The sequence below is a fragment of the Vibrio sp. SCSIO 43140 genome (genome assembly GCF_023716585.1).
Taxonomy (GTDB): domain Bacteria; phylum Pseudomonadota; class Gammaproteobacteria; order Enterobacterales; family Vibrionaceae; genus Vibrio; species Vibrio maritimus_B.
In genome coordinates this window covers 461372-519042 of sequence record NZ_CP071851.1, presented here as the reverse complement: position 1 = coordinate 519042, position 57671 = coordinate 461372, and the positions used below count along the sequence as shown (strand labels likewise).

General features: G+C 46.0%; 59 protein-coding genes (2 of these 59 running past the window's edge). 30 read left to right on the top strand and 29 right to left on the bottom strand.

The features are described 5' to 3' along the window. The 4 genes from J4N45_RS20880 to phhA form a co-directional block, all read right to left on the bottom strand. A protein-coding gene (locus J4N45_RS20880; protein ID WP_252016693.1) for an efflux RND transporter permease subunit crosses the window boundary here: on the bottom strand, positions 1-1814 show its 5' portion. 1321 nt of this gene lie to the left of the window's left edge; 1814 of the gene's 3135 nt are visible here — the first part of the coding sequence; its start codon is at positions 1812-1814; its stop codon lies off the left edge, out of view. After that, a complete protein-coding gene (locus J4N45_RS20875) occupies positions 1807-2976 on the bottom strand; it encodes an efflux RND transporter periplasmic adaptor subunit (protein WP_234497781.1) in 1170 nt (389 codons plus the stop codon). Before J4N45_RS20875 ends, J4N45_RS20880 begins: the two co-directional genes overlap by 8 nt. 233 nt (positions 2977-3209) lie before the next feature. Continuing rightward, the gene (locus J4N45_RS20870; protein ID WP_042470984.1) at positions 3210-3545 is read right to left on the bottom strand and encodes a 4a-hydroxytetrahydrobiopterin dehydratase; all 336 of its coding nucleotides are present in this window, start codon (positions 3543-3545) and stop codon (positions 3210-3212) included. Continuing rightward, positions 3538-4329, bottom strand: coding sequence for a phenylalanine 4-monooxygenase (gene phhA, locus J4N45_RS20865; RefSeq protein WP_252016690.1), 792 nt, complete (start codon positions 4327-4329; stop codon positions 3538-3540). Before phhA ends, J4N45_RS20870 begins: the two co-directional genes overlap by 8 nt. Before the next feature lie 223 nt (positions 4330-4552). Between phhA and J4N45_RS20860 the strand changes: the two genes are divergently transcribed. From J4N45_RS20860 to J4N45_RS20845, 4 genes are all read left to right on the top strand, one after another. Beyond that, positions 4553-6571, top strand: a complete 2019-nt coding sequence (locus J4N45_RS20860) for an acetoacetate--CoA ligase (protein ID WP_252016687.1) — start codon at positions 4553-4555, stop codon at positions 6569-6571. Positions 6572-6791: 220 nt separating this feature from the next. Continuing rightward, positions 6792-7520 carry a glycosyltransferase family 2 protein gene (locus tag J4N45_RS20855; protein WP_128648719.1) on the top strand — a complete coding sequence of 243 codons (729 nt, stop codon included), beginning with the start codon at positions 6792-6794 and terminating at the stop codon, positions 7518-7520. Between the two features lie 44 nt (positions 7521-7564). After that, entirely contained in the window at positions 7565-8890 is a 1326-nt protein-coding gene (locus J4N45_RS20850; RefSeq protein ID WP_252016685.1) for an LssY C-terminal domain-containing protein, read from the top strand. A gap of 522 nt (positions 8891-9412) precedes the next feature. Further along, positions 9413-9676, top strand: a complete 264-nt coding sequence (locus tag J4N45_RS20845) for a hypothetical protein (RefSeq protein ID WP_128648690.1) — start codon at positions 9413-9415, stop codon at positions 9674-9676. 91 nt (positions 9677-9767) lie between these two features. On the opposite strand, the gene J4N45_RS20840 is transcribed toward J4N45_RS20845, so the two are convergent. The 8 genes from J4N45_RS20840 to J4N45_RS20805 all read right to left on the bottom strand — a co-directional run bounded on the left by J4N45_RS20840 (position 9768) and on the right by J4N45_RS20805 (position 16790). Further along, complete coding sequence (locus J4N45_RS20840; protein ID WP_252016682.1) at positions 9768-10739, bottom strand: calcium/sodium antiporter; 972 nt, start codon at positions 10737-10739, stop codon at positions 9768-9770. 190 nt (positions 10740-10929) lie between these two features. Next, the gene (locus tag J4N45_RS20835) at positions 10930-11970 is read right to left on the bottom strand and encodes a metal-dependent hydrolase (protein ID WP_252016679.1); all 1041 of its coding nucleotides are present in this window, start codon (positions 11968-11970) and stop codon (positions 10930-10932) included. A 78-nt stretch (positions 11971-12048) separates the two neighbouring features. Further along, positions 12049-12732, bottom strand: a complete 684-nt coding sequence (locus tag J4N45_RS20830; RefSeq protein ID WP_252016677.1) for a DNA alkylation repair protein — start codon at positions 12730-12732, stop codon at positions 12049-12051. A 12-nt stretch (positions 12733-12744) separates the two neighbouring features. Further along, positions 12745-13914 (bottom strand): MalY/PatB family protein, encoded by a 1170-nt coding sequence (locus tag J4N45_RS20825; protein WP_252016675.1) that lies wholly within the window; start codon positions 13912-13914, stop codon positions 12745-12747. Positions 13915-13981: 67 nt separating this feature from the next. Further along, positions 13982-14401 carry an N-acetyltransferase gene (locus J4N45_RS20820; protein ID WP_128648688.1) on the bottom strand — a complete coding sequence of 140 codons (420 nt, stop codon included), beginning with the start codon at positions 14399-14401 and terminating at the stop codon, positions 13982-13984. A 5-nt stretch (positions 14402-14406) separates the two neighbouring features. Further along, entirely contained in the window at positions 14407-14877 is a 471-nt protein-coding gene (locus J4N45_RS20815; RefSeq protein WP_252016672.1) for a GNAT family N-acetyltransferase, read from the bottom strand. Positions 14878-14955: 78 nt separating this feature from the next. Beyond that, complete coding sequence (gene lhgD / locus J4N45_RS20810) at positions 14956-16170, bottom strand: L-2-hydroxyglutarate dehydrogenase (RefSeq protein WP_252016669.1); 1215 nt, start codon at positions 16168-16170, stop codon at positions 14956-14958. A 35-nt stretch (positions 16171-16205) separates the two neighbouring features. Then, positions 16206-16790, bottom strand: a complete 585-nt coding sequence (locus J4N45_RS20805) for a TetR/AcrR family transcriptional regulator (protein WP_252016667.1) — start codon at positions 16788-16790, stop codon at positions 16206-16208. 100 nt (positions 16791-16890) lie between these two features. On the opposite strand from J4N45_RS20805, the gene J4N45_RS20800 reads away from it, so the two are divergent. Together J4N45_RS20800 and J4N45_RS20795 are read left to right on the top strand one after the other, a co-directional pair. Then, the gene (locus J4N45_RS20800; protein WP_252016664.1) at positions 16891-17421 is read left to right on the top strand and encodes a dihydrofolate reductase family protein; all 531 of its coding nucleotides are present in this window, start codon (positions 16891-16893) and stop codon (positions 17419-17421) included. Between the two features lie 186 nt (positions 17422-17607). Continuing rightward, complete coding sequence (locus tag J4N45_RS20795) at positions 17608-17976, top strand: endonuclease domain-containing protein (RefSeq protein WP_252016663.1); 369 nt, start codon at positions 17608-17610, stop codon at positions 17974-17976. A gap of 970 nt (positions 17977-18946) precedes the next feature. On the opposite strand, the gene J4N45_RS20790 is transcribed toward J4N45_RS20795, so the two are convergent. Beyond that, entirely contained in the window at positions 18947-19621 is a 675-nt protein-coding gene (locus tag J4N45_RS20790) for a fructose-6-phosphate aldolase (RefSeq protein ID WP_252016661.1), read from the bottom strand. A 190-nt stretch (positions 19622-19811) separates the two neighbouring features. Between J4N45_RS20790 and J4N45_RS20785 the strand changes: the two genes are divergently transcribed. The 3 genes from J4N45_RS20785 to J4N45_RS20775 all read left to right on the top strand — a co-directional run bounded on the left by J4N45_RS20785 (position 19812) and on the right by J4N45_RS20775 (position 24160). Then, a complete protein-coding gene (locus J4N45_RS20785) occupies positions 19812-20711 on the top strand; it encodes a glycyl-radical enzyme activating protein (protein WP_252016659.1) in 900 nt (299 codons plus the stop codon). Positions 20712-20716: 5 nt separating this feature from the next. Beyond that, a complete protein-coding gene (locus tag J4N45_RS20780; RefSeq protein WP_252016657.1) occupies positions 20717-23140 on the top strand; it encodes a formate C-acetyltransferase/glycerol dehydratase family glycyl radical enzyme in 2424 nt (807 codons plus the stop codon). A 279-nt stretch (positions 23141-23419) separates the two neighbouring features. Then, positions 23420-24160 carry a DeoR/GlpR family DNA-binding transcription regulator gene (locus J4N45_RS20775; protein ID WP_252016655.1) on the top strand — a complete coding sequence of 247 codons (741 nt, stop codon included), beginning with the start codon at positions 23420-23422 and terminating at the stop codon, positions 24158-24160. Here J4N45_RS20775 and J4N45_RS20770 read toward each other — a convergent pair. Beyond that, the gene (locus tag J4N45_RS20770; protein WP_252016652.1) at positions 24157-24789 is read right to left on the bottom strand and encodes a flavin reductase family protein; all 633 of its coding nucleotides are present in this window, start codon (positions 24787-24789) and stop codon (positions 24157-24159) included. The genes J4N45_RS20775 and J4N45_RS20770 overlap by 4 nt on opposite strands. A 169-nt stretch (positions 24790-24958) precedes the next feature. Here J4N45_RS20770 and J4N45_RS20765 point away from each other — a divergent pair, with 169 nt between their 5' ends. From J4N45_RS20765 to J4N45_RS20735, 7 genes are all read left to right on the top strand, one after another. After that, a complete protein-coding gene (locus J4N45_RS20765; protein ID WP_252016649.1) occupies positions 24959-25906 on the top strand; it encodes a LysR family transcriptional regulator in 948 nt (315 codons plus the stop codon). 145 nt (positions 25907-26051) lie between these two features. Beyond that, positions 26052-27080: a DUF1254 domain-containing protein gene (locus J4N45_RS20760; protein WP_252016647.1), complete on the top strand. Its 1029-nt coding sequence runs from the start codon at positions 26052-26054 to the stop codon at positions 27078-27080. 167 nt (positions 27081-27247) lie between these two features. Next, positions 27248-28225, top strand: coding sequence for a helix-turn-helix transcriptional regulator (locus J4N45_RS20755; protein WP_252016645.1), 978 nt, complete (start codon positions 27248-27250; stop codon positions 28223-28225). Positions 28226-28360: 135 nt separating this feature from the next. Beyond that, positions 28361-28831 carry a hypothetical protein gene (locus tag J4N45_RS20750; RefSeq protein WP_234497783.1) on the top strand — a complete coding sequence of 157 codons (471 nt, stop codon included), beginning with the start codon at positions 28361-28363 and terminating at the stop codon, positions 28829-28831. A gap of 291 nt (positions 28832-29122) precedes the next feature. Further along, a complete protein-coding gene (locus tag J4N45_RS20745; protein ID WP_252016643.1) occupies positions 29123-29392 on the top strand; it encodes a PTS sugar transporter subunit IIB in 270 nt (89 codons plus the stop codon). Between the two features lie 12 nt (positions 29393-29404). Further along, positions 29405-30661: a PTS ascorbate transporter subunit IIC gene (gene ulaA / locus J4N45_RS20740; RefSeq protein ID WP_128648996.1), complete on the top strand. Its 1257-nt coding sequence runs from the start codon at positions 29405-29407 to the stop codon at positions 30659-30661. Next, complete coding sequence (locus J4N45_RS20735; protein ID WP_252016640.1) at positions 30658-31107, top strand: PTS sugar transporter subunit IIA; 450 nt, start codon at positions 30658-30660, stop codon at positions 31105-31107. Before ulaA ends, J4N45_RS20735 begins: the two co-directional genes overlap by 4 nt. 66 nt (positions 31108-31173) lie before the next feature. On the opposite strand, the gene J4N45_RS20730 is transcribed toward J4N45_RS20735, so the two are convergent. From J4N45_RS20730 to J4N45_RS20705, 6 genes are all read right to left on the bottom strand, one after another. Continuing rightward, positions 31174-31473 carry a hypothetical protein gene (locus J4N45_RS20730; RefSeq protein ID WP_252016637.1) on the bottom strand — a complete coding sequence of 100 codons (300 nt, stop codon included), beginning with the start codon at positions 31471-31473 and terminating at the stop codon, positions 31174-31176. Between the two features lie 101 nt (positions 31474-31574). Next, positions 31575-32477, bottom strand: a complete 903-nt coding sequence (locus J4N45_RS20725; protein WP_252016634.1) for an EamA family transporter — start codon at positions 32475-32477, stop codon at positions 31575-31577. An 80-nt stretch (positions 32478-32557) separates the two neighbouring features. Beyond that, the gene (phnR, locus tag J4N45_RS20720) at positions 32558-33265 is read right to left on the bottom strand and encodes a phosphonate utilization transcriptional regulator PhnR (RefSeq protein WP_252016632.1); all 708 of its coding nucleotides are present in this window, start codon (positions 33263-33265) and stop codon (positions 32558-32560) included. A 58-nt stretch (positions 33266-33323) separates the two neighbouring features. Beyond that, a complete protein-coding gene (locus J4N45_RS20715; RefSeq protein ID WP_252017272.1) occupies positions 33324-35027 on the bottom strand; it encodes a putative 2-aminoethylphosphonate ABC transporter permease subunit in 1704 nt (567 codons plus the stop codon). A 46-nt stretch (positions 35028-35073) separates the two neighbouring features. Then, a complete protein-coding gene (locus J4N45_RS20710; protein WP_234497174.1) occupies positions 35074-36180 on the bottom strand; it encodes a putative 2-aminoethylphosphonate ABC transporter ATP-binding protein in 1107 nt (368 codons plus the stop codon). A gap of 212 nt (positions 36181-36392) precedes the next feature. Further along, entirely contained in the window at positions 36393-37400 is a 1008-nt protein-coding gene (locus J4N45_RS20705; RefSeq protein WP_252016629.1) for a putative 2-aminoethylphosphonate ABC transporter substrate-binding protein, read from the bottom strand. Positions 37401-37645: 245 nt separating this feature from the next. Between J4N45_RS20705 and phnW the strand changes: the two genes are divergently transcribed. Genes phnW through phnX form a run of 3 tightly spaced genes read left to right on the top strand, consistent with a single transcriptional unit; the run spans position 37646 to position 40956 of the window. After that, entirely contained in the window at positions 37646-38749 is a 1104-nt protein-coding gene (phnW, locus tag J4N45_RS20700) for a 2-aminoethylphosphonate--pyruvate transaminase (RefSeq protein ID WP_252016627.1), read from the top strand. Next, positions 38749-40107, top strand: coding sequence for an aspartate aminotransferase family protein (locus J4N45_RS20695; protein WP_252016625.1), 1359 nt, complete (start codon positions 38749-38751; stop codon positions 40105-40107). Before phnW ends, J4N45_RS20695 begins: the two co-directional genes overlap by 1 nt. Before the next feature lie 30 nt (positions 40108-40137). Beyond that, the gene (phnX, locus tag J4N45_RS20690; protein WP_252016622.1) at positions 40138-40956 is read left to right on the top strand and encodes a phosphonoacetaldehyde hydrolase; all 819 of its coding nucleotides are present in this window, start codon (positions 40138-40140) and stop codon (positions 40954-40956) included. A 66-nt stretch (positions 40957-41022) separates the two neighbouring features. Here phnX and J4N45_RS20685 read toward each other — a convergent pair whose 3' ends face one another. Both J4N45_RS20685 and hisC read right to left on the bottom strand, forming a co-directional pair. Then, positions 41023-41793 carry an ABC transporter substrate-binding protein gene (locus J4N45_RS20685; protein WP_252016619.1) on the bottom strand — a complete coding sequence of 257 codons (771 nt, stop codon included), beginning with the start codon at positions 41791-41793 and terminating at the stop codon, positions 41023-41025. Positions 41794-41806: 13 nt separating this feature from the next. Further along, positions 41807-42892: a histidinol-phosphate transaminase gene (gene hisC, locus J4N45_RS20680; protein ID WP_252016617.1), complete on the bottom strand. Its 1086-nt coding sequence runs from the start codon at positions 42890-42892 to the stop codon at positions 41807-41809. Positions 42893-43063: 171 nt separating this feature from the next. On the opposite strand from hisC, the gene J4N45_RS20675 reads away from it, so the two are divergent. Beyond that, positions 43064-43939, top strand: a complete 876-nt coding sequence (locus tag J4N45_RS20675) for a LysR substrate-binding domain-containing protein (protein WP_252016614.1) — start codon at positions 43064-43066, stop codon at positions 43937-43939. Between the two features lie 71 nt (positions 43940-44010). On the opposite strand, the gene J4N45_RS20670 is transcribed toward J4N45_RS20675, so the two are convergent. The 3 genes from J4N45_RS20670 to J4N45_RS20660 form a co-directional block, all read right to left on the bottom strand. Beyond that, positions 44011-44940 carry an SDR family NAD(P)-dependent oxidoreductase gene (locus J4N45_RS20670; protein ID WP_252016611.1) on the bottom strand — a complete coding sequence of 310 codons (930 nt, stop codon included), beginning with the start codon at positions 44938-44940 and terminating at the stop codon, positions 44011-44013. 73 nt (positions 44941-45013) lie between these two features. Continuing rightward, positions 45014-45712, bottom strand: a complete 699-nt coding sequence (locus tag J4N45_RS20665) for a fibrobacter succinogenes major paralogous domain-containing protein (protein ID WP_252016609.1) — start codon at positions 45710-45712, stop codon at positions 45014-45016. A 125-nt stretch (positions 45713-45837) separates the two neighbouring features. Beyond that, positions 45838-46731, bottom strand: a complete 894-nt coding sequence (locus tag J4N45_RS20660; protein ID WP_234497197.1) for an AraC family transcriptional regulator — start codon at positions 46729-46731, stop codon at positions 45838-45840. Positions 46732-46910: 179 nt separating this feature from the next. On the opposite strand from J4N45_RS20660, the gene J4N45_RS20655 reads away from it, so the two are divergent. Beyond that, positions 46911-47084, top strand: coding sequence for a hypothetical protein (locus J4N45_RS20655; RefSeq protein WP_252016607.1), 174 nt, complete (start codon positions 46911-46913; stop codon positions 47082-47084). Positions 47085-47091: 7 nt separating this feature from the next. Continuing rightward, positions 47092-47961, top strand: coding sequence for a patatin-like phospholipase family protein (locus J4N45_RS20650; RefSeq protein ID WP_252016605.1), 870 nt, complete (start codon positions 47092-47094; stop codon positions 47959-47961). Here J4N45_RS20650 and J4N45_RS20645 read toward each other — a convergent pair. Both J4N45_RS20645 and J4N45_RS20640 read right to left on the bottom strand, forming a co-directional pair. Beyond that, entirely contained in the window at positions 47958-49226 is a 1269-nt protein-coding gene (locus tag J4N45_RS20645; RefSeq protein WP_252016602.1) for a glycosyltransferase, read from the bottom strand. The genes J4N45_RS20650 and J4N45_RS20645 overlap by 4 nt on opposite strands. Positions 49227-49232: 6 nt before the next feature. After that, positions 49233-49748 carry a GNAT family N-acetyltransferase gene (locus tag J4N45_RS20640; protein WP_252016599.1) on the bottom strand — a complete coding sequence of 172 codons (516 nt, stop codon included), beginning with the start codon at positions 49746-49748 and terminating at the stop codon, positions 49233-49235. A gap of 264 nt (positions 49749-50012) precedes the next feature. Here J4N45_RS20640 and J4N45_RS20635 point away from each other — a divergent pair, with 264 nt between their 5' ends. The 4 genes from J4N45_RS20635 to J4N45_RS20620 all read left to right on the top strand — a co-directional run bounded on the left by J4N45_RS20635 (position 50013) and on the right by J4N45_RS20620 (position 53072). Continuing rightward, positions 50013-50795, top strand: coding sequence for an SDR family NAD(P)-dependent oxidoreductase (locus tag J4N45_RS20635; protein ID WP_252016596.1), 783 nt, complete (start codon positions 50013-50015; stop codon positions 50793-50795). A 51-nt stretch (positions 50796-50846) separates the two neighbouring features. Then, positions 50847-51842 carry an AraC family transcriptional regulator gene (locus J4N45_RS20630; protein ID WP_252016594.1) on the top strand — a complete coding sequence of 332 codons (996 nt, stop codon included), beginning with the start codon at positions 50847-50849 and terminating at the stop codon, positions 51840-51842. A 9-nt stretch (positions 51843-51851) separates the two neighbouring features. Continuing rightward, positions 51852-52526 carry an endonuclease III domain-containing protein gene (locus tag J4N45_RS20625; RefSeq protein WP_252016591.1) on the top strand — a complete coding sequence of 225 codons (675 nt, stop codon included), beginning with the start codon at positions 51852-51854 and terminating at the stop codon, positions 52524-52526. 255 nt (positions 52527-52781) lie between these two features. After that, on the top strand, positions 52782-53072 hold the full coding sequence (locus tag J4N45_RS20620; protein WP_252016589.1) for a putative quinol monooxygenase: 291 nt from the start codon (positions 52782-52784) through the stop codon (positions 53070-53072). A 42-nt stretch (positions 53073-53114) separates the two neighbouring features. On the opposite strand, the gene J4N45_RS20615 is transcribed toward J4N45_RS20620, so the two are convergent. Further along, entirely contained in the window at positions 53115-54050 is a 936-nt protein-coding gene (locus J4N45_RS20615) for a LysR family transcriptional regulator (RefSeq protein ID WP_252016587.1), read from the bottom strand. Positions 54051-54213: 163 nt separating this feature from the next. On the opposite strand from J4N45_RS20615, the gene J4N45_RS20610 reads away from it, so the two are divergent. Both J4N45_RS20610 and J4N45_RS20605 read left to right on the top strand, forming a co-directional pair. Next, positions 54214-54594, top strand: a complete 381-nt coding sequence (locus tag J4N45_RS20610) for a VOC family protein (RefSeq protein WP_252016584.1) — start codon at positions 54214-54216, stop codon at positions 54592-54594. Positions 54595-54949: 355 nt separating this feature from the next. Beyond that, on the top strand, positions 54950-55822 hold the full coding sequence (locus J4N45_RS20605; protein WP_252016581.1) for a B12-binding domain-containing radical SAM protein: 873 nt from the start codon (positions 54950-54952) through the stop codon (positions 55820-55822). Between the two features lie 53 nt (positions 55823-55875). On the opposite strand, the gene J4N45_RS20600 is transcribed toward J4N45_RS20605, so the two are convergent. Then, positions 55876-56046 carry a hypothetical protein gene (locus J4N45_RS20600; RefSeq protein ID WP_156110922.1) on the bottom strand — a complete coding sequence of 57 codons (171 nt, stop codon included), beginning with the start codon at positions 56044-56046 and terminating at the stop codon, positions 55876-55878. 392 nt (positions 56047-56438) lie between these two features. Here J4N45_RS20600 and J4N45_RS20595 point away from each other — a divergent pair, with 392 nt between their 5' ends. Both J4N45_RS20595 and J4N45_RS20590 read left to right on the top strand, forming a co-directional pair. Further along, positions 56439-56957 (top strand): porin family protein, encoded by a 519-nt coding sequence (locus tag J4N45_RS20595; protein WP_252016578.1) that lies wholly within the window; start codon positions 56439-56441, stop codon positions 56955-56957. A 102-nt stretch (positions 56958-57059) separates the two neighbouring features. Next, on the top strand, positions 57060-57671 hold the 5' portion of the coding sequence (locus J4N45_RS20590; RefSeq protein ID WP_252016575.1) for a LysR family transcriptional regulator. It continues 351 nt past the right edge of the window; the window shows 612 of its 963 coding nt (coding positions 1-612); its start codon is at positions 57060-57062; its stop codon lies beyond the right edge, outside the window.

Sequence of the window (57671 nt, the reverse complement as noted above, 5' to 3'; positions counted from 1 at the left end):
CTGATGACTGGCATGCCGTATTCTTCTTCAACCTCTTTATCAACAGAGCTGACTACTTTTTCTAGAGTTAAAAGCGCATCAATCGTCTGCTCATCGGAGACGTTACTGTTCATCTCTATTTTGATGATTGGAAAGTCAGAAGGAACCTTCGGGCTCGGAATCATACGAACATGCCCCGAGGTCATCATAGCAACACTTACCAGCAATATACCGACAAACCCCGCCATCACTGACCAACGCCACTCAACGCAGCGGCTCACCAAGCGTTTGTATGGTCCATTAATCAATCGGAAGAAAGCGCGGTTGAAACGTGCCCGATAACTGTTCTCTTTGACCGGAGTAAACTTGGTGTGCGCAAGGTGAGCGGGCAAAATCAGCTTGGATTCAATAAGACTGAATATTAAACAGAAGATCACCACGATAGACAGCCCATAGAAGAAGGCTTTTTCAGGTCCAGTGGAAAACAAGAATGGCACGAACACCGCTATCGTGGTTAATACACCAAAGGTCGCAGGTGTCGCTACTCTCTGCGCACCACGCACGACATTCGTTACGCCACCACCACTCTTCTCGACTTCGGTATAGACACTTTCTCCTATCACTATGGCGTCGTCGACCACGATCCCGAGCACCATAATGAAAGCAAACAGAGTGATGATGTTAATACTGACATCGAACAACGGCATCAACATTACCGCGCCGAGAAAACACACTGGCAGCCCCACCATTACCCACATGGCTAGGCGGAAGCGCAAGAAGATAGTCAGCAACACAGCTACAAGCACTGCACCTTGCAACAGATTCTTTAGCATCATATCGAGACGGGCATTCAGGTAATACGTCATGTCCATCAGCGTATGGATTTGCACGCCATGTGGAAGCGTTTGGTTTCTCGCTTCAATATAGCGTTGCACCGTTTCGGCGACTGGGACCATGTTCTGCGTTTTGGTCGCTTTTACCGTGAGGTAAATGCCATTTTCGCCTGAGAACTTGAAGTAGTGCTGCCCCTCTGTAAACGCATCTTTGATGGTCGCAATATCGCCAAGAAGTACCTTGGAGCCATTCGCCCCTAACTTAACGGGAATCTGCCTGAACTCGTAACCATCATAGTACTGATTCTCGATGCGAATAGAGACCAAGCCTGTACTGGTTCGCACCTGACCTGCAGAGAAGTTAGCGGAATATTTTTGAATCGCAGCGACGACATCATCAAGGGTTAAATCATAGGTTCGAAGCTCATCGGGATGAATCTCGATGCCGATCTCATCGGGTGGTGAGCTCACCTCTACCAGAGACACATCATTGAGCTGCAACAGCTCTTTTTCTATCTGCTTTGATATGGTCTTGAGCTCCATCAAGGACGTATTCCCAGATAGCACCATACCAATAACGTCTTGCTTGAACTCTATCTGGGTAACCTTGATAGGCTCCATCGCCTTAGGAAAACTCGCGATCGCATCGACCCGCTGTTTTACTTTATCCAACACCTCCATCAGGTTGGCTTTCGTATCTATTTCGAGCGTTACCTGCCCACCGCCACGATACGCGTCGGTGACGGCTTTTTTGATTTCGGTGACGTCTTTTAACGACTCTTCCACTTTAATCAGTATGGTTTCTTCAATCTCTTGCGCTGATACTCCTGGGTAGGATGCCGTCACGCTGATGTAGTTAATTTCAAAATTTGGGAACATCTGCCTTTGGATCAAGAAGTAACTCACCGTACCCATGATCAGCACAAACGCCATCAGCAAGTTGGCGGCGACCGAGTTATTGGCAAATAAGGCGATAATGCCGCGTTGAGCTTTGTTACTCACTGGCTTCTCCTTGCTGCGCAATTGCCTCTACTTCATCGTTAGAACGAATCACTGTCATACCAATTTGCGGGAATTCAGGCACAGTTAGCACCACCTCATCACCGTTTTCAATGCCCGAATCGATGAAGAAGTTGGCTTGCTCTTCGCGCAGTACATGAACCGCTTTTGGAACGAGTTTGTCTTCTTGATCAACCACCCAGACACGCTCGTCGACCACCAACTCTTGGGGAACTTTGAATAGATTCGCAACCTCTCTACCATTGAAGCGAACCTCTACATAGGAACCAAATGGAAGCGGAGTAACGCTCGTTTTCAGCCCATAAGGATCCGCAATACGAATCACCATATTCGCCATGCGTGTCGCACTGTCTACGACGCCCAAGTCACGAACAATCTGCCCATCTCGTACCGTTTCAACACGACCTTTAGCGATAATCTCTGCCTTAACACCAACAATGTCGCGCGGTAAGAAAGGCGCATCAAAGCCAGCAATGGGCACCATGACCTCTGCATACTCAATGTTATTGATGTCAGCGACTTGCGAACCCGCCGTAATATATTGACCCACACCTATGTTACGAGAGACCACTAGCGCGTCGTACGGGGCGACAACCTCGGTATTTTCCAAATCACGCTTTGCTCGTCTCAGCCCCGCTTGCGCAGATTTGACTCTGGCTTCTGCGCTAAGAACTTGTGGAATTCGTAGGTAAAGATCAGAGACCTGAGTATCTTTGATCTTCTTCGCCTGACGCTCTGCTACGTTCGCTTTGGCGCGCTCTTCAATCAAAGTGGCCTGTGCCTGCGCTAACTCAGCCTCAGCTTGAAGTACAGCCGCTTGGTAGTCATCCTTTTCGATGGTAAATAGCACCTCGCCACGTTTTACAACACCGCCAGAAACAAAGTTAGGGTGCCAACTCGTCACTTCACCAGACACCTGTGTTGAAAGCGCTGTGCGCTCCAAAGGCACCACTTCACCAAAGCTTGAGATCTGAACCTGGTGAGCTTCTGCCTGCATGATCTGCGTCTTAACACGCGGGGTGGTATCGAGTTCTTTTTGCTCTTCAACCTCCGGAGCGGTTTCTTGAACCAACATGTAGCCCCCACCAGCGACACCGAGGATGGCGAAAGGAAGTATCCATTTAATACTGCGCTTGAACATAATTTCCCTTTTGTAGATCTCTAGTTGTTGTTCTCTAGCCTCAAAGTATTGTACGCAAACTCACTAACATTAACTGTAAGGATTCATCATCTTTTTTGACCAATATCGCTTTCTTGTTACGCTATTCCCTTAAAGGGTTACCTAACAAATTATTTGTACACACTAAACGCAAAAATCCCCGCTAAGGCAGGGATTTTGATTAGTATGACTGTAGCAACTGGTCGAAAAAATAGATTCTAATCAACCATCATCGCATCACATTTCGCCGCACAGATAAAATCATTCTGATGCAAACCCTTGATGGAGTGACTCCACCAGGTTACGGTCACCTTACCCCATTCTAACAGTATAGAGGGGTGGTGAAACTCATCTTCTGCGAGCTCCGCCACTTGGTTTGAAAATGCCCAAGCCAACTTGAAGTTCTTAAACTTGTAAACCTTCTCTAGCTGCGGAATGCCATCACGGTCCACAATTTGCCAGTCGTTTAACTCCGTCAGCAACTGTTGTTGCTCGTCTTTGCCAAGCGCAATTGCATCACTGCTGCAGGCTTCACAGCGTAACTCATTAAGCATGTGTTATGTCCTTCGGTTCAAAAAGTGGAGGAAGTAGCCCAGATTCCATTGCGCGAGCAACATCTTGGGATAAGTTTTGTTGTTTCAATTCATAAAGTTGTCGTATGTCGTCGAGCACAAAATAGGTGGGCTGCATAATGTCGATCCGATAGGGTGTTCGAAGCACATTATCAACATTAAACGCTTGGCGAAGCGGTCTCTCATCATCGAGGGCATACAGTGTTTCACCAGGGGATGAGAGAATACCGCCGCCGTATATCTTGAGATCACCATTCTGCTCAACTAGACCAAATTCAACCGTAAACCAATATAGCCGCGCCAAATATACACGCTCTTTACCGTCCGCTTGGTAACCAAGCTGACCATAGTGCTGGGTAAACTGAGCAAAGTCTGGGTCAGTGAGCATTGCACAGTGACCAAAGATTTCATGGAAGAAATCGGGCTCCTGTAGGTAATCAAACTCTTCTCTAGAGCGCAGAAACGTTGCGACAGGAAACTTACGCTCCGCCAAAAGCGCGAAGAATCGATCGAAGTCAATCAGCGCAGGGACAGGCTCTACTTGCCAACCGGTCTCTCGCTTTAGCACATCATTTATCTCTGTTAACTGCGGAGCGCGATCTATCGGCAGATTGAGCAGTTCAAGACCGCGCAAGTACTCTTTACACGCCCTGTCCTTAACAAGATCCAATTGGCGTGCGACTAAATCGTGCCAAATACGATGCTCATCCTCACTCCAATCAATTAATCCCTGTTCATTCACAGGGTTAGATACATACTGAGTCATGCCATTTCCTTTAACAAGCTCTTTACATAAAGCCTATGTGTTCGAGTATTCGCTGACAATAACCCAGTAGATCCTGCTGTACGCTTGCTGTGTAACATAAAATTTACATACGTACTTTTTTAATTGAAAATTCAATCAATTGAAATTCACCATTAAGTTTGACTTCGCGAGTTAAACAACCAAAACTTAGAATCAAAACAACACCCTAAAGAGTGTAAGCAAAATGTTAACACACCCAAATCTAAACCAGCCTATGTGGATACCTGATGCCAATAAAGCATCCAAGAGCCTGTTACAACAATTTATCAACCAGCTCGATCTTGAAGGCTCTACTTCCATCGATTATCAAAAGCTACACCAATGGAGCCTCGATAACGCTGAACAGTTTTGGGGTCAGGTCTGGGACTTCTGTGGCGTCATTGGTTCAAAGCAAGGTCCAATAGCGACGTTAGGTGAAGCGGCATGGGGAGCATTGGTACCGGCGAGAGATACCATCTGGTTTTCGAAGTCTCGGCTAAATTATGCTGAGAACTTGCTCGCTTATGGCGACAAAAATGGAGAGAGCCTTGCGATCATATTTCAAAACGAGCAAGGCTACACTGCCGAGCTTTCATGGCGGGAGCTGCAAGACCAAGTTTCACAAATGCAGCAGTGGCTAATCGAGGTCAATGTAGGTGAAGGTGACGTAGTAGCGGGGTACTTGCCTCACTCCCCTCACGCCGTCATTGCCATGTTAGCGGCAACAAGCCTTGGGGCAATTTGGACCTCAACGTCACCCGACTTTGGTGCTGAGAGCGTCATCGAACGCTTCGGTCAGGTAAAACCTAAGGTGTTGTTTGATGTCGATGGGTATCAGTTTGGCGGTAAGTCCTTTTCAATGAATGAAAAGAATCAAGCTATCTGTCACGCGATCGACTCAATCACCCATATTTGCACGATTGGCTATCAGCATTTGGGTCAACAGGAACCTTTGAGGGAAAGCGCTGAGATCGTTAAAAGCGATAAGGCTAACCATGTCGATTGGAACTCTATCTTTTCTCACTACAAAAAACAGCCTCTTCGCTTCAATAGGGTCGCATTCAACTCACCACTGTTTATCCTTTACTCGTCTGGTACCACAGGTAAACCAAAATGCATCGTCCATTCCGTTGGTGGTATCACATTGAATCACCTCAAAGAGCACAAGTTACATTGTGATATTCGCTCTGATGACCGAGTTTTCTATTACACTACCTGTGGTTGGATGATGTGGAACTGGCATGTGTCTGCACTCGCGAGTGGGGCAACGCTTGTTATTTATGATGGAAATCCCGTTTACCCCTCTGAAGAAGTACTTTGGGATTTGGCCGAGCGTTCATCAGTGACCTTATTTGGTACTGCTGCTAAGTATCTAGAAGCTATCGAGAAAAACGGTTTTATTCCGAATAAAAAGTTTGCACTTACCCACCTCAAAACCCTTTGCTCAACGGGATCTGTTTTGTACCCAGAGCAATTTGATTATGTCTACAAAGCGATTAAATCTGATCTCCATCTTGCGTCTATTTCTGGCGGTACCGACATTTGTGGCTGCTTCGTCCTTGGTAACCCTATCTCTCCCGTCTATCGAGGAGAATGCCAAGCTCCAGGACTTGGTCTTGATGTTAACGTGTTCAACGCCAACGGAAAGTCTGTTTCAGAAGAGCGCGGCGAACTCGTTTGTCTTAATAGCTTTCCAAATCAACCGATTGGCTTTTGGAATGATGACGGTGAACGCTACCATAATGCTTATTGGGCTAACTTTGAGCAGTGCTGGAGTCATGGTGACGATGTATTAAAAACAGTAAATGGTGGGATGCGTTTCTTTGGACGCAGTGACGCCACCCTTAACCCAGGCGGTGTGCGTATTGGGACCGCGGAGATCTATCAGCAAGTAAACCAGCTTGATGATATCGTAGAATCTATTGCTGTAGGTCGAACCCATCTTGGCGACGAGAGAATCGTTCTGTTTGTTCAGCTTTCACCGGCAGCGGTACTCAACGAATCTTTGCGCGATTCTATCAAGCAGCAGCTTAGAACGCATTGCTCTCCTCGCCATGTGCCTGCAGAAATCTATGCTATCAGTGAAATACCGAAAACAAAGTCTGGAAAGTTGGTGGAACTTGCGGTGAAACAAGTGCTGCATGGTAAAGAAGTTAACAACAAAGGTGCAATTGCAAACCCACACGTTCTTGACGAAGTTGCCGAGTTTGCACATTGCGTGTAGCACCTAGTGCACATTGCGTATTGTACCTAGGCTTCTGTTCCATAAGCGCTTTTCGATAGAAAAGCGCGTCGTTCATCTAGATGAACTGATTCTGAACTCCCCACTCATTCTTCATTCAGTGCACCCCTAGCATACTGCCTCCATCGAATCAGCCGCGCTTCAAGAATCATGCGGCTATCTGTATCAACTGATGGACCCCACAGACAAGAGGGAAAGAATGATGAAATCACTAAGCGTAGTTGTTATCACCTTAAATGAAGAAAAACGTATAGCTCGTCTTCTTAGCGATTTGAGCTGCCAAACCTATCAAGATTTCGAAGTCATTGTTGTCGACTCAAACAGTGATGACCGTACCCGCGAAGTTGCTGAAAAATACCACGCCGCACTACCTAGTTTAACGGTACACCAAATGTCTGATCGTGGCGTAAGCCTAGGCCGAAACACAGGAGCAAACCTGGCTAAAAATGAGCGCCTACTGTTCTTGGATGCTGACGTTCGTTTAGATAAGGATTTTCTTCAAAAGGCTATCGACAAACTTGAAGAAGAAAAGCTCGAAGTGGCTGGTGTTTACATGGGATCACGCAAACTCGCCCCCGCTTACAAAGCTGGCTACGGTCTTTTTAACGCAGGACTATTTGCTACTCAGTTCTTCTTCCCTACTGCGGTTGGCGCGTGCATTTTCTCAACCAAACGAGTGCACCAAGAGATCGGTGGTTTCGACGAAGAGATCGTACTTTGCGAGGATTGCCACTATGTTAAGAAGGCTGCACAAACATGGCGTTTTCGATTCTTGCCAATGAGCTTCCAGTTCGATCCGCGTCGTCTTGAGCAAGATGGCTTCTTTAAAATGGGCTTTACCTACCTAAAAGCGAACGTTCGCCGTTTCATGTTTGGTGAAATGCGCAACAACGAGATGGAATACAAGTTTGGACATTATCAGCAGCAGTAATGCTAGCGCAAATTTGTAACAAGTAAGCTAGGTAAGGATTGGATATGTTTGAAACATTAGGACTGTTTTTTGGATCGCTGTTAGACGCACTTATAGGACCAAACCTCGTCGTGCCTGGTGAGCCTTTCATGATTGCGGCAGGCTATCAGCTCTATTCTGGTGCCTACTTAGCCGTGTTTGCGGTTCTGTTAGGAGGTCTAATTGGCGACCAACTCAGTTTTCTAATTGGACGTCGCTATGGATTCCGCGCCCAAAAATCTTTACTGCGCTGGCAACCTAAAATCCGTCGCCCATTAGCCCGCTGCCGCTTACTGATTAATCGTAACGCCTTTTGGGTGATCGCTTTTGCGCGCCTACTGGGACCAATCGCGTGGGTAGTGCCCTTTATGGCAGGTGCTAATCATATCCGATGGAGTAAGTTCTCTGCCTATGCGCTTATTGGGCTTGTCTTAGGTGTTGGTCAGTTTGTTACTTGGGGCTTTCTATTGGCAGCGGGTGTAGACAATGTGCCGATACTGGGTGAAGCCGCGACGTTTGTGTCTGAGCATAAGTATACGCTAGGGCTGACGTTGGTTTCACTTGCTCTGCTCTACTTTGGCATTAAGAAGCAGTGGCGCTACTCCTGGCTAAAAGCGTCAAATCTATTTCTCGCGGGTGCATTAGCACTCAACTACTCGCATTTTTTCTGGTGGAGTGATGACGCCGTTGTACCGCTTACACAAACACAAAACGTTGAAGTAAACCTTGCTGAGCTTGATTATAAAGTCTACGCAGGACAGTCGACACTGTACGCAGCACAGGCCCTTAACGTAGTTTATTTAGGAGAATCTCCAATCAAGCTAATGGACGAGTTAGGTTGGATTCAAAATAAAACCTTCTCTCGCAGTGATATTGAGCTAGCAGATTATGTTTCTCTACTACAGCAGCGCACACCGCCCGTCTCTGACTTGCTTTGGAATGGTCAGCCTCAGCATTTCGCTTTTCAGCTACCAGGGACACTGACTCATCGCTCACACATACGATGGTGGTATGCGGGTATTGATGCGCAAACCAAACAACCCGTTTGGGTTGGCGCATTAAGCTACGATGACGGGCTTAAGTTAACACCCTATGGAGGAATTGTTACCGTACTGCACTCTATCTCGCCCGATGTCGACGTTGAACGAGAGCAGTTAAAAACCGACGTATTCAGATTGAATGACCGATGGAACGCGGAAAACATTCAGCTTGCTTCTGTAACGAAGAACAACAGTCAACACGACTACTTTACAGATGGCCATGTGCTGGTGGTTTCTGAACAAGCCTCTTATGTGAATAATCTACAACCATCTGAAAGTATTGAGTTTATCACCATGAACACACAATCATAAATGAGCTAAGTCACTGATATTTAGATGTCATCCGTCGATTTGTTTAGAAGCGCGAAATATATTAATTAGCCGTGTCAAACATCGACGGTTCGTTAATTAGCATTTAGCTCTGTGACTGATTGTATCAACTAATTTCAGACACATTGATGTTACAAAGCCGCATACCTAATATTCACGATTAGCAAAGACATAGTTAGTTTTTGCTTAGTCAGCTCAAATAATAAAGGTATAAAAATCCATGATCACTTTGGCCCGTTTCGCATCAACAAGCGATCCAAACCAACTGCGCAGCTCAACGCGCCCACAGCCTGCAGCGCCACCGGCACAGCATGCGATCCTTTCTTTCTTCCAATTAAATGCGCTTGTTCCATCCTTTTCACGCAGTACGCGAACCGTTCTTCATACTAAGTCATATCATTCTAAATTCGCTCAACATAATGACATAGTAACAAGACAACTATCTTCCCAATCCTGTTTCAAACACTCTTTTTCTGCTCTCTCTTCCCATTGTGGAGGATTGGCATGATAGAAATTCACTGGACGGTCGCCCTAGCTATGAGTTTTTGCAGTATGCTCGGTGTTCTACAAATGTATGGTCGTCGTATCGACCGTTTCTTCAAACGTGTAGTAGAAAACATGCTTCGCGTCGGTAAAGGCTCAATGAAAGCGTCTAGCTACTCACAGCAGCGAACAGAGACAGAGCTATACCAGATTGGACATCAAGAGAGAAAATACGAGTTTGGCGATTACATTCGCCAGCAGAGTAGAAGAAAAGAAGACGATTAATTTCGATAGGCGAGCTTTCCTGTGTCGCTAATCAAGTACGTGACTCAAGACTAACGTCGAGTCACGTACCTCTCAATCTATGTTCTAACTGCTACGCCGTTACGGACAGAACAAGCCAAATGTTGTATGCACTGTAACCGGCTAACAGCAGCGCCCCCTCAACTCGATTAATTCGGCCTTGGCGACCAAATCCATAAGCCATAAAGAACAGCGCCACTGTCATCGCCATCATCACCAGCCAGTCACGAGATAATACAGCTTCAGGCACGCTCGCGATTGGTGAGATCATACCTGCAATACCAACGACAGCTAGAATATTAAACATATTGGATCCAACGACGTTACCGATCGCAATGTCATGCTCCCCTTTACGTGCTGCCGCGATGGAAGCCGCTAACTCTGGTAGCGATGTACCAAGCGCCACTATGGTTAGACCAATAATTAGGTCACTGATGCCAAGGGATTGAGCTATCGTCACCGCACCCCATACAAGAATGCGTGAACTGACTACCAGCAGTACAAGTCCCAGTACCAACCAGAATATCGCCTTCCCTAACGACATCGTCTTCTCTTGTAGCTCTTGCTCGGTATCAGTTTCTAGTGGGTCGCCTTTACCCTTGATTCCAGAATAAATGCTCCAGCTTATTAAGCTGAAAAAGCCAATAAGTAGAATCGCCGCTTCACCGCGTCCTAATGCACCATTCCAAAGTAATGCACCAAGCAATAGACTGATAGCGAACAGTAATGGTAGCTCTTTCTTAACAATCACGGATTGCACCATAATTGGCGCGATCACTGCAGTCACACCTAAGATTAGTCCAGTGTTAACAATGTTTGAGCCTAACGCATTACCCAAAGCAAGCTCTGGGTTCCCCTCTGCCGCCGCCATCGCTGACACCACCATCTCTGGTGCAGAGGTACCAAAACCCACGATGACCATACCAATCAACAGCGGAGGCATCCCAGCGTGACTCGCCGTTGCCGCAGCACCGTCGACAAATCGATCAGCACTCCAAACCAATAAGATAAAACCAACCAGAATCGCCAATGCGGCAAGTGTCATATCTGTGTCCTCAGTAGGAAAAGATGTGTGTGTTTGACAAGCAAGTCACTGTCTCCAGCTACAATTTTAGGACGGGAATAGTGAACTTACATGATTCGCTTCGTCAAATAATGATTTTTATCGTGGCGACAAAAAACGAGCCCTTAAAGACTCGTTCTTTTGGTTACCAAACAAGGTAGGACCTTGTCGATTATTCTTGATGCTCGCGTGCCTTGTTGTAAGCCATTCTATGTAAGTTGGCATCAATCCCTTGGTCACCCAACATTCGCTCCCAAAGCACGGAAATTTGGTCAAGGCTACGCTCACTAGGATAGCGAGTCGGAGCCTCCAATAACTGCCATTTTGAGTCGGCCGTGGCTTTAGCGAAAACGAACTCAAACGCCAAGCTATCCGCCATGCCTAACCGAAGATCAGACACAATCAGCTTTTCTCCATCTTGGCGATATCCCAAAAACCCATGTGAAAAGGCTTCTAAGCCAATGAGAGTCTGCGGCTTACTCTCGAGAGGCCACTCGCCACGCGAACGCTGAATGAAGTCAATTTGACTATCAGAATCAAGCAGAGATGCTAGCCCTTCGAAATACTGATCACCTTCAACGACAACAACGCGCCAAAGTAGAGTGTTAAATGGTGACGGTGTGATTAATACTTGGTCATTGCTAATGTTTTGTGCCGCGAGGTTTTCCTCGACTCGGTCGGCGATGACCTGCTGGGCTGCAAAGCCCCACAAGAGATACAAGCTCGATACCAAAACAACGCCCTGGCACCAACGCCCACCCACGCGCTTTGAAAACAACGCAACGACAATACCAATAAGCAGAGGTATGGTGTAAAGCGGGTCGATAATAAACACATTACCTACTTCAAAGTAACCGGGCAGTGGCCACAGCAACTGAGTACCGTACGTGGTCATCGCATCTATTGCGACATGCGTAACCAGCACACTGAGAACTAAAGCAAAGACTCGTTTAAACGACCAAAACGCATCGGATCTGAAACGGCAATAGAGCCAAGATACAAAAAGTGAAAAAATGGGAATGAGCAACAAAGAGTGGGTAAAGCCACGATGCTTAATGGTATTACTCACCGCATCACCATAGTCAATGACGACATCTAAATCGGGCAGCGTACCAAGTGCCGCGCCAGTTAATAAAACTTTGGCATTGCATCGCTTGCCCGCTATCGCTCCCGCTACGGTTGCCCCTAATGCGGCTTGGGTTACTGAATCCATTGGGTTTCTTTGTGTCCTTGGTGAATTAAACTGATTGCTTTTGTTTACGTAAGTGCGAACTAAATGACCACAAACGCCTTATAATTTTCCTTTGGCTTTGAGCCACTTAAGCCCCTCACGCTTCGCTAACCCTTCGATTTTTTGTGACTCAATGAATTGAACTACTGCTGCTGGCTCAGTTTTCGAATACTCACGTAAACTCCACCCAATTGCTTTCTGAACGAAGAACTCTTTGTCATCGAGGTTCTCGCCGATGATATCAAACAGCAGCGCTTCGTCGGTGTTTTGCTTGAACTTAAGCTGATAGAGAATTGCCGTTCGTCTTAACCAAATATTGTCACTTTCGCGCCACTTTTGGATAAAGCTCGCGGCCTCAATAGGAAAGCGCTGAAACAAGCTCGCGACAATGTGAGTCGCTAGCATATCTACCGTGTCCCACCAAGCTTTTGTCGTGATCCAACGCTCTGCATGCCCCAAAAACGAGCTCGGTAAGAGTTTTTTTTGTTTAATGAGGAGATCAATTGCCACAAGTTGATATTCTCGCTCAGGCAATGTCCAGAGCTCATCAATAACCCCTGAAAGCTCACCAAGGCTGGGCATCTTCCCTTTCGAAAACAAAGGCTTTAGGGCCTCACGTCGAGGTCCCGATTGGATCCCAAAAAACTCATACTGCTCTCTCAGGTATGCCTTCATAAATGCGGCGTTTTCACTATTTCTGAGAGGGACGAGCGCCTCTTTCACCTCATTAATCCAAACGTGCATCGCTGTTTCCTATCACTCGCTAGCAAAGGTTCGTTGTAATCTTGCAACAGCTTCAATCACTCTTGAACGCGGTGTCGCCAGATTAAAGCGAAGGAACTGCTCACCACCTAAACCGAAACTCGAGCCATGGTTCGCCGCTATCTTAGCTTCACTCTGCACTTTGCCAATCACTTCAGCGGACGTCAGCCCAGTTTCAGAAAAATCGACCCAAGAGAGATAGGTTGCTTCCAAAGGCATTGATTTTAAACCTTTAATCTTATTGACGCCCTCGTCAAATAAACGGCGATTCTCATCAAGATAATCGACCAATGCTTCCAACCACGCTTCCCCATGTTCATAAGCCGCTGTTGCCATCAGCATGCCAATTCGGTTAGGTCCGATACCGGCAGCGTTGAGTACAAATTGAAACTTTTCGCGAAGCTCTGTATTCGGAATAATCGCAGCGCCTGTTAGCGCCGAGGCGATATTGAATGTCTTGGTTGTCGCAGCCAGAATGACCATGTTTTGCTCATGCTCAGGAGCGGCCAGAGTAGCAACGGTATGCTGGTGAGGAGGAAAAACGAGGTCGTGATGAATTTCATCGACAACCAATACCAGATTTTGGCGATGACAGAAGTCCGCGACTTCTCGGATCTCTTCCTTACTCCAAACACGTCCGCCAGGGTTATGAGGAGAGCATAAGATAACGAGCTTTTCATGGCCTTTTAAGTTTGCTTCAAGCCCCGCTATATCCATTTCGTAGCGGCCTTGGTTCTCAACCAACGGACTTTCAACAACGACACGCTGATTGGCTTTGATTACCCGCGAAAACGCATGATAAACAGGCGTAAAGAGTATAACGCCGTCATCCGGTTGAGTATAAGCTTGAACGCACAGAGCCGTGCCTTGAACAAGACCAGCACAGGTTAGGATCCACTCAGGTGATACTTCCCAGTTGTGTCTTTTTTGCATCCAATTAACCACAGATGCCTTATAGCGTGAGTCGTCACCGTAATAACCATTCACACCATTCGCAGCCGCATCAAGAAGGGCTTGGTTAACTTCAGAAGGCGCTTTGAAGTCCATATCCGCGACCCACATAGGGAGACCATCGTCCGCAGACACCCCAAAGCTCGCTTCCATTTCATCCCACTTTGCCGAGTGGGTTCCTCTACGCTCTACAATCTCATCAAAATCAAACATGGTCTGTCTTCGCTCTAGCTAACAATGCAAACCAGTTTAAACGCCTGATTTAAAAAGAGCTAGAGGCTTAACTCGACATAGTTAATTGCAAGTGCCCAGTATGAGGATCGGTTGATTCATCAACGATAGTGAAGCCACAGCGATGGTAGAAGCCTATGGCACGGCAGTTATCTTTGTAGACACAAAGTGACAAGGCATCGCGTTTACGCCTCGCATCTAATAACAAGCTCATACCTATGCCGCCACCTTGTAGCTGAGGTTCAACAAACAATGCGGCAAGTTGTTTATCGACGAGGGAGTAAAACCCGACCACCCTGCCAGCTTGTTCAAACACATAAGTCTCTGAGTTAGGGAGATATTGCTCGCGCATATCATCAAGCTTCTGATGCCAAAACATAGGCTCAACAAAGTCATGGGCCTCTACAGAAGCGGCCAGCCAAACCTTAAGTATGCTCTCGGTATCTGCGTCGGTGTACTCTCTGATCATCGGTCCTATTCCATGTAGTATTTGAATCCAAAATGGCTCTTTTCAAACCCAAGTCGCTCATAAAAGCGATGCGCCCTTTCTCTGACTTGATTGCTTACCAGCTGAACGATCTTACAGCCATTCTGTCTCGATTGTTCGATGGCAAACTTCACTAGCGCCGCGCCGACTCCTTGTCCTTGCGCGTTATTAGCGATAAACACGCCTTCAATATTAGCTCGTATTTCACCGTTGTAAGTAAATTGAGGAATAAAACTCAGCTGTAATGTGCCAACTACCACATTGTCTAACGTCGCAACGTAAAGAAAATGATCGCTTGAGTGCTCGAACCACTCGAAAATAGCTTGCATGTCATCCGTTATCTCGCCTCGACATGCTTGCTTTAGTTCGGGTTTGTCATCCCAAAAAAGCGGTAAAATGGAAGGTAGATCTTGCTGATTCGCTAGACGGATGTTTAAGGTTGGATTGCTGGTCATCATTGTGTTTGGCTTATCTGTAAACTGTCTTCAACCGAGCAGTATGTAGTAGTTTCATTACCAAAGATTGACAGCCAAAGCTCAACAAGTCTTCGCTTCTACTTTCTCACAAATATACTGCCCAATGGGAATCGCCGAGGTTGCTGCTGGGGATGGTGCATTACAAACATGAAGACTGCGAGGTGTTTCAGCGAAGAGGAAGTCATGCACTAGCCGTCCATCAGACATCACCGCTTGAGCCCTGATACCCGCAGGATAAGGCTCTAGGTCATGCATTTCTATTGATGGGCAGTATTTACGCACTAACTGCAAATAGCCAGGGCGCCAGAGTGAGTTTTTAAACTCTGTTAATCCTGTTTTGAAATGAACGGCCGTTACTTTCCAAAAACCTTTAAAACGAAGCATTTGTAACGTGTCTTCGAGACTGACATTGAAGTCACCATAACCTTCTCGTTTAAAGCCTTGAACGGCATTGGGTCCAACCGTCACAGAGCCGTCAATCATTCTGGTTAAATGAACCCCCAGAAACGGCAATTCGGGGTCTGGAATCGGATATATCAAATGCTTGACGATTTGATTGTGACGGGCCGCTAGGCGGTAATATTCACCGCGATAGGGAATAATTTGAAAGTCTGGTGTTATACCGATCATCGCCGCGAGGCGGTCAGCCATTAGCCCGCCACACACGACGAGCTGTTTGCACTTCAATATCGATTTAGATGAACTCGATACACATTCGACCTCCACACGCTCTTTATGCTCGGTGAGATCGGTTACGCGACTGGATAGATAAAGCCTGCCACCCAACTTGGTAAACGCCTGCGCCATCCTTTCAGTGACTAGCCGATAGTCGACAATACTGGTCGAATGAACCTTTATTGCACCTAACCCGCTGATCGCTGGTTCCATATCTCGGAGCTCATCTTCATCAATCAACTCGACATCGATTTGGTTATCGTGGCAGCGCTGGTACAAAGCCTCCATTCGTTGCTTTTCGATCTCATTGGTCGCCACCAGCAGCTTTCCACAGTTTTCGACCGCTATACCGTACTCGTCGCAAAATCGTTTCGTTGCCTCAGCACCTCTGCGGCAAAACTCAGCTTTAAGGCTTCCCGGCTGATAATAGACTCCGGCATGAATCACTCCGCTATTATGACCTGTCTGATGCGCCGCCAGCGTAGACTCTTTTTCTACAATGGCTATTTGAGCGCTAGGATGCCTCTGCTGCAGTTGCCAAGCCGTCGATACCCCAACAATACCACCACCAATAACGATATAGTCATAAAGCTCTGTCATCACATCCCCTGTGAAATGTACGTGTTTCTAATACCTTACTCTCTGTTTTTCACACAAGAAAGTGTCGGCGTCACTGCTTTCAAATAAAGAGATATCGAACCTTGGTAAATAGCTCGTTTATCTTCTTCGCTGGCAGAGGAGAATTGCATTGAAAAGGCAAAGCCATGTAAGTAATCCGCGAGTAGATTGACAGCATTTTGGCGCTCGCTTTTCGTCAAATTGATAGCGTCTACAATCTCATTGAATCTTGACATGAACACGTCTGCAGGACCGCTGCTTTTCATCTTAAACAAGGTTTCCAGAAGTCCCGGATATTCACCAAGCAATTTAAGATAACTCCAGCCCAACTCTGCCACCTCATCTTGCCATCGAGTAGTGCCAGTTGGCTCGTAAATGCCCTCAACGAGAGAAATTGCAACCGCCTCGAGGACGCTATCTTTATTGTTGAAATAGTGATAAATCGCCATGGCATCGATATTAAGTTCTTTCGCTAATGCTCTGATACTTGGGATCTTTCCGTCCACCTTCATCATAGCTTTTGCCGTATCAACGATACGCTCTTGACTCAATCCATCTTTCCCTTTCTCGGGACGTCCTCGTTTCTTCGGCTTGACAGTCATAAGAATTCCTAGCTAAACTTCGATTTATTTCTACACTGTAGAATTTTAGCAAAGATAGACCAGATTTAACACATTTTCTGATATGAACTAGGAGCTCACCATGGCTAACATCGTTTACATTGCTACCAGCCTCGATGGTTACATCGCCGACAAAGACAACGGTGTTGAATGGTTGCATGACATTCCAAATCCAGAGGGCTCGGACTTTGGTTTCGCGGAGTTCATGGACAGAGTTGACGCACTCGTTATGGGTAGGAACACACTAAAAATCGTATTGAGTTTTGACTGCGATTGGCCCTACTCAAAGCCTGTCTTTGTACTGAGCAACACGATGACTGAAGTACCGGAAGGGTTAGAGGACAAAGTGTTTTTGGTTAACGGTGAGCTAAGAGATATCGTTGAAGACCTTGCTCGAAAGGGCTACCAAGATCTGTATATCGATGGCGGTAAAACCATTCAGAGCTTTTTAAACGAAGACCTGATAGATGAGCTGATAATTAGCACGATTCCAGTGTTACTTGGTGGCGGCATATCTTTATTTGGTGAGCTAGACAAGCCGTTGAAGTTTAAGCATGAGTCTGCGGAAAGGTATGCCGATTGTATCGTTAAGAATCGGTTTGTGAGGGTTTAAGTCGACTTATCCCAGCCTAACTATCACCTCTTGCTCAGACTGCAAGTGAGCAAGAGGTACTCAAGCCTTTCAAACTTCTCAATTACATCTTTCTCCTACAAAGTGCACATAGCTTCCAAGTTGCGATGGCAATGATCCCGTTGTTTCCTCCAATGTCGAGTATCACTTATCAACGTGGCAAAGGCTATGAAGAGACACTTGTATAATGACTCCCAACAGACTGGATTTCGAAAACAGCTTAGAAGTAATCCAACGCTTGCCGAAGCAAGGCTTTGGTATTACCTCCGAAGGGGGCAACTTGGTGCCAAATTTCGGAGACAATATGGTGTTGGTCAGTATGTTTTAGACTTCTATTCAACTGAAGTGAGGCTTGCTATTGAAGTCGATGGGGATAGTCACTACTCCGAACGTGGGTTGGCTTCAGACGTGAGGCGGAGTGAGTTTTTAGAAAGCGTTCGGATACGTGTGGTGAGGTTTACGAATCAAGAGGTTTTAGAGGAAACCACTACGGTTGTTGAGATGATTAAAGGGATTATAGCGAAGTTAAAGAAATAGGCGGCGCGCAGCGTTTACTCCTCCCCTGATAAGAGGAGGCTGGGAGGGGTAAAGCGCCGAAGCTACATGCTAACTCCGACACCAACTTGAACTCCGCTTTACCCCCTCTAACTCCCCCTTAGCAAGGGGGAGAACCTCTAGCTAGCTCCTATCGTCGCATCGCCTATTTTTTAAACAGCGATGCGCAGCAAGCCCTTTGCTCCTCCCCTGATAAGGGGAGGCTGGGAGGGGTAAAACACCGGACTCACATGCTAACTCCGACTCCAACTTGAACTCTGCGTTACCCCCTCTAGCTCCCCCTTATCAAGGGGGAGAGCCTCGGGCTAGCTCCTATCGTTGCATCGCCTATTCTTAAACAGCGATGCTCAGCAAGCTCTTTGCTCCTCCCCTGATAAGGGGAGGCTGGGAGGGGTAAAGCGTCGGAGTTACATGCTAACTCCGACTCCAACTTGAACTCCGCTTTACCCCCTCTAATTCCCCCTTAGCAAGAGGGAGAACCTCGAGCTAGCTCCTATCGTTGCATCGCCTATTTTTAAACAGCGATGCGCAGCAAGCTCTTTGCTCCTCCCCTGATAAGGGGAGGCTGGGAGGGGTAAAGCGCCGGACTCACATGCTAACTCCGACTCCAACTTGAACTCCGTTTTACCCCCTCTAGCTCCCCCTTAGCAAGGGGGAGAACTTCGGGCTAGCTCCTGTCGTCGCATCGCCTATTTTTAGACAGCGACGCCCTGCGAGCGTTTGCTCCTCCCCTGATAAGAGGAGGAGCTAAGAGGGGTAAAGCGCCGGACTCACATGCTAACTCCGACTCCAACTTAAACTCCGTTTGACCCCCTCTAGCTCCCCCTTATCAAGGGGGAGAACCTCGGGCTAGCTCCTATCGTCGCATCGCCTATTTTTAAACAGCGATGCGCAGCATGCTCTTTGCTCCTCCCCTGATAAGGGGAGGTTGGGAGGGGTAAAATGCTCGATCTTAACTTTCAAATGAAAGCTTACCCCCAAACGCCCCACTCCAATCCTTATCAAACTGTTCAACCGCTGGCTCAATTGCAGGATGAGAGAACATCTGTGCGGCCACATCTACTGGCAAGGTAATAGCACCAATCCCTAGCTTCATAACATCCATCGCTTGTTGAACGTTCTTGAAACTCGCTGCCAAAATTTTTGCGGGTAAGCCGTTTTTCTCGATCAGTGTTTGGATATCACGAACAACCGCCACACCGTCGCCATTCATCGCATCGATACGATTCACATAAGGTGCCAAATAATCAGCGCCACATAGCGCGGCCATAATTCCTTGTTGAACGGTGTAAATCGCGGTAGCGAGAACCTGAATACCTTCTTTTTTCATTAGCTTAATCGCAGCGAGACCCTTCTCCGTCGCCGGTACCTTCACCACCATATCGTAAGGAAGTTCATTAAGCATCTTAGTCTCTGCTACCATGCCAGCGACATCTTTACTGACGACCTGTGCGTGAAAGCGAGCGTCTTTACCTAAAACGTCAGACATTGCCTTTAGCGTCTCGGTAAGACCAGTACCTGATTTCGCAACGATAGTCGGGTTGGTTGTAATGCCTTTTAGTGGGAAACACTGGTTAAAGCGAGCGGTTTCATTCACATCAGCAGTATCTAAATAGAGTTCAATCATAGTTATCTCTCGGACCTTTCTTTGAACAATCTCAAGTTGTGAACAATATAGATCCAGCGAATGTTTCAGATCTTGACCTTGATCAAAACAAACTTCAAATGAAACCTTTAGATTTCATTTAACGAAAGCAACGAACTTTCAAAAACGAAACCTATGAAGAATGTGAGATTCGAATTAGAGAGAGGCTAGCATGTACTTCAACATACAAAGATTTTCAACTCACGATGGCGATGGCATTCGCAGCATCCTTTTTTTAAAGGGCTGCAGCTTGGCGTGTCCATGGTGTCAGAACCCTGAAAGTCGTAGCCCAAAGCACTCGTTACTATTCGATGAGCGCAGTTGCCTCGAGCAATGTACAGCCTGCGTCGATGTTTGCCCTTCAATTGAAAGAACGAAAGACACCATCACTATCAACAGACAGACTCTGGATGAAGCACAGATCATCACACTACAAAATGTCTGTCCGACGCAGGCGCTAAGCGTATGCGGCGAAGAAGCTCAAGAAGGCGTACTCATTGACACGCTGATGAAAGACAAGCCGTTCTACGATCAAAGTGGTGGCGGCGTAACGTTTTCAGGTGGTGAGCCTTTAATGCAATCGGATCTGGTGACGTCAATCGCAACCGAATTGCAGCAACAAGGTGTCAATACTGCTATCGAAACCTGCATGCATGTGCCATGGAAAAATGTTGAACAAGCTGCGCCTCACATTGATTGCTGGCTAGCAGATCTTAAACACACTAATGAACAGAAGTTTTTCGAGTGGGCACAAGGCTCTTTGAAACGAATCAAAGCCAACTTTCAAAAGCTCGCTCCAATCGCTAAACGCATTGTCATTCGTGTCCCTGTAGTACCGGGATTTAACGATACCGAAGCTGAGCTTGCTGACATTATCGACTTTGCCGCTTCACTTGAAAGCTGCAACGAAATTCACCTGTTGCCCTACCACACCTTGGGCATCAACAAATACCGTCTGCTTGATATGCCTTACTTATGTGCAGACAAACCACTGAACAACCCTGAACTGCTTGAATACGCGCAACAGCACGCTAAGCAGTATTCGCATATGAACGTGATCGTACGAGGTTAATTACTATGGAACTCAACTATTTACCAAAGCGTATTCAAGACCATAAGACAGCACTAGTGAACATTGTCACGCCACCAATCTGTACTGAGCGTGCCGTTGCTTACACAAAAGCTTATCGTGAAAACGAAGATAAGCCGGTTATCGTTCAGCGCGCTCTTGCGCTCGAAGAACACCTTAGAACGCGTACCATCTGGATTGATAATGACGAGCTAATTGTCGGTAACCAGGCAAGTAAGCTACGCGCTGCTCCTATCTTCCCAGAGTACACTGTGCGTTGGATTGAAGCTGAGATTGACGATTTAGCGGATCGCCCAGGTGCCGGCTTTGCGGTAACAGAAGAAGACAAAGAAGTTATTCACTCGCTCACTCCATACTGGCGTGGTAAGACAGTGCAAGATCGCTGTTACGGTATATTCACACAAGAGCAGCAAGCCATTCTTGCGACCACGATTATCAAGGCGGAAGGCAACATGACCTCCGGTGATGCACACTTAGCGGTCGACAATGAAAAGATCCTTGCGCTCGGTCTTGATGGACTCATTACAGAAGTTGACGACTTCCGTCAAAGCAATGATATTTCAACCTACGAAGGGCTTAAAAAAGAGCAATTTTATAAGTCGGTCGACATCGTTCTGCGTGCTATTCAACAGCATATCCTGCGCTTTGCTGAGTTAGCCTCTGAGATGGCAAAGAATGAGCAAAATACGAAACGCAAAGCCGAGTTAGAAACCATCTCTGCAAACTGTGAACATATTGCTTATCACGCGCCAGCGAGCTTCTGGCAGGCCCTTCAGCTCAGTTATTTTGTTCAGCTGATGCTGCAAATTGAGTCGAACGGTCACTCGGTGTCGTTTGGGCGTATGGACCAATACCTAAACGACTACTACGTAAATGATATCTACAACGGCACTTTGGAACTTGGGTTTGCGCTTGAGCTACTGCAAAGCTGTTGGCTCAAGCTTCTCGAGATCAACAAAATCCGCTCTGGTGCTCACTCAAAAGCGTCAGCAGGCTCTCCGCTTTATCAAAACGTCTGTATTGGTGGCCAAAGGCTTGATAACCAAGGTAACCCGGTAGATGCGGTAAACCCGCTATCTTGGGCAATACTGGAGTCTTGTGGGCAGCTTCGTTCCACTCAACCAAACCTAAGCGTTAGATACCACGAAGGGCTAGACCAAGAATTTTTGATGGGCTGTATCGAAGTCATCAAGTGTGGTTTTGGTATGCCAGCCTTCAATAACGATGAGATTGTAATTCCGGAGTTCATCAAGCTTGGTGTCGAGCGTGAAGATGCCTACAACTATGCCTCGATTGGCTGTATCGAGACAGCTGTACCTGGTAAATGGGGCTATCGCTGCACAGGTATGAGCTTTATCAACTTTGCTCGAATCTTGTTAGCCGCTCTAAATGAAGGCAAAGACGCGACAACCGGCGAGTGCTTCCTGCCACACGACAAATCTCTGGCGAAAGGTAACTTTGCTGGTATGGATGAAGTCATGGCATCGTGGGCAGACCAAGTTCGCTACTACGCAAGAAAATCGATTGAGATCGACACGGTAGTGGATAGCGTCCTAGAGCATCAAGCGCAAGATATTTTTTGCTCATCGTTAGTAGACAACTGTCTGCCGAGCGGAAAAACGGTGAAAGAAGGCGGTGCCAAGTATGACTGGGTATCTGGCCTGCAAGTCGGTATCGCCAACCTAGGGAACAGCCTTGCGGCTATCAAGCACTTGGTATTTGAAGACAAACAGATCAGCCAACCTGAGCTAGCAAAAGCACTAGAAGAAAACTTCGAGGGCTCTGAGCAAGAACAGCTTCGTCAACGTATCCTTAACTTCGCTCCAAAATACGGCAACGATGATGACTCCGTTGACCTTCTACTCGCTAAGGCATACAGCGTGTATATCGATGAGTTGAACAACTTCGTCAATACGCGTCACGGTCGCGGTCCAATCGGCGGTGGGTACTACGCGGGCACGTCTAGTATCTCGGCAAACGTTCCGTTTGGGGCTTCAACTATGGCAACGCCGGACGGGCGAAAGGCAACAACACCTCTAGCTGAAGGCGCAAGCCCATCTTCGGGCTCTGACCGCTTAGGTCCGACTGCGGTATACAACTCTGTCGGTAAGATCCAAGCTGATAAAATCTTAGGGGGTGTGCTGCTGAATCAGAAGTTATCACCAGCAGCCGTGGCGTCTGAAAGCGATAAACTCAAGCTATCCATGTTGATTCGTACATTCTTCAACCACCATAAAGGTTGGCACGTGCAATACAACATTGTGTCGAGGGATACCTTGCTCGCAGCGAAACGTAACCCTGAGCAATACCGTGACTTGGTGGTACGTGTAGCGGGGTACTCAGCCTTCTTCACGGCGCTTTCACCGGACGCTCAAGACGATATTATTGCGCGTACGGAGCACGAACTCTGATAGGGGCTAACAGCTACACTTCGCAGTTTTTTGTGAAGAGTTTAGCTTTCAAATGAAACATAAATGAAAGAGAGCTATAATTGCTCTCTTTTGGTTTGCTGATCGCTTTGAGTAGATCCCTGCCTGCGCAGGGATGACGCCATTATTCGGGATGCTCAGTCGTTGTAGTTCGTCATTCCTGCGCAGGCAGGAATCTTGCTGAAGTAAACACCATCCATAACTCGAATCATCACCAACCCACACCATAAAACTCAACCCCCTGCGCCCCAAGGACTAATTATGAACTCCAGACAATCTGAAATCCTTAACCTCGTCAACGACAGAACCAGAGTGCAAGTCAGCGAGCTTTCTGAACTGACAGGTGTGTCTGGCGTCACTATTCGTCAAGACCTTAATTTCTTGGAGAAAAACGGTTACCTCAAACGGGTTCATGGCGCCGCAGTCGCACTACAAAGTGATGATATTGAATCTCGTCTTGAGGTGCACTTCGATATCAAGCAGCAACTCGCGAATAAAGCGGCGGATCTTGTAACGCCAAATGAAACCGTGCTAATTGAAGGTGGCAGCGCCAATGCTCTGTTAGCGAGAACACTCGCAGAGCGTGGTGATGTCACCATCATCACGCCATCAGCTTATATCGCCCATTTAATCCGCCACACGTCTGCCAACATCATTTTGTTGGGTGGGGTATATCAACATCAAGGGGAGAGCTTGGTGGGACCGCTGACCAAGCTTTGCATTGAGAATATCCACTTCAGTACCGCATTCTTAGGAATTGACGGCTTTGACATCGATACTGGCTTTACCAGTCGAGATATGATGCGCGCCGATATCGCTAGTACCATACTTGCCAAAAAGCGTCGTAATGTTGTGCTCACTGATTCAAGTAAGTTTGGCCAGATATTCCCCTCCTCAATCGGCAGCACCAACGAAATTTCTGTGCTCATTACAGATGAGGCTGCGCCTCAGGATATGCTCAAACACTTAAAATCTAAAGGTGTTGAAATCTTTGTCGGCTAACCAAAGATTTCTGGTTTGGTGTGTGGTTTGGCATAAGTGAGCCTCCCCAAACTGTCTGTCACATGGTAGTTGTCCAGACCCGATACGGCGACACTGCCTAGTGATTCAATATCGATATAACCGCCTTCAGCGATTGCCTCTCGCTCGACATGCAGGTTAGTGATCTCTCCAATCAGCAATACGACACCGTTTAGATCGATAGTTTGACTGCTCTTTAGCGCAAGCGAATACTTTAGCCGACTCTCGGCAACAAAAGGGGCACGCACACCCTCTTGCCATTCAGGTGTTAATCCGACCGCCTCAAATTCAGAAACTTCTCTTGGGTAGCGTGCCGACGTCTGGTGCGCTCGTTTCCAAATATCATTGTTGACATGATTAATGGTGTACTCGCCGACAGACTGAATGTTCTCTAGCGTATCTCTAGCGACTGAGTGGGGTCTTGAAATCATTCCGATTAATGGAGGGTTAGCACCCAAATGAAATACCGAACTCACAATGGCTAAATTGGTGTTCCCTTCATAATCTGCAGTACCTATGAGATTAGCACTTTTAAAGCCTGATAAGCTATTGACGAAGTTAGCTCTATAGCGGTCTTCTAAATTAAGTATATCTTGATGAGTAACATGCATGTGTCGATACCTGGATTAGCGGAATATTGATATAAGTTACTCAAACTCAGTGGTTTTCGATCACCGTGATGCCCATCTCAAGCCAACACTGGATTAATTATTAATGCCATGCACTTTGCCAATATAGTGATATGCTTTGTGGTAATAATTGTGTTTATGGAGTGAGCGGATGAAAACCCTTGAACAAGAACTGTCTCGAATTGACTTAAACTTACTCGTCTCCCTTAGTGTGCTAATTAAAGAGCGCAACGTCTCTCGTGCTGCTGAGAAGCTTTATTTGTCTCAACCAGCAATGAGCCGAACGCTTGCCAGACTCAGAGATCTGTTTAACGATCCACTGTTCTACCGTGAGTCCAATGGATTACAGCCCACAGCGAAAACACTTGAGCTTGAAGCATCACTGGATAGTATTCTGCTCTCAATTGACACTTTATTGAATGGGCTTAGTTTCTCCCCTCTCGAATGTGAACGTGCTTTTCGTTTATCCGTTCCCCCACTGATGAGTCGATTCCTAACCGCGCCTTTAGCTAGGGCGCTTCAAGACGTTGCACCTAAGGTCACGCTAGAAGAGTACCCCTCATCACGCGAACCGATTCAACTACTAAAAGATGGACAGGTCGACTTTTCGATTCATGTTGAAGAGCCACCTCAAAGTGATGAGTATCAATTCCAAAAGATCGGTAGTACCTACCCTGTTATCTATGGCTCTCGAACTCATCCGTTAACGCAACAAACCGATATCACCATAGAAGACTGCCTTAACTATCAATTTGTCGATCTATCCCTGGATGTTCGCTCCAATCACAATTACCTAAACCCAATCGATGTAGAGTTGGCGAAACAAGGTCAGAGTCGCACCATAGCTCTGAAGTCCGGGCAACTTTCCACGCTTTTGGATTCTCTTGCAGGTACGGACCGATTAATGATTTCAAGTCATGCGTTAGCGGACGACCTACTCAACCACGAAGAACTGCAAGTGATTAAGGCATTTAATCGTGACGACTACTACGTCGGCTTATATCTGATTGAACACCGAAAAACGGAAAGTAGCCCAGCTCATCGTTGGTTTAAGCAGCTTGTCGTCGATTCATTGTCCGAGCGAATCTCAACTACTTAAACATGATATGCACCTCAGGCATATCAGCTATAAGTACATATCATTGGAATAGATAGGGCTATCTTCGTAAGCTATTCATCAACAAGCAACGCTATTAAATACAGGGCGAGTTAATAGTGACGATGAATCCACTTCGGAGATAGCTATGACTTTCAAGAAATCACTCATTACTTGCTCAATCCTTGGCCTTGGTTTTGCGCTCACCGCTTGCAGCACAACATCCACCGAAACCACAAATCAAGCCTCTAGCACTATAGAGATCACAGAGCAAAATTACGCTCATGCGGAAACCGCTCGCAACTATCGCAACTGGGTAGCGCTTGGTGCAAACCAACAGATCACGCACATGCGTAACCTGCCTCCGAGAGGTAAAGATGCACCAACAGTCCAGATGAATGACGACACCTTATACTCTGTTGCAGTCGTTGAGGCAGTGGACGGTATGGTGACATTTGAAATTCCAGAATCTGACGTTTATATGGCGGTGCAGGTTGTGAACGAAGGCGGTCACGGTGAACATTACGTGGTTGGTGAGGGTTCATATACCGCGGCGATTGAAACAGATTATGCATTTCTCATCTATCGTACAGGTACAGAAAAAGGGCTAGAAGCAGCACGCACAGCTCAAGATAAGATCGAAACAGATACACTCAAGTTCGGCACTTATGAAGTTCAAGACTACGACTATCAAGAAGTCGAAGCGTGGACGTCTACCCTCACTGCCGAAACACAGGGACAAGTATTTGCTTATACCTTCCCTCGCACCTCTAAAGAGGTGACGGATTTGCATCAGTGGAACTTGGAGAACGCCAATGGCTGGGGCGGTTCATCGCCAGAGGTTAATGTCGCGAACCTTTACACCAACTCTGTCATGCTTGACGCGGAGCAGTGCCAAACCACAACCTTTGAGGAACCCGAGTCAAAATACTTTACCTCATTAACACCGTACGATGAGTCTCGTTACCTTATTGCTGGGGCTAACCATATCTCATCAAACGATTGGGTAACGAATGGCGACGGCACGGTCACTGTGTCTTTTAACTGTGGCTCGAATGCCATCAACAACATAGATACCAACGGACAAGATTTCTCATTTACGGTGCGCTACTACGGCGTGAGCCAGAAAGTAATGAACGGTGAAATTGCTCCAGAGAAATCCGTTATCAAATCATAGGCGACAAACAGGTGAGAATGCGGTTGCCATTCTCACCTAATAACTCTCTGATAAACCACAGATATACACTTCGCACATATCCTTTATCCAAACCTATCATTTCTAAAGTACATCTCGATTAATTATATTAAACACACAACCTAACACACCACCTCGAGGAGACTCTCATGTTCCCAGTCGTTTATAGTGATTATGCCACCAGCATTCTGTCGCACTTAAAACAGCACGGTATTGATGTTAGCTATATGGTAGCGGCTTCTGGTCTTCCTAGTGATTATCAGCAGACAGAATCTACATTCTTGCCACTACGTGCACTATTTAGGTTGCTAGAATTGACCTATCAAGAACTAGGAGAGGAGAAAGGAACCTCAATCATTCGACAGGTACTACGCACTCAAATTGTCCCAGCACTCCTTGCTGAGCTAAATGATTGCGAAACTGTTGAGCAGGCAGTACGCAATCTCATTCTGTTGATTCAAGCTCAAATACCACAGTCAGAGATATCATTGACCCTGCATGGAGAAGATTTCATCTTCACGCGCTACAAAGTAAACACAGGTGCGGACTCAGCGTTTATTTGGTCAGAAGTTTTCTCATTATGGACTATGGTCGAACTCATTCAGGCTATCACTCAATCAAAGTGGCTTCCCAAACAAGTGCACATTCAATCGCAATCTTGCAGTGATGTGATTGGGTGTTTCCCACGCCAAATTCAGTTTATTCAGGCACGTGAGATGTCTGGTGTGATCATTGAATCAGCACTGCTATCGCAACCTGCGTCCTTCTCAAATGCACGAAGGGATGAGGATGAAGAAGACTACGGTATGCACTACAACGTCATCAGTCAAACCTACAGCGCCCTTCGACCTTATGTCCTTGAGCTTAAGTTTGACTTAGAGCGAGCGGCTCAGATTATCGAAGTGAGTAAGCGCACACTGCAAAGACGCTTGAGTCAGCATGGCATCACTTTTCGACAGCTAAGAGATAACCTCATTGCTGACATTGCACTGGAGCAGTTGCAAAAGGGAGAAGCGGTTTCAAGGGTAGCGGTCAATGTCGGATTTGCCAGCGTGTCTCAGTTCTCAAGGTCGTTTAAGCGCATTACAGGACTGGCACCATCACGCATTGCACTTCGCCATATCTAGAACTAGCTTTACCAAAAGTAACAGTGTTTAGCATCAACATGTACCTAGAATATTTCTTTAAAATTCTTGAGTGTGTATACTTAATAGGTTGAACTTGCGAAGTTGTACTCTGGATTGTAAATGCAAATAAAGAAAATGGATGCGCCACACGATATGCAAATAGGCGCTAGGTTCGAAACAAAATCTCATGGTTATGTTACCGTTGTGGAGTATTACAATACTCATACTGTCATTGTCGCATTTGAGAACACCGGTAATATTCGCTCTACTACCGCGTCAAAATTACGTGGCGGTCAAATTAGCGATCGTGCCGCACCCATTCAATCTTCCATGGTTGGAGAAACGGTATTATCCCCAAAACATGGAATGCTAACGATTACTCAAGTCGAATCTGAAAATGTTATTCTATTAGAAACTGAAGACGGTGAAGAAATTCGTATGCTTCGTCCTGCCGTGCAAAAACTTCGTGAAAAAATCAATGATGAAGAGATCGACAACGACCAACCTAAACTACCGACTTCTTTGAGTGCACTTACTAAGAGAAATAAGAAAACCAAAGATGTTAATAAGCTACTCAAAAAGATGCTTACTGACTATGGTAAATAATCATTTACTGCACTGCCATTATATTCATAGCACAAAAGATTAATTACAAGCCTTCCATTTAAACTACAAATACCTCACTCCTTTCCTATACTTCTCTGTGGGCCATAACACTAAAGAGTTAAAGCCCCCTATTTTGGGACTTTAACTCAAATTAATGCGACTCACGTCACAAGGTCAATTTGATTTTGTGACACAGGTCTATTGTTGTTTTGGTCAGTTTGGATATGATTTGTACCATCCAATAGCGAGGAAAACCCTTCCTCCCCTATAAACTCACATGAGAATGATGATATGAAAAAGATTATGGTTGTATGCGGAAATGGTCTTGGTACTTCACTAATGATGGAAATGGCCGTTAAGGAAGTAGTAGGTAAAATTGGTCTGGATGCCGAAGTTGATCATGAAGATCTATCATCTGCAGCGTCAAGTACTGCTGATATTTGGGTTGCTGCGACTGACGTTGCTAACCAATTAGCTGATGCTGGTAAAGAAAACATTGTTAGCCTTGCGAATATTTTTGATAAAGCTTCTATCGAAGAACAATTGAAAAAATTAATGTAAGGAAAAGATGTAATGCAAAATTTCTTCGAGTTTATGCTGGGCTTATTAAAAGAGCCCGCAATTATGGTAGGTCTTATAGCTTTCGTGGGCTTAATTGCCCAGAAAGCTGACGTATCGACTATTCTTAAAGGCACCATTAAAACCGTAATGGGTTTCCTAATTTTAGGTTTTGGTGCTGGCGCTCTTGTTGGCGCACTAAATAATTTTTCAACTGTATTTACAGAAGCATTTGGCGTAAGTGGTGTTATTCCAAATAACGAAGCAATTGTTGCTCTAGCACAAGAAGCTTTCGGTTATGAAATGGCATTAATTATGTTCTTCGCATTCTTGGTTAATATTCTTTTGGCTCGTTTCACGCCATTGAAGTTTATTTTCCTTACAGGTCACCACACCATGTTCATGTCAATGTTGGTGGCGGTAATCCTGTCTACTGCGGAGATCCAAGGTGCAGCATTAGTTGCAATGGGTTCAATTATCGTTGGTTCACTAATGGTAATCATGCCTGCTCTTGCACAAAAATATACCGTGAAAGTAATGGGTACTGACCAACTTGCTATGGGTCACTTCTCAACGTTTTCATACTTAATCGCAGGCTATGTGGGTAGCAAATTTGGTGACCCATCGAAATCAACAGAAGAGATCAACGTACCTAAGAGCCTTATGTTCTTGCGTGATACGCCAGTTGCAGTTGCAACAACAATGGCAATCTTCTTTATGATTGCATCTATCTTCGCTGGCGGTGAGTTCGTAGAGAGCGTATCTGGCGGTCAGAACTGGGTAGTATTTACCTTCATGCAATCTCTGGTATTCGCAGGTGGTGTTTACATCGTTCTTCAAGGTGTGAAAATGTTGATTGCGGAAATCGTTCCAGCATTTAAAGGCATCTCTGACAAGCTTGTACCAGGTGCGAAGCCAGCTCTAGATTGTCCTATGGTGTTCCCAGTAGCGCCTAACGCGGTATTGATTGGTTTCCTATCTTCATTCGCTGCAGGCCTAGTGTCTATGGGTATCCAAGGTGCTTTTGACTGGACAATCATCGTAGCAGGTGTTGTACCTCACTTCTTCGTAGGTGGTGCTGCAGGTGTTTATGGTAACGCGATGGGTGGTCTACGCGGTGCAATCCTTGGTGCATTTGTTCAAGGTCTATGTATCTCGTTCCTACCGATGCTACTACTACCAGTTCTAGGTGGTCTTGGTCTTGAAGCAACAACATTTGCTGACTTCGACTTCGGTGTAGTTGGTCTGATTCTAGGTTGGATTGTTCAATGAGTATTTTTAATCTAATTGGCGATAACGGCATTGTTATCTGTAACGAAGAAAACTTGTCTGTCAACGCTGCACTCGACATCACCTGCTCAAAGCTATTGGAGCAAGGTAAAGTAGAAGCTAGCTACCTTGAAGCAATCAAGGCGAAGCATAAAGAAATCGGTGCGTACTACGTACTGGCTCCTAAAATTGCAATGCCACACGCTCGTCCAGAAGACGGGGTTAACGAAGCAGCGCTTCAGGTAACAGTATTCAAAAACGGTGTCGATTTAGAGTCAGAAGATAACGGTGACGTTTACTTCTCAATCACACTGGCGGCAATGGATTCAGACAGCCACATTCAAACCATTATGGCGTTAGCTGAACTGTTCCAAAACGATGATGACGTTGAAGCCATTATCGCTGCTGAGAGTGAAGCTGCGATCATCGAGATTCTGAAGAAATACTAATCTCGAAGCAAAAACAAAGCCCTTGTATGAAAATACAAGGGCTTTTTTAGTTCGGTATGAATAACATTATGTATTAGAGAAAGCGCTTGCCTTATGCTTATCAACCGCTTCAGCTTCATCAAACAGCTCAGCGTTGAATACAATATAGCCATTCGACAACACACCTTTGGCGACTTGAGGGCGACCTTTGCACCCTACGCCCATCAATCTCTGACACAAAGCATCTGGTGCGGATTGATACACGATATCCAAAAACGGCAGTTGAGCGTCGGTCACAATGCCATACGCATTAAACTGCTCTATCGCATCTTCAAAGAGATCTGAATCAGTATGTTCGATGATTTCTATCACGTGTTCCAATCGCATCTATTACTCAATTCCATTTTAATCATGTACTTATTGCGAGAGTGTACACTAGTTTCCATCGGTATTACACGGGTTGGATCAATGTCACTCTTACCACTTTGCTATAACGCCAAAGCGATAATGAGACCCGAACAGACCAAAAGTACCCCAAGGATGCGACTATTCAGCCAAGGCTCTTTAAGAAACCACATCCCCATAAAGACGCCAAAGATAATACTCACTTGGCGAAGGGCAACGACATAACTCACATTCTCGACCATTGTCATCGCATACAATACGATGCCATACGTTAGCCCCATCATCAGCCCTGCCGCCGTCGAATGATAGCGATACTTCCAAGCGAGTGCGATCTCATGAGTCTGTTTGGTAAAGACTAGCCACAAGATCAACATCAAAGTGATGCCGGCAGTTTGCAATCCCAGATACAACATGGCGATATGGAGCGACGTCAGCGCTGTCGTTTCAGACACCAACCAATTGATCCCCTCTTTATCGACGATAGAGTATATCGTGGTGCCAATAGCCGCGATGAACGCCCAAAAGACTCCGCGATTGGCATAGGCACTCACGCTCAAGCCTTTAAGTGTTTTCAATGGCACTAGCAAACAACCTAGCGTCAAAATAGCGAAACCAAACCAAGCGGTGAGGTCTAACGATTGCCCTAGTGCCCAAGCCCCCAACCCAACCATTAACACAGGCAAAGCGCGAGCGATTGGGTAAATAACGCCTATGTCCCCATTCTTATAAGCTCTGAGCAGCCCAACCAAGTAGATAACCTGACCAACAGCGCTGATCCCAAGCAACCACCAAAAATGTGCAGAGATATTGCTGATTCCAACCTGAATGAAACACCAGACAATAAACGGAGAGAGCAGCAAGAACTGTGAAAGAGAAGCGCCTAAAGTGAACGAGTAGCCTGAGCCATTATTAGACTTACCAAGAATGTTCCAACCCGCATGAAGTAGCGCCGAAAAGATAACAAGAAGAGCAGCGTAGAGTGTCACAACAAGATCCGATAAAAAACAACCGACACCACTTGGGTGTCGGCTGGTAAGAAGATAAATCAAAAGAAGTGTATGAAAACCTATCTTTCGAGCTGAGCGATGGACTCGATACTGATAGCATCATGGCGCCAATATTCAATATCACAATCAATAAGCTCGCCATGCTGATTGTAATTAATACGCTCGACCATCATTGCAGGAGTACCTGAAGTTGCACGCAGCGCTTGTGCCACCTCGCCCAGCAGTGAGGTTGTGGTGACTCGGTACTTCACCCTATCGTAGACAACACCGTATTTCTCACGATAGATATCCGTCAATGACGCACCAGCCATATCCACATCTAGGAGGTCTGGAAACTTTTCGGTTCGAATGAAGTTGGTCACATAAACGACTGGGCGCTCTTCAAGGTAACGCACGCGATCTACTCGATAAATATCTGAGAAAGGTGGTAATTCCAAAAGCTGAGCCGCTTGTTTTGTTGTCAGGATCCCTTTTGCTGCAATGAGCTCAGTACGAGGCTGTCGATTCTGAGAAATCGCCATATTAGTAAAGTTAAGGGTCTGCGTAGGGTCATAACGGAGCGGCTCAGGAGATATAAACCAGCCACGACGATCTTCACGATAAATGCGCCCTTCTGCTTCAAGCAGTGACAGTGCTTCACGAAGCGTGACACGAGTGGTATCAAACGACTCAGCAAGCTTGCGTTCTGCTGGCAATTTTTGCCTCGGAGCAAGCATGCCCGATTCAACTTGCTCAACAATGGCGTCTTTTATTTTTACGTATTGCACTTGGCATCCTTAATTCAATCGTTATCCAACACGATTATTAATCGAAATATCTCGTCTATTAGCGTTTACGCCAAGCTTGAGTTTTGCCTTCAAATAGCTTTCCAACAACCATGTGAACCAGTTTGGCAACGGCTGCCGAGAGCATGATCATTACCGCCATTGCCGCTGCACTGCCCGTCTGACCGGCATCATCCATGTTAAGCACCGCGACAGACGCTGGGATCGTGTTTGTTGAATACAAGAATACTACCGCAGACGTGGTTGTTAAAGCATTGATAAATAGATATATCGCTATATCTAACACAGCCGGCAAACAGCATGGCAAAGAAACTTTGAAAAACAGCTTATATTGCGGCAGCTTAACCGACGCAGCCGTCGCCTCAATTTCTGAAGGTAGCTGCTTGAGTGCCGTCAACGCCGTCATATGCCCCACAGTGTAATAATGCACAACGGTATTGATAACCAAGAATGCCATGGTGCCATACAACACACCGAGGGGGTTGTTAGCGTCATTAAAGTAGAAGATGTAACCCAAACCCAGTACCAACCCAGGAACGGCCATTGGAATCACGCTTATCATCTGCATCGCTTGACGAACCGGACCAAACGCACGCCCTTTCTCAATGCAGTAAGCACCGATAAAGATAACCACCGAGCCTATGATTGCTGTCCATGTCGCCAGTTTCAGGGAGTTAAAGTACGGGCTCCAGCCATAAGTACTCATCTCGGCGAAGTTATAGTTATTGAGAGTGAGGGCTTTGTTCCAAGGCCAGAAAGTAACCAGCGAACCATACACTGCCATACCAAGCACAGCTAACACCGCCAAAGAAACCAACAGACAATAGACAAAGCAAAGGGAGTCACGCAACTTATTGGGAGATGGCTGATAGGGCACGGAGCGACTATCTAGCATGCTCTTCTGCTTTTTCTGTACCCAGCGGTCAACAGTAAACGCCAGAATAGCCGGAAGAAGCAACAAGATACTGGTTACCGCCCCCATAGAAAAATTCTGCTGGCCAACGACTTGCTTGAATATATCGGTCGCTAACACGTTGTAGCTGCCACCAATCACTTTAGGTACACCAAAATCACAAACCACCAGAGTAAACACGACGATGAGTGTGCTGATCAATCCATACTTAGCCGCAGGTAAAGTAACGGTGAAGAAAGTTTTAGCCGGCGATGTTTTTAGTGCACGTGCCGCTTCGTATAGACGAGCATCTGAGGTGCGCAGTGACGTAGCTAAAATCATCAAGGCATGGGGAAAGGTCCAAAATATTAGGCCCAGTGAAACACCAATCAAGCCATAAACAGAGTGTCCTTGCAGTAGTTCTTTCGCCACACCTTGATTACCAAACAAGAAGATCAAACTAATTGCTGGGAGTAGCGACGGCGCTAAGATTGGTGCCGTCCCCATCAAGTTAAACAGACCTTTCAATGGCATACACGAGCGAGTCAACGCATAAGCGTAACCGAATGCTAAAAAGCCAACCACCACAGTGACAATAAGCCCGAGCGTCATCGTATTACTTAGTGAATACCACAGACTGTCGGTGGCAAAATAGGTAGCGAAATTCTCAAGACCAACGAACTCACCGGCACTGTTCTGCACACTCTTTTTCATCATTGCCCACAAGGGCATCAAGATAAACAGTGTCATAGCGACAAATAGAAACGTTAGCAGTCCAAAAAGTACCATATTGTCTTTACTAAACTTAGCACTGACTTTTTGAGTGGTGAGTAACGCCAGACGTTGTTTCATTGTGCCACCAGAATTTAGAGTTGAAGTAACCTGCATTGACCCTTCCCTATGCCGCGGCTTTTAGCTGACTTGTTTCTCGGCGATAGCCAAGCAATCCACTCTCAGAAAACTCGACGTAACGAATATCGTTGCGACGAAGTTGAAGCTCGTTGGCATGTTTGACTGGAACGTCAATGTAAATAGGCGCGGCAGTTGGCGCGTGCTGCATCATCACCTCGACGCGATAAAACGCGCCTTGAAACTCTTTTGCCAGTACTTTTACTGGAATCGCATTGGCAGCATGCTCGACAAACTTCAGGCTCTCAGGACGGACAGCAAGGTCAAAGATATCTCCTTGTTCTAACGTCATGTTTTCCAAAGTCGGTAATGACAGCATACTTTCCGCGATGCGCAGACTCGTCGTTGACGCTACTGAAGCTTCGATAAAGTTCATGCTGCCGACAAAATCAGCAACGAAACGCGTTGCCGGCTTCTCATACACTTCTTGCGGCGTGCCTACTTGCTCAATCACGCCATGGTTCATCACCACAATACGGTCAGCCATGGATAAGGCCTCTTCCTGATCGTGCGTTACCATGATGGTAGTGATGCCAAGCTTTCGCTGCATTTGGCAGATCTCTTCACGCAGGTGAGTACGTACTTTTGCATCAAGAGCTGACAAAGGTTCATCGAGCAGAAGCAGACCTGGAGACAGCGCCAACGCGCGCGCTAGCGCAACACGCTGCTGCTGACCGCCAGAAAGTTGGTTAGGATACTTATTGCCAGACGTTGGTAGACCAATCATTTCTAGCCAGTGTTCTACTTTCTCCAACGCCTCTTTATTTGACATACCTTGGTTCTTTAAACCTATGGCGATGTTCTCTTGTACCGTTAGGTTAGGAAATAGCGCATAAGATTGAAATACAATGCCAAAGTCGCGTTTTTCTGGTGGAAGAAAAGTAATGTCTTTGTCTGCTTGATGGATTTCACCCGTAGTTGGTAAATCCAAGCCCGCAATGGCGCGAAGTAATGTGGTTTTGCCACAACCAGATGGTCCAAGAAAGCAAACGAACTCGCCCTTGTTGATGGCGAGGGAAATCTGTTTTAATGCCGTGAACTGACCGAACTGTTTCACCACATTTTTAATATCTAGATAAGGGTTGGATACTGTCATCATCGTCTCTCCAATGGTATATACCAAATGTAAATCTGGTTTGTTTCATCGGGATGACAGTTTTGTAGCAGGTAGATTGCAATCGACAATTTTCGCGATGATGGTATCTCTGTTTGCTAAAAACAACGAAGGGAAGATCCTAAGAACTTCCCTTCTTTAATACATCATCAGTTAATGCGTGACTGATGTATGCAACAGTCAGCCATCATTGACTACGATCGTGGCTCCGACTTACCGTCAAATTTTTGAGACCATGTTTTTAGCACTTCAGCGCGATCTGCACCCATTTTGCTAAAGTCCATGTCAGCCATAGCCTCTTCTACCTCAGGGTAGTTTGACACATTGCCCGTTACCGCCTTATGAGCAACCACTGGATAAGACTCAACATAAAGCTCGTTTGCTGCCTTGGAGATTGACCAGTCAACCACTCGCTTAGCGGCATCAGACTCTTTAACCAAACCGACTGCTTCAGACTCCCAACCGATGCCTTTTGGCGTGATAACCGCGAGTGGCGCACCTTGGTTGATGAGCTTAGCACCGCGCACAGCCATTGAGATGCCGATAGCGACTTCTCCCATACCCGCCTGAACACATGGCTTCGAGCCAGAGTGCGTGTAATGTGCAATGTTGTTATCTAGCTTTTTCATATAGTTCCAAGCTTGATCTTCACCCATGTTCTGCAGCCACGCCGATACTTGCATGTATCCCGTACCCGAAGACGCTGGGTTTGGCATAGCGATATGACCTTGATAAACCGGCTTAGTCAGATCTTCCCAAGACTGTGGTTTCGGCAGGTTAAGCTGTTTTGCCACCGCTTCGTTGAAACAGATAGCATTGAAAAATGCGTCGTTACCAAACCAAGCTTGATTCGTCTGAGGATCGTTAAGGCTCTCATTCAAGTCTTCTAAGCCTGTTGGTGTATATGGCTTAAGAATGCCTTCTTCCTTAAGCAGAGCCATCGATGAGCCTGCCAACCCCCATACAACTTCCGCGTGAGGATTGTTTTTCTCGGCGAGAAGTTTCGCCGTCATGATACCTGTCGAATCACGAACCCATTTGATCTTGATGTCTGGGTTTTCTTTCTCAAACGCGTTCTTGTATTTAGCAAGAATGTCAGTCTCGAAAGCGGTATACACGGTTACTTCTGTCGCTGCTAGTGCATTAGTGGCTAGTAGAGAAACCAGTGTCGCCAGTGTTCCCTTCGTCAAACGGTTTTTCATCTTCGTCTCCAGTTAAATTTGGTCTGTACCAGTTGATAAAGCCCACCTTAGTTTTGTTATATGACGATTAAATGAACAAAAAATGGCAGTTTTACTAAATAAAATCGACTTTACCGACTAGTTTTACGCTCAAAGTGCAGTTATGAAACTTTTGTGAAAGTTGGATTCCGCCCTTTGCGTTTACAAAATTTGGTTGCTAGAGTGATTACAATAATTGGTATAGTCCAAAACAAACGAGACGCAAAATGAAAAACGAATACTTGTTGCTTACGCCCGGTCCATTATCGACTTCCGAAACCGTACGTCAGGCAATGTTGAAAGACTGGTGTACTTGGGATGACGATTACAACAAAGAGATCGTCGAAGTGATTCGTGCCAAATTAACAAAGCTAGCGACTGAGCACGAAGGCTATACAAGTGTGCTCATGCAAGGTAGCGGTACTGCTTCTGTTGAAGCAACGATTGGCAGCTCTATTGGTCCGAATGACAAGCTACTCGTGGTCGATAATGGCGCCTACGGTGCGCGTATCGCACAAATTGCCGACTACTTAAACATTGCTACCCATGTTGTTGCCCCTGGAGAGGTAAGCCAACCAAGCCTAGACAAGGTAAAAACCGCACTAGAGCAGGATGCCTCTATCACGCACGTCGCGATAGTTCACTGCGAAACGACCACTGGCATGCTAAATCCAATTGAAGCAGTCGCCACGCTAGCAAAAGAATATGACAAAACCGTGATTCTCGATGCGATGTCGAGCTTTGGTGGTATTCCTATGGATATTGGGGATCTGGGCATCGACTTTATGATCAGCTCTGCCAACAAATGTATTCAAGGTGTCCCAGGCTTTGGTTTTGTGGTTGCTAAACAGTCTGAGTTAGAAAAATGCAAAGGCCGCGCACGTTCACTAAGTCTCGATCTTTATGACCAATGGCACTGCATGCAAGCCAATCATGGTAAGTGGCGTTTCACGTCTCCTACTCATACAGTACGTGCATTCTATCAGGCCTTGATTGAACTTGAGCAAGAAGGCGGCATTAGTGCCCGTCACCAGCGCTATCAAACCAACCAGACAACCTTAGTACAAGGAATGCGCTCTTTGGGTTTCCGTACCTTGCTCAATGATGATCTGCACTCACCCATCATCACATCGTTCTACTCGCCAGAGCATAGCGACTATCAATTCAAAGAGTTCTATGACCGATTGAAGGCGCAGGGTTTTGTTATCTACCCAGGTAAAGTCTCCAATGCTGACTGTTTCCGCATAGGTAACATTGGTGATGTTCACCCAGCAGACATTGAACGCCTAATCGGTGCCATTAAAAACGCTATGTATTGGGAGCTTTCATAATGTCGAGTACAGCGACTCACCTTCGCAGCGAAGGGGATGTGAACAACACCCTTGCTCGCCAAGAATGGAACAGCAAGATTCAAGACGAGGCGACACAAACGCTACTTAAGCGTGATGCTGAGGTATTTTTACATCAATCTATGTCTACGCCATGTCTTGATTCTCTAGAAGCCGCCGAAGGCATCTACATTCAGGACACGCGTGGCAAGCGTTATATGGATTTTCATGGTAACAACGTGCATCAATTAGGCTATGCGCACCCTCATGTGATCAAACGAATCACTGAGCAGATGCACTCATTACCATTTTCGCCACGCCGTTTTACCAATGAAACAGCAGTGCAATGCGCTGAAAAACTGACTGAAATCTGCGGTGGTGATTTAAACCGAGTTTTGTTTGCGCCAGGCGGTACATCCGTTGTAGGAATGGCGCTTAAGCTTGCTCGCTACATCACTGGCAATTACAAGGTTGTTTCACTCTGGGATTCATTCCACGGCGCTTCTCTTGACGCGATTTCTGTCGGGGGCGAAGCGTGCTTCCGCGAAGGTATGGGACCTCTAATGGCAGGTGTCGAACGCATACCACCAGCAGTTTCATACCGAGGCGCGTTCCCTTCTCAAGACGGTAGCGACGTCCACTACGCCGACTACCTAGAGTATGTCATTGAAAAAGAGGGCGGTATCGGCGCATTTATCGCAGAAGGCGTTCGCAATACCGATGTCCAGGTACCAAGTAAAGCCTACTGGCAGCGCATTCGTGAAATCTGCGACAAACACAACGTCATGCTGATCATCGATGACATTCCCAATGGCATGGGGCGAAGCGGCGAATGGTTCACCTATCAAGCATTCGACATTGAGCCAGATATTTTATGTATCGGTAAAGGTTTCGGTGGCGGCTTAGTCCCTATCGCTGCCATGGTGACCAAAGACAAGTACAACACTGCTGCCGAGATCTCGCTCGGTCACTATACCCACGAAAAAAGCGCTCTAGGGTGCGCAGCTGCGCTGGCAACGATGGAAACCATCGAACAAGAAAAGCTACTCGAAAAAACACGTGAAGACAGCGAGTTTGTGAGAGCACGCCTGCAGCAGATGAAAGACAAATACTCAATCATTGGTGATGTGCGCGGTATTGGCTTGTTGTGGGGTGTTGAGTTGGTGACAAACCATATCACCAAAGAGCGTGCTTACGATGAAGCGGAGCAGGTGCTATACCAGTGCTTGAATCAAGGACTGAGCTTTAAGGTTTCTCAAGGAAACGTCATTCAGCTAAGTCCACCTTTAATTATCACCCGAGAAGAGCTCACCAAAGCTCTCGATATCTTTGAGCACGCCATTGCTCATGTTTGTCGCTAAACAATAAGTTAGAAAATAAGGAATACCACTATGACTCAACCATCCCCTATCCAAGCTGTTGTTTTTGACTGGGCTGGCACCATTGTTGACTTTGGTTCATTCGCACCGACGAGCATCTTTGTCTCTGCGTTTAAGCAAGGCTTCGACTTCGACATTTCATTAGAAGAAGCCCGTGAGCCGATGGGTATCGGTAAATGGGACCACATCAAAGCCGTTGGTCAGATCCCAGCCGTGAAAGCACGTTGGGTGGCTCAGTTTGGCAAAGAGATGGACGATGCGGACATTGATGCTATCTACGCGGCATTTATGCCTCTGCAGAAAGCGAAAGTCGCTGACCATGCAGCGCCAATTCTAAATGCTGTCGAGGTCGTGAATAACCTAAAACAGAAAGGCATTAAAATCGGCTCATGTTCAGGTTATCCGCGTGAAGTCATGGACGTTCTTGTTCCTGTTGCGGCCGATTACGGCTACCAACCTGATTACGTAGTAGCGACAGACGATCTTCCACAAGGCGGTCGCCCGGCACCATTCATGGCACTGAAAAATGCCATTGAGCTAAGTGTTACAAGCGTTGGCGCATGCGTCAAAGTTGACGATGCTGCGCCTGGCATCGAAGAGGGTCACAATGCAGGAATGTGGACTGTGGGTCTATTGCTATCGGGTAACGAGGCCGGACTAACATTTGAAGAATACCAAGCCGCTGATGCAGAAACTCTCGACGCAGCGCGCGAGCGTGCCCGTGTGAAACTGGGTAAATCAGCCCCGCACTACTTAATTGATACTATTGCCGATCTGCCTGAAGTGATTGCTGATATTGAAGAGCGATTAGTCGCAGGCGAGCACCCTTAATCAAACACTGTGGTTAAGCTATGAAAAAGGAGAGCTTATCTTATCGCTCTCCTTTTTAGTGCGCGCTTATTCCGCGCCATAAATATCAAAATTGAAGTACTTTGCCGCAATCTTGTCATAGGTTCCGTTACTACGGATATCTTTAATGGCTTGGTTAAACTGAGCGGCGAGTTTCTTGTCTTGCAGTCTCAACGCCAACGCCGTTCCTTCACCAATGTAGGCTTTGTCAGTCACTGCCTTACCTTTAAATTCGAAATTAGCACCCTCAGGCTTATCTAATAGTGCCAGAGCCAATTGATCAGAGTTCCCGAATGTTACATCTAAGCGACCATTCTGAAGATCAAGGTAAACCTCATCCTGACCGTTATAACGTTTGATTGTCGCGATAGAGCCAAAATGGTCAGTCACATAGGTATCATGGATAGTGCCTTGTTGGACACCAATCGTCTTCCCTTTCAGACCTTCTTTATCCATTTCAAAAGTCGCGCTTTTTGCGGCGACAAAGCGAGCAGGTGTTTGATAGTACTTGTTGGTAAATAGCACTCTCTTCTTACGCTCTTCTGTGATTCGCATGGATGCCATAATCACGTCAGACTTACGAGATAGCAGGCTCGGGATCAAAGAGTCCCAGCTCTGCGTGACCCAAACACAATCAAGCTCAGCTTGAGCACACAAGGCGTCGGCGATCTCAATATCGAACCCTACTGGCGTTCCTTGGCTGTCTTTATAATTAAAAGGTGGATAGGTAAAATCTGAAGCCAGCCTGACCTCTTTAGCCTGCACTGAACCGATGAATAGTGCTGATATGCAAACGATGCTAGTAATAATTTTCTTCATTGGTAAATCCCTTTTATGACAGCTCTACACACTGCTCTTCTGAATAGGTTGTTAATACGTCAATGACTTCAAGCATGCTTGCTTTAGAGCCAATGGTAATTCTTACACACTGCTGCAAAGCAGGTTCGTGAGTCTGGTTTCGAGTGACAATGCCTTTGTTTTTCATCACATCAAACAAATCAACGCCCGCGCGCGCCTTCACCAAAACAAAATTGGTTGATGACGGGTACACTTCAGACACAATATCGAGTTTCGCCAGTTCTAGGCTGAACCAGTCACGCGTTGCGATAAGCTCTTCAATGACGTGTTTCACCTGTTCAAGTCCCTTCTCAGAAAGCGACTTGAGGACAATCTTGGAAGAACAATCCGGCATTGGATAAGGTGGAATGAGCTTGTTTACATACTCCATCACCGCACCACTGGCGACAATAAAGCCACAGCGAACCGCCGCTAATCCGAACGCTTTCGACAATGTACGAATGACCACCAAATGTGGGAACTGCTCTATCAGATCCGCTGTTGAAGCCCCCAACTCAAATTCTATGTACGCCTCATCAACCACAACTAGTGAAGACTGTTTTGTCCCTTCAAGTACTGAGATGATATCTCCACGTGGAATCACATTACCGGTCGGATTGTTCGGTGAGCATAGAAAGACCATGTTGGCATGCTTCGCTTCCTCGACCACCTTGTCTACATCCAAATTAAAGCATGGCTTAAGAGGTACATCCCGCACTTCAATTGCAAGAGACTCAGCACAAAACTCGTACATAGCATAAGTTGGAGAACAGATGACGATACTGTCCTTCCCTGGCTGACAAAAGGTTCTGATCAACAGATCTATCGCTTCATCGGCACCGCGTACAGCGACGACATCGGCAGAGGTGCGTGCATAGCGCTGGTACGCTTTCGCTATATCCTGAGGTAGAAAGTCTGGATAGCGATTCAACTCCATATCAGCACTATCGTTTTGCACTGGGTGTTCAAGTTCATTGGCATTTAGCCAAACACGACCACTTCCTCCGATACGCCTTGCTGACTGGTAAGGTATTAATTTTTTTACGGCTTGAGGCACAAGCCCTGCGATAAACTCACTCAAAGTACTGCTTTTCCGTTTTATAGTTATAAGTTAAATCAGCTTACAATTGCACTATCAACTGTCATTTTTGACTTTTAATTCACTTTATTGGGCTATTTAATCAAATGACGCTTGATTTAAGAAACGAAATATACACATACTAGCCATGAAATAATTGCATGGCTTAATTGAATGAAAAAAACGTTGCCCTCCATCAAATCAATGCAGGCGTTTCTTGCTACCGCCTCTCATCTCAACTTCACCCATGCAGCAAGTGAGCTCAATCTGACACAAGGGGCGATTAGTCGACAGATTCAATCGTTGGAACAGCATTTAGGTACAGAACTCTTCTATCGCCACGCAAGAGGACTATCGCTTACGCCAAAAGGTGAGCAACTTTCACCTCTTATTGAAGAATCGCTCAATCAACTTCATTCAGCACTAGAAAAGGTCTCTGGAGGAGAGTCGAAGATCAGGCTAAATGCCCCAAGTTGCATCACATCATGGCTACTACCAAGATTGATGGACTTTCAGCAACAGTATCCTGATATTGATGTAGAGCTGACATCAACGATCAAGCACGCCCTAGAGCCTAACTTTGATTCGTTTGATATGGTCATCGTTTATGGAAAGGAAAATACGAATCATCGGCTTCATAGCCAATGTTTGTTTGAGGAAACACTCGCACCAATCTGTCGCCCCGACAAAATTCCGGCGACAGAGCTAAGCCAGCAACCAGCCGAAGCACTCAAAGACTATACTTGGCTTCATGCCAATCCTCAGCAGAGTGACTGGAAACTATGGCTTGAACAAACGGGTCACAAAGGACTAAGCAGCCACAACAACCAACACTTCGCTACGCTTGATCAAGCCATGAACGCGGCTTTACAGGGCTTTGGTATTGCAATTGGTGATACCACCCTAGCGCAACAGGACCTTGCAATCGGGCGGCTAGCCCAACTCAGTCCAACTACCGTCAAGTCTGGCAACGGGTATTACCTACTGCACCCTAAGAGTCGACAATCAGAGGCAAAACGTTTTTTGGAGGAATGGCTCTGCAAAATATAAAAGCCGAACAGGTCTAATAGACTCTATTCGGCTAATCACATGCACCCAACTCTATTACACTAGGCCAACTATCACTTTATGAAGTTATGGATAACGGCATTAGCATTGTCTTGGGCTGATTCCTTGCCAATGATCTCAGGCCAATGTGTAACTTGGTTAGCCAGTGTTCCAGTTAGTCCTTTCTCACTACCCCACCAAATACCTGACGTAAAGCTATCATCGTTCAACAGAACATCCACGTAACGCTTTGCGCCTACATCCACAGAGTGTGCTTTACCAAGTAATTGCATAACCCACATAGCGGTATTCATAGTCCAACGCTGGTGCCATGGAAGTGTCGCCGTTCCAGCAGTGCCTCTCGCCATTCCAGGATCAACCGTGACAAAACGCATTTGAGGGTACTGTCTAGCCATACTCATCGTCCACATTGCGCCCATGAGCTTAACGGAACCGTAGATGTCAGTGTACGTTTTGTTATCAGCAAACTTTTCTCCGTTTACAACTGACGTCCATTCCTCGATGGAGCCGTCGTGAATTGGCGGTCTCGCTGCGCCAACCTCAGAAGCACCTCTTGCTGCAAAACTAGCCACATACATCACTGACCCTTGTTTGGATAACTTACCATTCTGCATTAGAAGGTCAGTAAAATGGACATGTCCCAAAACGTTGGCTGAAAAGATAAACGTGGATCCGTCCTTTGTCAGTTTAGTCGGTTCTGTTCCACCGCCACCACCTGCATTCAAAATCATGCTATCGATATTGGTGCTGAGGTTTTCAGCCGCTGTTTGGCATGACTCTAAACTACTTACATCGACAATTAATATTTCAAATATATTCCTGCCGGTAAGTTCTTCTAACCGATGCAATGCTTCTTCCGCTCGCGTTTGATTGCGGCAAGCCAGAACAATTTTTGAAACACTTTCTTGCTGGGCAAGTTGTCTCGCAGCCTCGAACCCAAGTCCTGAGTTAGCACCTGTAATTAGAATTGAAGAATGAGTCATATAGATTACCTACGATTGGAAATGGAACAGCTATCGAAACAACTGGCAGAGTTTTTTACTAAGAGAAAGCGCATTAAATCTTCACGCAGCGAACGGTGAACATATATTCTTTAGAACTGGTTGCACGGCGTATTTCACCTTTATGTGCGTTCCACCAAGAATATGCCAGCGTGCGAATAATACCTTTGCTTTCAGAAGCGCTACTTGCGGTCCAAAATTCGGTATACGCTCCCTCAGTGATATACCAACCATTCCATTTAACCCCGGCAGGTCTAGCAAAGAAGTTATGCTTGTTAACGAGTGATTGATCTACTTTCTTAAATGGACCATCCGTTTGTGCTTCTTTAAGCTGTAAGCCTAGGTCTTGGTCACCTCCGCGCCAACCTTCTTGGTCAAGCTCCTCTTCGGACATGCCAATGGTTCGCTCAAGCGTCTTCCAATCCTCGTCGGTCGCGACTCTCCAGCCTTCTGGACATAAACGTCTTTCATCCGCAACATCGTGCCAGTTATAGAGTCGGCCATATTTCAATAAGTTTGTTTCGTCATCTTTTGGAATAGCGCCCGACCTGACGGCTGTGCCATCTTGAAACTTAGTGCTTCTTAGGTTTTCAGCCATCCAAACTTGATCACCAATTTGCACAGTTCGATAGATGTTGCCTTCATTATCCTGAACTGTGCCATCAAGTTTATTCAGCTCAGAATTGATGTCATTTGCAGATGAGTTTGCAGCGAGAACCATAGCGACTCCTATAGATAAAAATAGCTTCTTCACGACGAGTTACCTTCGTTGTTGGTACGTCTATACTTTATCTCTCACACTGAGCAAAAACTAGGCGACATAGTCTCTAAAAATTGCCTATTTGTATCAAACAACAAATCTGAGGAGGTAACCGCTCACTACGCGATGTTCTTGGGCAGCTCTTGAGACTGGCTCCACTGTTTCGCCGATACGCCATAAAGACGCTTAAACTCTCGACTGAATTGAGAAGAGCTTACATAACCAACGGCCATCGCTGCTTCACTCACATTCATGCCACTCGCAATCTTCATCGCCGCGTTGTTAAGGCGCATCGACTTCATAAACTGAATCGGTGACATCCGAGTGGCTTGTTTGAATTTTCGATGGAACACCGCCCTGCTCATTCCGACTAACGATGCAAGTTCATCTATGGTGACATTCTTACTAAGGTTAAGAGACAAATACTCAATTGAGCGAGCAATTTCGTTTCCAACACCAAACGCCCTTCGGGCAGAAACTCCCGCCTCCCCTTTAAGCACTGCGTAATACAGCTCGCGCAATCGACTATCACCAAGTATAGACAGGTCAGCTTTATCATCGCCAAGCTGAAGAAGCCTCAATAAGGCATCGGAAAATGCGTCATCCCAGTTTGCTAGAGACATCCCTGGCGGCTGGTTACTGCTCTTAGGAAGCTTAACGGCGCCCGCCGTGCTTTCCATCTCAATCGCTAATTCTGTCATCAGCTTGGTATCAAGTGAGATATAAACGCCAATCAGAGGCTCCTCAGGGGATGCTTCTGGCGTACCTGCCTCGACCGGAATCGATACGGTGCAACACATGTACTGGTTATTGTCATAAACGTAGCGTGCACCTTCGAGTATCGCTTCTTTCTTGCCACCCAAGATCACAATGACCGTCGGTTCATATACGGCGGGAACACAAGGAACTGCCGTCGTGACCTTAAACAGGCGAACCCCTTTTATACCGGTATCAAACATACCGTCTTCAGTGATTCGCTCTTCAACAAGCTGTTTGATCTGTTGCTTTATCATTTCAGCACCTTACATCGATATTGACACAAATAGGCAATTAATTGAGATGAATTCGCCTATTTACACACCGCGGTGAGAGTTATAGTGAATATCAGACAACGATACTACTGCTGATGTCGACAAGCAACTTGATTTGTCACGTAACAGAAAAGCTCAGTAAACAGACAAAGGTAAACAATATGACCACTCAACTTTTCGGTAAAAACGGTTGGACGCCTGACCGTATTCGCTCACTTGTAGGTAAGACTTGTGTCGTCACAGGTACGAACAGTGGTACTCGTTTTGTCGTGTTGAACCTCAGCCCGGCTGAATCGAAGCCGCTATCGACTGTTTGCTGTAATCATGGGATATAAAACCAAGATGTTTAAAATAGTATCCGCAGTTTTAGTCACGTCTGTGTTGGCGGCCTGCTCATCACCTAACGTCTATGATGACATCAACGCGACGGAAACACCCCTAACGGAAGAATACGAACTTGGTCTCGCCTTTGGTGGCGGTGGTGTACGCGGCTTCATGCACCTGGGAGTGCTCAAGGCACTGCAAGAGGAAGGCATTCAACCAGATGTTGTCAGCGGTACATCTGCTGGTTCTATTGCTGCCACGTTGTACGCCTCGGGGATGACCGTAGAGGAAATGGAACACGCAATCGAAGAGGTTGGTATGTCCGATATCGCTGATTTTGTTTTCTCCTCAAAAGGTATAGTCAATGGTAAGAAACTAGCGGAATGGGTGAATAGCCAAGTCAACTATGACGATATTTCGAAGATGCCTATCCCGCTTGCTGTAACCGCAACCAACATGACAACCAGAGAGACCATAATGATCCGCTCAGGAAACCCCGGGCACGCGGTACAGACGTCCTCTACGATTCCCGGTGCATTTGTCCCGGTTGAAAATCATGGCGATATATTGGTCGATGGCGGATTATTCAGCGTGGTACCTGTTTACACCGCACGAGCGCTTGGTGCGAAGAAGGTGATCGCCGTTGATATCTATTGCCACAATCAGGTTCACCCAGAGATTTCCGCCAGCAAAATTACACTTGCTGCATTTAGGATGCAAAGCTGTCGGCTCTCAGAAGAGGAACTTAACAGTGCAGACATCATCATCGCGCCAACATACGAACCTAATGGAGGTGAAGCGTTTGACGATAAAGCGGTGTCCATTAAAGCTGGTTACATAGCGGCGAAGCAAGCGATGCCAGAGATCAAAGCGCTGCTTGCTCTCTAGCCTTTGAGAATACCGCTTTGTTTCATCCATTCGATTGCATTGTCTGCACCATTTTCACTGCGCAATGCAATCGATAGTCGTTGTGCATTCTCTTTAAAGCGCTCATCTTCAACTAATTGACGGAGTGCGCAGGCAAGTTTATCGGCGGTGAGTGCACTTTGTTTGATTGGCGTGGGGCCAAGCGCTTTACGAGCCACTACAGCCCCCCAAAAAGGTTGATCAGCAAAGAATGGGCAAATAAGCGTAGGTTTACCTGCCATCAAACCGGCAGCAGTGGTTCCCGCCCCACCATGGTGTACCACAGCTGTGACTTGTGGGAATAACCAACTATGGGCTACCGAGTCCACATTGAGAATATTGCTTGGCAAACTACCAGCTTTTAGCCCTCCCCAACCTGTCGCGATTATCGCTCGTACACCCGCTTTTTGCACCGCTTCAATGATAATCTGGGTCGTCCGTTCAGGATCCTTCCCAGACATACTTCCAAAACCAATATAAACAGTCGGCTTGTCAACGGCCAAAAAATCAGTCAGGGATTGAGGCGGTTGGTATGTTTCATTATCAGCGGTGAGTTGGCAGTAGCCTGTTATCGCACTGTGATTGGGCCAATCAAGGGGACGAGGTACAAGGTGCTCGCTAAACGCATGCAAGACAGAGACAGATCGACCATCACTGTGGCTGAGTATCCCTTTGTCTTTTTCTAATGGCGGTAGGTCCAATAACGCCTCTCTTTGGGCATTAAGGTCTGAAAGATATTGACGATAGCCAAGATTAATTAAGTGGTAGCTAAGGCGATTAATTATAGACCCAAAGTTAGGTATACCTGCCGGTGGAAACGAGCGCGTCTTCACTATCATAGGTTGAAGCGCTAAAACGACAGCCGGTACGCCAAACTTCTCAGCAATTGAGACCGCAGCTAGGCACTTGGGGTGATAGATGACAAGCTCTGGCTCTGATTCAAGACCGGCTTGAATACTATCGACTATCAATTGGCGATTGATAGGTTTCGCTAACTTCATCAAACGCAGGGCAGCTTTAACGCCACTCACAAGACTCCCCATCTTCTCAAACGTCCCTCCTTCCACCAGCTGAAATAAATCATCGGAAAGTGGTTTATGAGAAAGCCCGTGAGCCTCAACTAAGTCTTTAAAACGCTGCGCTGCGCAAAGATCAATATAGTGACCTCTTTGCTTTAACGCCTTGCCAAGCGCTATGTAGGGCTCAACATCACCGCGAGAGCCTATTGTCATTAAGAGTATTTTCAAACCAACTCACTCCTGCTCACAACATGGCTGCACGATAGAAAAGGTCACTAAATCCACACTGTCATAAAGTACCTCTGATGACGGTGTCATACCCAAATTCTGCAAGATACGAACAGAGGGAAGGTTATCAACGACAGCCACACCAAACACCTCTTCAACCAAACGATTACTGAAAACAAACTCGATCGACGCGCGAGCGGCTTCACTAGCAAAACCTCGCCCTTGAAACCTTGGCAAAAAACCATATCGGATATCATGAAATGGAGAGTCAGGTAACTGCTCAACACCGGCGTAGCCAACAACCTCTGGATTTCCCTTTAATGCGACCGAAAAAGTACCGAAGCCCTTTTTCCAGTGTGCCACTCTGTTGGACACATAATTGGAAATATAGTCACTGGTATATGGCTTGCCTCCTGGGAGATATCGAACGATATTAGGGTCCTTGAACATCACCTCATAAAATTGCCGATCATTGCTTGTCGTAGGGCGAAGTATCAACCTCTGTGTTTCAATCATATCCATTGCCACCACACTTCATACTAATTGGCGCCATCCGATGAGCTCAAGAGGCGACCTCTCCAACCATATTGCAAATCCATAGTAGTAATATCAAGTAATATTAATCACTTAACCATTCAACCGCATCCAAGCGCTCGTTTTCTGATAAGTTGGCGCGATCGGAATTCATCTTGGCACGATCGGATGTCTCTTGGCGCTATTTGATTATCTATACTCTCCTCATCAAATAACAACACGTACCTACAACCTCACTCGGAGAGTATCATCATGGCAAATACAGCACTTATTACCGGCGCATCAAGTGGCATTGGACTAGAACTGGCGAAAATTCATGCTCAAAAAGGTGGAGATTTGGTTCTTGTGGCGCGCTCACAAGCTAAACTTGAAGAGCTCAAGCAAGAACTCGAAAACGAGTTCAACGTTACCGTAACCGTGCTTCCTTCGGATCTCTCAAAGCCTGAGTCAGCGCAGCAACTCTTCGAGCAAACCGAGGCAGCAGGGTTACAAATCGATACACTCATCAACAACGCGGGCTTCGGTGGGCATGGTAACTTCCACGAACGCTCTCTTGAGGATGAACAAGCAATGATGCAGGTCAACATGGTGACATTGACGAACTTGACGCATCTTTACCTAACCGGGATGGTCGAGCGAAACAGAGGTAAAATTCTTAACGTGTCATCTACTGCCTCATTTATGCCGGGTCCCCTACAAGCGGTCTATTACGCAACCAAGGCTTATGTGACGTCGTTCAGTCAAGCCGTCGCGGAAGAAGTGAAGAATAACAACATCACGGTTACGGCTCTGTGTCCGGGTGCCGTGGCGACCGGCTTTGTGGCTGCTGCTGACCTTCAGGGTGTTGAGATCTTCGATAAGGCTAAAACGCCAAAGTCGGTTGCTGAGTGCGGCTATCAAGCGATGGAGAAAGGCGAACTGGTTGCTTTTAATGAGTCTGGATTGAAGTTCATGTTGAATTGGATTGTTCCATTCCTTCCTCGTAAGATGGTACTTAAGATCTCTCGCCAAGCGATGGAAAAAACCGCCAAGTAACCTTTAACTATTAGGTAAACTTCTGTTATTCGAGAAGGTAGAAGCATTGAGATGAGAAGAGCTAACAAATTTGTTATCCCACCAAACTGGAAACTGCTGTTCAGTGATCTTGGACTTAACATTGAGGAAGTACTCGCTTACGCGGGACTTCCCAAAGGATTGTTCTCGCAAGAAAAAATCCAGCTCTCTCCTTCTCAATACTTTCAGTTGTGGCGCGGCGTCGATCTCGCAGCACACGGTAAAGAGATGCCTCTAGAGTTTGCAAAAGTAATGAGCTTGGAGTTCTTTGATGTGCCAATATACGCGGCTATCTGTACACCAAACCTCAACGCTGCTGCCAAGCGCTTACAGGAATACAAGCCATTGATCGGCCCAATGCTACTCGATATCAAGAGCACCACAGATTTTACCGATTTAGAGATCAGCTGTTACGGATATGAAGAGCCGCTCCCGCTCTGCTTAAACTTGTCGGAGCTTATCTTCTTTACCCAGCTAACACGTCTTGCCACTCGTCAGCACGTAAAGCCGCTACAGGTGGAGTTGCCTGCGCTACCTAGCGACATAGCTGCCTATGAGTCCTATTTTGGCTGCTCAATTACCAAAGGTGACTCGACGCGGATTCGATTCTCGGCTAAAGATGCGAACACCCCTTTTCTCACGAGCAATCAAGTCATGCTTAACTGCTTTGAGAATGAACTTCAGAAGCAGTTAAATGAGATGGTTGGAGAAAAACAAATCACTGATAGAGTGAAATCGGTTTTGCTTGACGCCTTGCCTCAAGGACAGAGCAGCATCGACTTCGTCGCACGCGAACTGGCGATGAGCAAACGTACGCTGCAACGTAAGCTGTCAACAGAGGCGCAAAGCTATCAAGATGTATTGCAAGAAGTGCGTCAAAGTCTTGCTCAAGACTACCTCACCAAGTCTGACCTACCCGTAAGTGAGATTTCGTTTTTACTTGGATTCCAAGAGAGTAACTCTTTTATTCGCGCCTATACGACTTGGAATGGTCAATCACCAAACCAGTTGCGCGAACGCTTAATCTAGGTAATGTCTATGAGAAGCTCTCAAACGCTAACAAGTGATGAACAAACCCTAATTGTAGCGCTATTTTCAACACTGGAGAGCCATTATGGATGGTTTGATTGGTGGCCAAGTGATGACCATTATGAGGTGATGCTGGGATCGATTCTGGTACAAAACACTAATTGGCGAAACGCACAAAAAGCACTGGATAATTTACAAGAAGACTTGTCCCCACAGGCTATCGAAGAGATGGATCTTACCTTGCTAGCTCAAAAAATTCGTTCTAGCGGCTACTACAATCAAAAAGCGAAAAAAATCAAAGCGGTGACGCAGTGGTTTGCAAACTATGAATATCAAATAGAAAAAGTCCGACAGTGCTCTGTGGAGCAGCTTAGACCTGAGTTACTGAGTATCAACGGTGTCGGCGGCGAAACTGCGGACGTCATACTTACCTATGCGATTGGCAAGCCTTCGTTTGTTATTGATGCCTATGCTCGCAGGATATTTTCTCGCTTTGGTCATCAAGTTCCAAAAAGCTATGAGACTTTTCGCAATCAGATGCAACAAGCGATACAGCCAGAAACTAAGACCTACGCTTATTATCATGGACTCATGGTTGAGCATGGCCAACAGTTTTGTCTGACCAAGCCCAAATGTGAATTCTGTCCGTTGGTAGCGACTTGCCGCAGAGTGGGCGTAGATTGACTAAAACACTCCCAATTCACATTCTCAAATAATTTTTGAGACAGAATCCAAATTCAAGCCAAGCGGTAAACCTCATTCACCTCTATGGTTAGTAAAGGCATACACGAACTGCATCCAACCTCATTAATGACTATCAAATAATTTTTGATAATATTTCAATTGGTATGCTGTTTTTGGTGATAAAAACTTGTCCTAAGATACACACATCGACACAGAACAGGGCGCAATTAAGCGCAATATCGAGAGGAAAACTCCATGGCTAAGCTAACTATCGTTGCAAACATCATCGCTAAACAAGACAAAGCAGAACTAGTAAAGCAAGAATTACTCAAGCTGATTGATATCACCAGAGCAGAAGAAGGCTGCATTAACTACGACCTTCACCAAGACAACGAGAACCCAGCTCACTTTGTGTTTTATGAGAACTGGGAATCACGCGAGCTATGGCAAGCTCACATGGGTAATCAACACCTAGCCGATTATCTCGCAGCGACAGAAGGTGCTGTTGACACCTTTACCGTTAGCGAAATGACTCACATTGGCTAACAACACCTAACTATTTTCGAAAAGGGGCACATCGCCCCTTTTCTAATTTAAATTGGCCTTATCAACAAACCCTCGAACAACCAAATTCTCCAAAATTACACGCGTTTTACTTCTAAAGAGATCTCGAAGCAACCTAACCGTCGGAGTGATCGACTGGCGGCTCGGGCAGATCAACCACAGCTCTGTTGGCATAGGCTTGTATTGTGGCAACACATTAACCACATTTCCCGCCAACAAATCCTCTGACATATCTAGGCATGACTTGATTGCCAGCCCCTGCCCCGCAACGCACCAACGACGCACAATATCTCCGTCGTTAGAGGCTCGATTCCCTTTTAGTCGCAACTTATGGTCTTCTTGTCCTTCATTGAACACCCAATTATCCTGCAGTACATCGTGCAGTTGATAGAAAAGGCCATTGTGTTTTGTAAGGTCCGAGAGCGTTTTAGGGGTACCGTTTTGCTTGAGATATACTGGGCTGGCACACATGACTCTAGGTACGCTGCATATCTTAAACCCATACATAGACGAATCGGTCGGCTCGCCATAGCGAAGCGCCATGTCTACGGAGTCTCGATAGAAATCAACATTACTGTCAGATATATTGCTGCGTAGAGTAATATTTGGATACTCTTCCATAAACTCATCGAGCCAGTTAATGACCATGTTTCGACCAAGATCCGATGAAAGCGCAATCCTCACTTCACCATCGATCACGTCTAAGTCATCTTTGATATTCATTTTCGCCTGCGCCAGCATCGCTAAAGCTTGCTCACATTGCGGAAGGTAACGTTCGCCCGCCGCTGAGAGGCGCAGGTGACGTGTGGTACGCACAAACAACTCCACACCAAGAAAGCTCTCCACGCGTTTAACGGCGGCACTTGCTGTGGCGGTGCGCATGTCGAGATTGGTTGCTGCTGCAGTAATACTTCGAAACTCGGCAACTTTTAGTATCACTTGCAAATCTTCAAGGAGCATATTATCAATCCAATTTTGATAGTCATGCTTTGATTATAAACCCAGAGAGACAAAATCAACGGATTATAGCCGTTAGAAATATCTCGCAATCTTACTTTACAGAAGTTTGTTGTACTTCGATTTAATGTACGGTCTAAACAGGTTTGCGCTATGGAGGTGTATTTTGTATAGCCATATTTTTCTTGGGAGCAACGACATCCCAAAATCCAAAGTATTCTACGATGCCACTATGGTGACATTGGGCTACAAAGCTGGTGTGCTCGATGCAAAAGGGCGCTGCATGTACTTCAGTAAGACCGGCGTTTTAGGGCTCACCACACCACTTGATGGTAATGTTGCTTCGCACGGAAATGGAATGACTATCGGGTTTCTTGCCAGCTCTCCAGGGATGGTCGATAGATGGCACGAGGCGGGGCTCAATAGCGGAGGTATCGAGTGTGAGGATCCGCCGGGCATTCGCGACACAGGCGATCGTAAAATATATATGGCATATCTACGTGATCCGACTGGAAACAAAGTATCTGCAACCTACTTTTTAGACTGACTGTATTGTCCCAGCGTTACTTAAACAACAAGGCTTTGATCACCAATACTGCCCAGATTTGCAGCGCCAAGTATTCGATTTTTATCCAAAATTCCATATGTTAGTACCTTATCCTTAGGTACTAACAAAACTATCAAGCTGAGCTGAGAATAAAAGTGAAAGATTCTCACCTGATATCTCGCTAGATTAATGCTAGTCATGATGCACCATTCACGATTATCAACAAAATCTTAAAACTGATTATTCATTTCTCTCAATTATCAACATTAGAACCTACTGATAGACTGCCCACCATTAGGAACCTACACCTGAGTTCCTTTACTACTGGAAAGTCGCAAGACTGGAGAGAAATAGAATGAATTTTGAAGGTAAAGTCTATCGTCCATGGATTGAAGCCAACAGTGTCTTGATTCAAGTCACATTGGGTTGCAGCATGAACCACTGCACCTTCTGTAACATGTTTCGCGATAAACGCTTTAAGGTTCGTGATATTGACGATGTGTTCGCTGATATCGAAGAGACCCGTCGTTACTATCCACATGTTGAATCCGTTTTCCTATGCGATGGTAACGTAATGGCAGCGCGTACTGATTACTTACTAAAAGTCATCAAGAAGGTTCGCGAAACCTTCCCTGAGTGCAAAAAACTATCTCTTTATAGCGCTCTCAATGATTTCAGACGTAAGTCTGTTGAAGACCTCAAAGCACTCAAAGCGGCGGGGCTCGATATGGCTTACGTAGGTCTAGAGTCTGGTGACGCTGTGGTGCTTGAGCGCGTCAAAAAGAACATGACGCCAGAGCAAGCATTAGAGGGTATGGCTATGGCTAAAGAAGCGGGTATCGAAGTTCTGCTGTCGTTTATCTTTGGACTGGGCGGACGAGATCGCTCTCGTGAGCACATCGAAGAAACCACTCGCCTGCTTAACTTGCTGCAGCCAGAGCAAATCGCACCTATGGCACTCGCTATTCAACCTGGTACGGAGCTAGAGCAAGAAGTGAAAGATGGTACTTTCAAAATGCCAACCCAACTTCAGTTGCTCGAAGAAGAGAAATACTTACTTGAGAATATGACCTTTGAGACCGTCTACTGGGGTGACCACGGTAATAACATGATCCAGATGCGTGGCATGTTCCCGCAGTCTAAAGAGTTCTTTCTCGGTCATGTCAATGACGCTATTCGCAATAACCCAATGGCGAAAGACAACATTATTCAAACCTACTCTTGGTAAGAAAAAGAACAACACCCAAGCATTCTCAATGCTTGGGTGTTTTCGTTTCTAAACTACTGCTTTTCAAAAGTGCCCGTGCTTTTGATCATGACATCAAGAAAACCCGATGAACTGGCTTTGTCTGAACTTGATGATTTCATTTGCGACTGCGCCCCTTTTAGTCTCGCCATCAACTCCTGGCGCTGCTTTTCTACATCACTGATTGGCTCTTTTTTGTCAGTCATTATTCCGCTCCAACATATCAATTACCTGGCCTAAGTTAGAGTTCTGGCCTTTATCAAGCAAACCCATTTGTATATCAATTTTAAATAGTTACCCAAGCCTTCCAAAAGCATGTCTAATAGAACAATTTATTCTATAAAAATCAGTAGATTAAATTACTTAGAGTGACGACCTAACCTATTCGCAATTGCGATATGAATCTGCGCTGAGAAGGGAACTTTCGCTGCTTGGCTTAGCTTGATAAGTAATTCTTATGAGCTTGCTAATTAAAGGTGATTAGTCGCAAGAAGCCTCGCTCTTTAGAATGCCGCACATCCCGCAAGGAGCTGGACATAGAAGAATGGACTCCGTCACTCTCCATGAAAAAAGAAAACTCAAAAAAAGAGCAAATCAAATGAAAAAAGTTATTCTAGCCGTCGCTATTTCTTCTCTCTCTTTCGGCGCTATTGCTAACAGTAATTACACTGGGCACCGTGTTGGTGCGGGTCTATCTGGTCTGACACTGAGTGAAAGCGGCTTCGACTTGAAGATGGATACAGGATTCAAACTTGAATACGGTTACGACATCAACAACATCTTCGGTGTAAACACCTCTTATGCCATGAACAGCAAAGGTGCGTATGGCGTAGATTATGATTTTAACACGTTCAAAATTGATACCGATATTGGCTATACCTTTGATCTTGGTGATTTATGGCTAAAGCCATACGGTGCTATTGGTCTCGCATACGGCAATGAAAAAATTTCTGACCGTTCAGGAAGTCTGTCTGCAAGCGACTCTAGCCTGTTCTTGGGCATGGGTGTAAGAGCACAAAGCAAAATGGGTGTTTATGCTGACTTACGTTATGACATGAGCAGCTACGATGGTTTCGATGCAGACTCACTCTCGTTCACCGTTGGCTATCGCTTCTAATTCGTCGCATTTTGTTACCAACTATTGTTAGAGCCAGCGATTTCTTGTTGGCTCTTTGACATTCACTCCACTTAGCATGCTAGCATTACTGGAGAAGCAGTTATGAGAGTTAGTACCTTGGCAAAGAATCGATTCACCAACCTTGATTTAAACTTATTACGAGTATTTAAGGTGCTATTCGAAGAACGCAACATGCGTAAAGCAGCAGAGCGCTTATTTGTTTCTCAACCTGCCGTGAGCCAATCACTACAAAAGCTGCGACACAACTTTGATGACCAACTGTTTGTTAAAGTCAAAACAGGTTTGGCCCCTACCCCATTTGCAGAGACACTTTGCCAAGATCTATTGCCCCTACTTCATCAAATCGAAAGCACTATTAACGCAAGTAGTGAATTTAAGCCTGAAGAGTTAGATGGTGAGATTACTATTGCGCTGTCGCCTCAGTTTGTATTCTCGGTGTCAGGCGAGATATATCGCTATTTCAAAACCCATGCCCCCAAGCTTAAGGTTCACATTATCTCGTGGAATGAGCATACGATGGATGACATTGAGAAAGGTAAGGTTCTCATTGGTATCAATGCACCCATTATCGATAACCCGCCTTTTTTAACTGAAGTAGAACTTTCAATGCTTGAAGCAAGCATCATGGTTAGAAGAGACCACCCAATAGTGGGGCAAGCTATAATTCCTGAAAACTTGGTGAAATACCCTTTA

Excerpts from the sequence above, each read along its gene's own strand:
- J4N45_RS20870 (WP_042470984.1), bottom strand. The coding sequence starts at position 3,545 with ATGCTTAATGAGTTACGCTGTGAAGCCTGCAGCAGTGATGCAATTGCG.
- phhA (WP_252016690.1), bottom strand. The coding sequence starts at position 4,329 with ATGACTCAGTATGTATCTAACCCTGTGAATGAACAGGGATTAATTGAT.
- J4N45_RS20860 (WP_252016687.1), top strand. The coding sequence starts at position 4,553 with ATGTTAACACACCCAAATCTAAACCAGCCTATGTGGATACCTGATGCC.
- J4N45_RS20855 (WP_128648719.1), top strand. The coding sequence starts at position 6,792 with ATGAAATCACTAAGCGTAGTTGTTATCACCTTAAATGAAGAAAAACGT.
- J4N45_RS20850 (WP_252016685.1), top strand. The coding sequence starts at position 7,565 with ATGTTTGAAACATTAGGACTGTTTTTTGGATCGCTGTTAGACGCACTT.
- J4N45_RS20845 (WP_128648690.1), top strand. The coding sequence starts at position 9,413 with ATGATAGAAATTCACTGGACGGTCGCCCTAGCTATGAGTTTTTGCAGT.
- J4N45_RS20840 (WP_252016682.1), bottom strand. The coding sequence starts at position 10,739 with ATGACACTTGCCGCATTGGCGATTCTGGTTGGTTTTATCTTATTGGTT.
- J4N45_RS20835 (WP_252016679.1), bottom strand. The coding sequence starts at position 11,970 with ATGGATTCAGTAACCCAAGCCGCATTAGGGGCAACCGTAGCGGGAGCG.
- J4N45_RS20830 (WP_252016677.1), bottom strand. The coding sequence starts at position 12,732 with ATGCACGTTTGGATTAATGAGGTGAAAGAGGCGCTCGTCCCTCTCAGA.
- J4N45_RS20825 (WP_252016675.1), bottom strand. The coding sequence starts at position 13,914 with ATGTTTGATTTTGATGAGATTGTAGAGCGTAGAGGAACCCACTCGGCA.
- J4N45_RS20820 (WP_128648688.1), bottom strand. The coding sequence starts at position 14,401 with ATGATCAGAGAGTACACCGACGCAGATACCGAGAGCATACTTAAGGTT.
- J4N45_RS20815 (WP_252016672.1), bottom strand. The coding sequence starts at position 14,877 with ATGATGACCAGCAATCCAACCTTAAACATCCGTCTAGCGAATCAGCAA.
- lhgD (WP_252016669.1), bottom strand. The coding sequence starts at position 16,170 with ATGACAGAGCTTTATGACTATATCGTTATTGGTGGTGGTATTGTTGGG.
- J4N45_RS20805 (WP_252016667.1), bottom strand. The coding sequence starts at position 16,790 with ATGACTGTCAAGCCGAAGAAACGAGGACGTCCCGAGAAAGGGAAAGAT.
- J4N45_RS20800 (WP_252016664.1), top strand. The coding sequence starts at position 16,891 with ATGGCTAACATCGTTTACATTGCTACCAGCCTCGATGGTTACATCGCC.
- J4N45_RS20795 (WP_252016663.1), top strand. The coding sequence starts at position 17,608 with ATGAAGAGACACTTGTATAATGACTCCCAACAGACTGGATTTCGAAAA.
- J4N45_RS20790 (WP_252016661.1), bottom strand. The coding sequence starts at position 19,621 with ATGATTGAACTCTATTTAGATACTGCTGATGTGAATGAAACCGCTCGC.
- J4N45_RS20785 (WP_252016659.1), top strand. The coding sequence starts at position 19,812 with ATGTACTTCAACATACAAAGATTTTCAACTCACGATGGCGATGGCATT.
- J4N45_RS20780 (WP_252016657.1), top strand. The coding sequence starts at position 20,717 with ATGGAACTCAACTATTTACCAAAGCGTATTCAAGACCATAAGACAGCA.
- J4N45_RS20775 (WP_252016655.1), top strand. The coding sequence starts at position 23,420 with ATGAACTCCAGACAATCTGAAATCCTTAACCTCGTCAACGACAGAACC.
- J4N45_RS20770 (WP_252016652.1), bottom strand. The coding sequence starts at position 24,789 with ATGCATGTTACTCATCAAGATATACTTAATTTAGAAGACCGCTATAGA.
- J4N45_RS20765 (WP_252016649.1), top strand. The coding sequence starts at position 24,959 with ATGAAAACCCTTGAACAAGAACTGTCTCGAATTGACTTAAACTTACTC.
- J4N45_RS20760 (WP_252016647.1), top strand. The coding sequence starts at position 26,052 with ATGACTTTCAAGAAATCACTCATTACTTGCTCAATCCTTGGCCTTGGT.
- J4N45_RS20755 (WP_252016645.1), top strand. The coding sequence starts at position 27,248 with ATGTTCCCAGTCGTTTATAGTGATTATGCCACCAGCATTCTGTCGCAC.
- J4N45_RS20750 (WP_234497783.1), top strand. The coding sequence starts at position 28,361 with ATGGATGCGCCACACGATATGCAAATAGGCGCTAGGTTCGAAACAAAA.
- J4N45_RS20745 (WP_252016643.1), top strand. The coding sequence starts at position 29,123 with ATGAAAAAGATTATGGTTGTATGCGGAAATGGTCTTGGTACTTCACTA.
- ulaA (WP_128648996.1), top strand. The coding sequence starts at position 29,405 with ATGCAAAATTTCTTCGAGTTTATGCTGGGCTTATTAAAAGAGCCCGCA.
- J4N45_RS20735 (WP_252016640.1), top strand. The coding sequence starts at position 30,658 with ATGAGTATTTTTAATCTAATTGGCGATAACGGCATTGTTATCTGTAAC.
- J4N45_RS20730 (WP_252016637.1), bottom strand. The coding sequence starts at position 31,473 with ATGCGATTGGAACACGTGATAGAAATCATCGAACATACTGATTCAGAT.
- J4N45_RS20715 (WP_252017272.1), bottom strand. The coding sequence starts at position 35,027 with ATGAAACAACGTCTGGCGTTACTCACCACTCAAAAAGTCAGTGCTAAG.
- J4N45_RS20710 (WP_234497174.1), bottom strand. The coding sequence starts at position 36,180 with ATGACAGTATCCAACCCTTATCTAGATATTAAAAATGTGGTGAAACAG.
- J4N45_RS20705 (WP_252016629.1), bottom strand. The coding sequence starts at position 37,400 with ATGAAAAACCGTTTGACGAAGGGAACACTGGCGACACTGGTTTCTCTA.
- phnW (WP_252016627.1), top strand. The coding sequence starts at position 37,646 with ATGAAAAACGAATACTTGTTGCTTACGCCCGGTCCATTATCGACTTCC.
- J4N45_RS20695 (WP_252016625.1), top strand. The coding sequence starts at position 38,749 with ATGTCGAGTACAGCGACTCACCTTCGCAGCGAAGGGGATGTGAACAAC.
- phnX (WP_252016622.1), top strand. The coding sequence starts at position 40,138 with ATGACTCAACCATCCCCTATCCAAGCTGTTGTTTTTGACTGGGCTGGC.
- J4N45_RS20685 (WP_252016619.1), bottom strand. The coding sequence starts at position 41,793 with ATGAAGAAAATTATTACTAGCATCGTTTGCATATCAGCACTATTCATC.
- J4N45_RS20675 (WP_252016614.1), top strand. The coding sequence starts at position 43,064 with ATGAAAAAAACGTTGCCCTCCATCAAATCAATGCAGGCGTTTCTTGCT.
- J4N45_RS20670 (WP_252016611.1), bottom strand. The coding sequence starts at position 44,940 with ATGACTCATTCTTCAATTCTAATTACAGGTGCTAACTCAGGACTTGGG.
- J4N45_RS20660 (WP_234497197.1), bottom strand. The coding sequence starts at position 46,731 with ATGATAAAGCAACAGATCAAACAGCTTGTTGAAGAGCGAATCACTGAA.
- J4N45_RS20655 (WP_252016607.1), top strand. The coding sequence starts at position 46,911 with ATGACCACTCAACTTTTCGGTAAAAACGGTTGGACGCCTGACCGTATT.
- J4N45_RS20650 (WP_252016605.1), top strand. The coding sequence starts at position 47,092 with ATGTTTAAAATAGTATCCGCAGTTTTAGTCACGTCTGTGTTGGCGGCC.
- J4N45_RS20640 (WP_252016599.1), bottom strand. The coding sequence starts at position 49,748 with ATGGATATGATTGAAACACAGAGGTTGATACTTCGCCCTACGACAAGC.
- J4N45_RS20635 (WP_252016596.1), top strand. The coding sequence starts at position 50,013 with ATGGCAAATACAGCACTTATTACCGGCGCATCAAGTGGCATTGGACTA.
- J4N45_RS20630 (WP_252016594.1), top strand. The coding sequence starts at position 50,847 with ATGAGAAGAGCTAACAAATTTGTTATCCCACCAAACTGGAAACTGCTG.
- J4N45_RS20625 (WP_252016591.1), top strand. The coding sequence starts at position 51,852 with ATGAGAAGCTCTCAAACGCTAACAAGTGATGAACAAACCCTAATTGTA.
- J4N45_RS20620 (WP_252016589.1), top strand. The coding sequence starts at position 52,782 with ATGGCTAAGCTAACTATCGTTGCAAACATCATCGCTAAACAAGACAAA.
- J4N45_RS20615 (WP_252016587.1), bottom strand. The coding sequence starts at position 54,050 with ATGCTCCTTGAAGATTTGCAAGTGATACTAAAAGTTGCCGAGTTTCGA.
- J4N45_RS20605 (WP_252016581.1), top strand. The coding sequence starts at position 54,950 with ATGAATTTTGAAGGTAAAGTCTATCGTCCATGGATTGAAGCCAACAGT.
- J4N45_RS20600 (WP_156110922.1), bottom strand. The coding sequence starts at position 56,046 with ATGACTGACAAAAAAGAGCCAATCAGTGATGTAGAAAAGCAGCGCCAG.
- J4N45_RS20595 (WP_252016578.1), top strand. The coding sequence starts at position 56,439 with ATGAAAAAAGTTATTCTAGCCGTCGCTATTTCTTCTCTCTCTTTCGGC.